The organism is Streptomyces shenzhenensis (assembly GCF_003688995.1).
Classification (GTDB): Bacteria; Actinomycetota; Actinomycetes; order Streptomycetales; family Streptomycetaceae; genus Streptomyces; species Streptomyces shenzhenensis_A.
Window position 1 is genome coordinate 1 of record NZ_PENI01000028.1, and the last position, 57178, is coordinate 57178.

The 57178-nt window shown below is 72.2% G+C and carries 53 protein-coding genes (1 of these 53 cut by a window edge); 16 read left to right on the forward strand and 37 right to left on the reverse strand.

Features of this window, described 5'->3' with window-relative positions; genetic code table 11:
- The 16 genes from CTZ28_RS33180 to CTZ28_RS33250 form a co-directional block, all read right to left on the reverse strand.
- The coding region (locus CTZ28_RS33180) for a flavodoxin-dependent (E)-4-hydroxy-3-methylbut-2-enyl-diphosphate synthase (RefSeq protein WP_183154707.1) at window positions 1–173 on the reverse strand (173 nt) is incomplete at its 3' end.
- A 4-nt stretch (window positions 174–177) separates the two neighbouring features.
- Window positions 178–1200 carry an adenosyl-hopene transferase HpnH gene (gene hpnH, locus CTZ28_RS33185; protein ID WP_121893435.1) on the reverse strand — a complete coding sequence of 341 codons (1023 nt, stop codon included), beginning with the start codon at window positions 1198–1200 and terminating at the stop codon, window positions 178–180.
- A gap of 5 nt (window positions 1201–1205) precedes the next feature.
- Window positions 1206–1847 carry a phosphorylase family protein gene (locus CTZ28_RS33190; RefSeq protein WP_121893436.1) on the reverse strand — a complete coding sequence of 214 codons (642 nt, stop codon included), beginning with the start codon at window positions 1845–1847 and terminating at the stop codon, window positions 1206–1208.
- A complete protein-coding gene (gene shc, locus CTZ28_RS33195) occupies window positions 1847–3877 on the reverse strand; it encodes a squalene--hopene cyclase (protein ID WP_121893437.1) in 2031 nt (676 codons plus the stop codon). Before shc ends, CTZ28_RS33190 begins: the two co-directional genes overlap by 1 nt.
- Window positions 3878–3993: 116 nt before the next feature.
- Window positions 3994–5058, reverse strand: coding sequence for a polyprenyl synthetase family protein (locus CTZ28_RS33200; RefSeq protein WP_183154716.1), 1065 nt, complete (start codon window positions 5056–5058; stop codon window positions 3994–3996).
- Window positions 5059–5126: 68 nt separating this feature from the next.
- Entirely contained in the window at window positions 5127–6554 is a 1428-nt protein-coding gene (gene hpnE, locus CTZ28_RS33205; RefSeq protein ID WP_121893439.1) for a hydroxysqualene dehydroxylase HpnE, read from the reverse strand.
- The gene (locus CTZ28_RS47815) at window positions 6551–6697 is read right to left on the reverse strand and encodes a DUF6380 family protein (protein WP_220795474.1); all 147 of its coding nucleotides are present in this window, start codon (window positions 6695–6697) and stop codon (window positions 6551–6553) included. The genes hpnE and CTZ28_RS47815 overlap by 4 nt, the downstream gene beginning before the upstream one ends.
- Entirely contained in the window at window positions 6697–7647 is a 951-nt protein-coding gene (gene hpnD / locus CTZ28_RS33210) for a presqualene diphosphate synthase HpnD (RefSeq protein WP_121893440.1), read from the reverse strand. Before hpnD ends, CTZ28_RS47815 begins: the two co-directional genes overlap by 1 nt.
- On the reverse strand, window positions 7644–8546 hold the full coding sequence (gene hpnC / locus CTZ28_RS33215; protein ID WP_121893441.1) for a squalene synthase HpnC: 903 nt from the start codon (window positions 8544–8546) through the stop codon (window positions 7644–7646). Before hpnC ends, hpnD begins: the two co-directional genes overlap by 4 nt.
- 365 nt (window positions 8547–8911) lie before the next feature.
- Entirely contained in the window at window positions 8912–9700 is a 789-nt protein-coding gene (locus tag CTZ28_RS33220) for an ABC transporter ATP-binding protein (protein WP_121893442.1), read from the reverse strand.
- A complete protein-coding gene (locus CTZ28_RS33225; RefSeq protein WP_121893443.1) occupies window positions 9693–10622 on the reverse strand; it encodes an ABC transporter permease in 930 nt (309 codons plus the stop codon). Before CTZ28_RS33225 ends, CTZ28_RS33220 begins: the two co-directional genes overlap by 8 nt.
- 61 nt (window positions 10623–10683) lie before the next feature.
- Window positions 10684–11529: a glycosyltransferase family 2 protein gene (locus CTZ28_RS33230; protein ID WP_121893530.1), complete on the reverse strand. Its 846-nt coding sequence runs from the start codon at window positions 11527–11529 to the stop codon at window positions 10684–10686.
- Window positions 11530–11579: 50 nt separating this feature from the next.
- Window positions 11580–12359, reverse strand: coding sequence for a CDP-alcohol phosphatidyltransferase family protein (locus tag CTZ28_RS33235; RefSeq protein ID WP_121893444.1), 780 nt, complete (start codon window positions 12357–12359; stop codon window positions 11580–11582).
- Window positions 12337–13398 carry an iron-containing alcohol dehydrogenase family protein gene (locus tag CTZ28_RS33240; RefSeq protein WP_121893445.1) on the reverse strand — a complete coding sequence of 354 codons (1062 nt, stop codon included), beginning with the start codon at window positions 13396–13398 and terminating at the stop codon, window positions 12337–12339. Before CTZ28_RS33240 ends, CTZ28_RS33235 begins: the two co-directional genes overlap by 23 nt.
- The gene (locus CTZ28_RS33245; protein ID WP_121893446.1) at window positions 13386–14147 is read right to left on the reverse strand and encodes a phosphocholine cytidylyltransferase family protein; all 762 of its coding nucleotides are present in this window, start codon (window positions 14145–14147) and stop codon (window positions 13386–13388) included. The genes CTZ28_RS33240 and CTZ28_RS33245 overlap by 13 nt, the downstream gene beginning before the upstream one ends.
- Window positions 14144–15961: a DUF5941 domain-containing protein gene (locus CTZ28_RS33250; protein WP_121893447.1), complete on the reverse strand. Its 1818-nt coding sequence runs from the start codon at window positions 15959–15961 to the stop codon at window positions 14144–14146. The genes CTZ28_RS33245 and CTZ28_RS33250 overlap by 4 nt, the downstream gene beginning before the upstream one ends.
- Window positions 15962–16272: 311 nt before the next feature.
- On the opposite strand from CTZ28_RS33250, the gene galE reads away from it, so the two are divergent.
- From galE to idi, 3 genes are all read left to right on the forward strand, one after another.
- Window positions 16273–17244: a UDP-glucose 4-epimerase GalE gene (gene galE / locus CTZ28_RS33255; RefSeq protein WP_121893448.1), complete on the forward strand. Its 972-nt coding sequence runs from the start codon at window positions 16273–16275 to the stop codon at window positions 17242–17244.
- 161 nt (window positions 17245–17405) lie between these two features.
- Window positions 17406–18344 carry a cation diffusion facilitator family transporter gene (locus CTZ28_RS33260; protein ID WP_121893449.1) on the forward strand — a complete coding sequence of 313 codons (939 nt, stop codon included), beginning with the start codon at window positions 17406–17408 and terminating at the stop codon, window positions 18342–18344.
- A 158-nt stretch (window positions 18345–18502) separates the two neighbouring features.
- Complete coding sequence (gene idi, locus CTZ28_RS33265) at window positions 18503–19096, forward strand: isopentenyl-diphosphate Delta-isomerase (protein ID WP_121893450.1); 594 nt, start codon at window positions 18503–18505, stop codon at window positions 19094–19096.
- 6 nt (window positions 19097–19102) lie between these two features.
- On the opposite strand, the gene CTZ28_RS33270 is transcribed toward idi, so the two are convergent.
- Window positions 19103–19597, reverse strand: coding sequence for an ATP-binding protein (locus CTZ28_RS33270; protein WP_121893531.1), 495 nt, complete (start codon window positions 19595–19597; stop codon window positions 19103–19105).
- 223 nt (window positions 19598–19820) lie between these two features.
- On the opposite strand from CTZ28_RS33270, the gene CTZ28_RS33275 reads away from it, so the two are divergent.
- Complete coding sequence (locus CTZ28_RS33275) at window positions 19821–20576, forward strand: enoyl-CoA hydratase/isomerase family protein (protein ID WP_121893451.1); 756 nt, start codon at window positions 19821–19823, stop codon at window positions 20574–20576.
- Here the strand turns inward: CTZ28_RS33275 and CTZ28_RS33280 are convergent.
- Window positions 20548–21198 (reverse strand): DJ-1/PfpI family protein, encoded by a 651-nt coding sequence (locus CTZ28_RS33280; protein WP_121893452.1) that lies wholly within the window; start codon window positions 21196–21198, stop codon window positions 20548–20550. The two genes, CTZ28_RS33275 and CTZ28_RS33280, sit on opposite strands and share 29 nt — an antisense overlap.
- 79 nt (window positions 21199–21277) lie before the next feature.
- Window positions 21278–22237 (reverse strand): GlxA family transcriptional regulator, encoded by a 960-nt coding sequence (locus CTZ28_RS33285; protein ID WP_121893453.1) that lies wholly within the window; start codon window positions 22235–22237, stop codon window positions 21278–21280.
- Between the two features lie 168 nt (window positions 22238–22405).
- On the opposite strand from CTZ28_RS33285, the gene CTZ28_RS33290 reads away from it, so the two are divergent.
- The gene (locus tag CTZ28_RS33290) at window positions 22406–24802 is read left to right on the forward strand and encodes a Tex family protein (RefSeq protein ID WP_121893454.1); all 2397 of its coding nucleotides are present in this window, start codon (window positions 22406–22408) and stop codon (window positions 24800–24802) included.
- Window positions 24803–24937: 135 nt separating this feature from the next.
- Here the strand turns inward: CTZ28_RS33290 and CTZ28_RS33295 are convergent, their stop codons facing one another.
- Entirely contained in the window at window positions 24938–26578 is a 1641-nt protein-coding gene (locus CTZ28_RS33295) for an ABC-F family ATP-binding cassette domain-containing protein (RefSeq protein WP_121893455.1), read from the reverse strand.
- A 35-nt stretch (window positions 26579–26613) separates the two neighbouring features.
- Entirely contained in the window at window positions 26614–27654 is a 1041-nt protein-coding gene (locus CTZ28_RS33300; RefSeq protein ID WP_121893456.1) for an oxidoreductase, read from the reverse strand.
- Window positions 27655–27775: 121 nt separating this feature from the next.
- On the opposite strand from CTZ28_RS33300, the gene CTZ28_RS33305 reads away from it, so the two are divergent.
- On the forward strand, window positions 27776–28690 hold the full coding sequence (locus tag CTZ28_RS33305; protein WP_121893457.1) for an FAD-dependent oxidoreductase: 915 nt from the start codon (window positions 27776–27778) through the stop codon (window positions 28688–28690).
- A 374-nt stretch (window positions 28691–29064) separates the two neighbouring features.
- Entirely contained in the window at window positions 29065–30546 is a 1482-nt protein-coding gene (locus tag CTZ28_RS33310) for a M1 family metallopeptidase (RefSeq protein WP_121893458.1), read from the forward strand.
- Window positions 30547–30785: 239 nt separating this feature from the next.
- Here the strand turns inward: CTZ28_RS33310 and CTZ28_RS33315 are convergent, their stop codons facing one another.
- The 3 genes from CTZ28_RS33315 to CTZ28_RS33325 are packed head-to-tail and all read right to left on the reverse strand — an operon-like array spanning window position 30786 to window position 33748.
- Window positions 30786–31754: a PfkB family carbohydrate kinase gene (locus tag CTZ28_RS33315; RefSeq protein ID WP_121893459.1), complete on the reverse strand. Its 969-nt coding sequence runs from the start codon at window positions 31752–31754 to the stop codon at window positions 30786–30788.
- Window positions 31751–32239, reverse strand: coding sequence for a macro domain-containing protein (locus CTZ28_RS33320; RefSeq protein WP_121893460.1), 489 nt, complete (start codon window positions 32237–32239; stop codon window positions 31751–31753). Before CTZ28_RS33320 ends, CTZ28_RS33315 begins: the two co-directional genes overlap by 4 nt.
- Window positions 32240–32281: 42 nt before the next feature.
- Window positions 32282–33748 (reverse strand): amino acid permease, encoded by a 1467-nt coding sequence (locus tag CTZ28_RS33325; protein WP_121893461.1) that lies wholly within the window; start codon window positions 33746–33748, stop codon window positions 32282–32284.
- 253 nt (window positions 33749–34001) lie between these two features.
- Here CTZ28_RS33325 and CTZ28_RS33330 point away from each other — a divergent pair, with 253 nt between their 5' ends.
- A complete protein-coding gene (locus tag CTZ28_RS33330) occupies window positions 34002–34718 on the forward strand; it encodes a MerR family transcriptional regulator (protein WP_121893462.1) in 717 nt (238 codons plus the stop codon).
- A 52-nt stretch (window positions 34719–34770) separates the two neighbouring features.
- On the opposite strand, the gene CTZ28_RS33335 is transcribed toward CTZ28_RS33330, so the two are convergent.
- The 6 genes from CTZ28_RS33335 to CTZ28_RS33360 form a co-directional block, all read right to left on the reverse strand.
- Entirely contained in the window at window positions 34771–36981 is a 2211-nt protein-coding gene (locus tag CTZ28_RS33335; RefSeq protein ID WP_121893463.1) for a 3-hydroxyacyl-CoA dehydrogenase NAD-binding domain-containing protein, read from the reverse strand.
- A gap of 39 nt (window positions 36982–37020) precedes the next feature.
- A complete protein-coding gene (locus tag CTZ28_RS33340; RefSeq protein WP_121893464.1) occupies window positions 37021–38235 on the reverse strand; it encodes an acetyl-CoA C-acetyltransferase in 1215 nt (404 codons plus the stop codon).
- Between the two features lie 132 nt (window positions 38236–38367).
- A complete protein-coding gene (locus CTZ28_RS33345; RefSeq protein ID WP_183154708.1) occupies window positions 38368–39522 on the reverse strand; it encodes a CaiB/BaiF CoA transferase family protein in 1155 nt (384 codons plus the stop codon).
- Between the two features lie 202 nt (window positions 39523–39724).
- Entirely contained in the window at window positions 39725–39871 is a 147-nt protein-coding gene (gene mmpA, locus CTZ28_RS47335) for a morphogenic membrane protein MmpA (protein ID WP_183154709.1), read from the reverse strand.
- Between the two features lie 230 nt (window positions 39872–40101).
- Window positions 40102–40824 (reverse strand): endonuclease V, encoded by a 723-nt coding sequence (locus CTZ28_RS33355; RefSeq protein WP_121893532.1) that lies wholly within the window; start codon window positions 40822–40824, stop codon window positions 40102–40104.
- 30 nt (window positions 40825–40854) lie between these two features.
- On the reverse strand, window positions 40855–41181 hold the full coding sequence (locus CTZ28_RS33360; protein WP_121893467.1) for a plasmid stabilization protein: 327 nt from the start codon (window positions 41179–41181) through the stop codon (window positions 40855–40857).
- Window positions 41182–41417: 236 nt separating this feature from the next.
- Between CTZ28_RS33360 and ssgD the strand changes: the two genes are divergently transcribed.
- The 3 genes from ssgD (at window position 41418) to CTZ28_RS33375 (ending at window position 44964) form a co-directional block, all read left to right on the forward strand.
- Window positions 41418–41831: a spore wall synthesis regulator SsgD gene (gene ssgD, locus CTZ28_RS33365; protein ID WP_121893468.1), complete on the forward strand. Its 414-nt coding sequence runs from the start codon at window positions 41418–41420 to the stop codon at window positions 41829–41831.
- Between the two features lie 301 nt (window positions 41832–42132).
- Window positions 42133–43749 (forward strand): ABC-F family ATP-binding cassette domain-containing protein, encoded by a 1617-nt coding sequence (locus CTZ28_RS33370; protein WP_121893469.1) that lies wholly within the window; start codon window positions 42133–42135, stop codon window positions 43747–43749.
- Window positions 43750–43992: 243 nt separating this feature from the next.
- A complete protein-coding gene (locus tag CTZ28_RS33375; protein WP_121893470.1) occupies window positions 43993–44964 on the forward strand; it encodes an acyl-ACP desaturase in 972 nt (323 codons plus the stop codon).
- 196 nt (window positions 44965–45160) lie between these two features.
- Here CTZ28_RS33375 and CTZ28_RS33380 read toward each other — a convergent pair whose 3' ends face one another.
- Window positions 45161–45652, reverse strand: a complete 492-nt coding sequence (locus tag CTZ28_RS33380) for a peptidylprolyl isomerase (protein ID WP_121893533.1) — start codon at window positions 45650–45652, stop codon at window positions 45161–45163.
- 78 nt (window positions 45653–45730) lie between these two features.
- The gene (locus CTZ28_RS33385) at window positions 45731–45976 is read right to left on the reverse strand and encodes a WhiB family transcriptional regulator (RefSeq protein WP_183154710.1); all 246 of its coding nucleotides are present in this window, start codon (window positions 45974–45976) and stop codon (window positions 45731–45733) included.
- A 268-nt stretch (window positions 45977–46244) separates the two neighbouring features.
- Between CTZ28_RS33385 and CTZ28_RS33390 the strand changes: the two genes are divergently transcribed.
- The gene (locus tag CTZ28_RS33390; RefSeq protein WP_121893472.1) at window positions 46245–47036 is read left to right on the forward strand and encodes a VOC family protein; all 792 of its coding nucleotides are present in this window, start codon (window positions 46245–46247) and stop codon (window positions 47034–47036) included.
- Between the two features lie 12 nt (window positions 47037–47048).
- Here CTZ28_RS33390 and CTZ28_RS33395 read toward each other — a convergent pair whose 3' ends face one another.
- The 4 genes from CTZ28_RS33395 to CTZ28_RS33410 all read right to left on the reverse strand — a co-directional run bounded on the left by CTZ28_RS33395 (window position 47049) and on the right by CTZ28_RS33410 (window position 49874).
- Entirely contained in the window at window positions 47049–48086 is a 1038-nt protein-coding gene (locus CTZ28_RS33395) for a LacI family DNA-binding transcriptional regulator (protein ID WP_121893473.1), read from the reverse strand.
- Between the two features lie 181 nt (window positions 48087–48267).
- Entirely contained in the window at window positions 48268–48585 is a 318-nt protein-coding gene (locus CTZ28_RS47820; protein WP_220795476.1) for a hypothetical protein, read from the reverse strand.
- Complete coding sequence (locus CTZ28_RS33405; RefSeq protein WP_147481229.1) at window positions 48582–48872, reverse strand: hypothetical protein; 291 nt, start codon at window positions 48870–48872, stop codon at window positions 48582–48584. The genes CTZ28_RS47820 and CTZ28_RS33405 overlap by 4 nt, the downstream gene beginning before the upstream one ends.
- A gap of 12 nt (window positions 48873–48884) precedes the next feature.
- Window positions 48885–49874, reverse strand: coding sequence for a multicopper oxidase domain-containing protein (locus CTZ28_RS33410; RefSeq protein ID WP_121893475.1), 990 nt, complete (start codon window positions 49872–49874; stop codon window positions 48885–48887).
- 189 nt (window positions 49875–50063) lie between these two features.
- Here CTZ28_RS33410 and CTZ28_RS33415 point away from each other — a divergent pair, with 189 nt between their 5' ends.
- Both CTZ28_RS33415 and CTZ28_RS33420 read left to right on the forward strand, forming a co-directional pair.
- A complete protein-coding gene (locus CTZ28_RS33415) occupies window positions 50064–52550 on the forward strand; it encodes a ThuA domain-containing protein (protein ID WP_183154712.1) in 2487 nt (828 codons plus the stop codon).
- Between the two features lie 47 nt (window positions 52551–52597).
- Entirely contained in the window at window positions 52598–54742 is a 2145-nt protein-coding gene (locus CTZ28_RS33420) for an OmpL47-type beta-barrel domain-containing protein (protein ID WP_121893534.1), read from the forward strand.
- Window positions 54743–54789: 47 nt separating this feature from the next.
- Here the strand turns inward: CTZ28_RS33420 and ligD are convergent, their stop codons facing one another.
- Entirely contained in the window at window positions 54790–55815 is a 1026-nt protein-coding gene (ligD, locus tag CTZ28_RS33425) for a non-homologous end-joining DNA ligase (protein ID WP_121893477.1), read from the reverse strand.
- Window positions 55816–55905: 90 nt separating this feature from the next.
- On the opposite strand from ligD, the gene CTZ28_RS33430 reads away from it, so the two are divergent.
- Window positions 55906–56976, forward strand: coding sequence for an ATP-dependent DNA ligase (locus CTZ28_RS33430; RefSeq protein ID WP_121893478.1), 1071 nt, complete (start codon window positions 55906–55908; stop codon window positions 56974–56976).
- 121 nt (window positions 56977–57097) lie between these two features.
- A protein-coding gene (locus CTZ28_RS33435) for a DUF3048 domain-containing protein (RefSeq protein WP_121893535.1) crosses the window boundary here: on the forward strand, window positions 57098–57178 show its start. 945 nt of this gene lie beyond the right edge of the window; 81 of the gene's 1026 nt are visible here — the first part of the coding sequence; its start codon is at window positions 57098–57100; its stop codon lies beyond the right edge, outside the window.

Consider the following 57178-nt stretch of genomic DNA (forward strand, 5'->3'; position numbering starts at 1 on the left):
ATCTGCTGCAACGTCGCACCCACATCCGACGTACGCGTCGTCGTCATCGACTGCACCGACACCGGCGCGTCCCCACCCACGGCCACCGAGCCGACCTGGATCTGCCGGCTCCGCCGCCGCTCGGCGACCGGCCGGGGCGGGATCTCGGGGACGCCCAGGGAGATGGCGGTCATCGTGTCACGCCCGGTTCCCGGAGACCGTCTCGCGCATGGCGCGCAGCGACTCCTTGAGCGATCCCATGGTGGCGAGCACGGCGGTGGGCTCGTAGCCGCAGTGCGCCATGCAGTTGGCGCAGCGCGGGTCCTTGCCCCGGCCGTACTTGTCCCAGTCGGTCTTCTCGATCAGTTCGCGGTACGTCGGCACGTACCCGTCGCTCATCAGGTAGCAGGGGCGCTGCCAGCCGAACAGCGAGTAGTTCGGGATCGCCCAGGCGGTGCACGGGAAGTCGACCTTGCCCTCCAGGAAGTCCAGGAAGAGCGGGGAGTGGTTGAGCCGCCAGCGCAGCCGGTTGCCGCCCGAGAACGCCTTCTTGAAGAGCTCGCGGGTCTGCTCGACGCCGAGGAAGTGCTCCTGGTCCGGGGCCTTCTCGTAGGCGTAGGCGGGCGAGATCATCATCTCGTCGACCTGAAGTTCGTCGTTGAGGAAGTTGAGCACCTCGACGATGGTCTGCGGGGTGTCCGTGTTGAAGAACGTCGAGTTGGTGGTGACCCGGAAGCCACGCCGCTTGGCTTCCTTGATCGCGGCCACGGCCTCGTCGAACACGCCCTCCTTCGCCACGGACTCGTCGTGCCGCTCGCGCAGCCCGTCGATGTGCACGGCGAAGGCGAAGTACGGCGAGGGCGTGAACTTGTCCATCTTCTTGCGCAACAGCATCGCGTTGGTGCACAGGAACACGTATTTCCGCTTGGCGACCAACTGACGCACGATCTCGTCGATCTGAGGGTGCATCAGGGGCTCGCCGCCGGCGATGGACACCATCGGCGCACCGGATTCCAGCACCGCGCCGACGGCCTGGGCCACCGGCATGCGCTGCTTGAGCACCCCGGCCGGGTGCTGGATCTTGCCGCAGCCCTCGCACTTCAGGTTGCAGGCGAAGAGCGGTTCCAGTTCGACGATGAGCGGAAACTTGTCCCGCCTGCGGATCTTCTGTTCAGCAAGGTATGTAGCGACCTTGATGGTCTGACGCAGGGGCATGGCCATCTGGCTCACCTCCGGGGGAGCAGCAAAGAACGGTGCCATTCAAAGAAAGCGGGAAGGACAGAACGAAGAACACGGAAAGCGGATATTCCACCACGCACCGTGCCGATCCGGACGAGTTCATGTTCTGGAGCGTCCACGACAACCCGGACCGCCGCAACCGGACGCTCGCCCGCGCGGACGGCGCACAGGAGCGTGGCCGCCGACTCCATGTCGACGGCGATCGCACCGGTGGCGAGCAGGTCGGACCGCTCGTGACCGCGGACCACGTGGTCGGAGCCGGTGAGCGGGCCGGTGTGGACGGTGCGCCCCGGCACGGTGCGCACGAGTTCCTTGACGAGCAGTTCCGTCCCGACGCACGGGACGGCGCCGCGCGGGTCCCGGGTCTCCTCGGCGACCACCAGGTCGCCGGGGTGCATACCGGGCGCGAGTCCCGCGCAGAAGCCGGTGGCCAGGACGGCGGCCCCGGCGAGCGCGGGATCGGCGAGCAGCCGGGCGACGGAGCGCTCCGCCGCCTTGGGCCCCATACCGGTACGCAGGACGGTGACCGGCCCGCCCGCCCCGCCGCGGTCACCGGCGCGCAGGGCGAGGTGCTCGATGCCGAGCGCGCAGGCGATCAGCAGCGGGGCCGGGCCGGGCCGGGCGTCCATCAGCTCCCCTCGGCGTCGGCGCGGGGCCGCCCTGCCGCACCGGTGCCCCGGCCGGCGAAGGGCTCGCCGTGCACGTACCGGCCGAGCGCGGTGATCGGGAACACCTGGCGGTAGAGGTGGTAGTTGATGGAGAAGTCCCAGGGGAAGCCGGTGCCCGTGAAGTACGGCTCGTCCCACGAGCCGTCCTCGCGCTGGGCCTCCGCCAGCCACTGGACGCCGCGCTCCACGGCCTTGGACTCCTTCTCCCCCGCCGCAAGCAGCGCCATCAGCGCCCATCCGGTCTGCGAGGCGGTCGAGGCGCCCCGGCCGCTCCAGCCCTTGACGTCCCGGTAGGAGCGCAGGTCCTCGCCCCAGCCGCCGTCGTCGTTCTGCACCGACTCCAGCCAGGTGACGGCGCGCCTGATCGCCGGGTGCGCGGCGGGGAGGCCGGCCGCGACCAGCGCGGGCACCACGGATCCGGTGCCGTAGACGTAGTTGACGCCCCAGCGCCCGAACCAGGAGCCGTCCGGCTCCTGTGCGGCCAGCAGCCAGTCGACGCCGCGCCGGGTGCGCGGGTCGTGGGCCAGGCCCTCGACCGCGAGCATCTCGACGACATGGGCGGTGACGTCGGCCGACGGCGGATCGATGACCTCGCCGAAGTCGCAGAACGGCAGCCGGTTGGGGAACGGGCTGGTGTTGTCGGCGTCGAAGGCGCCCCACGCGCCGTTCTTCGACTGCATGCCGAGCTCCCAGCGCACCCCGCGCCCGATGGCCTTCTCGACCCGTTCCGGATCGTGGTGCCTGACCCGGCGCAGGGCCAGCAGCACCTCGGCGGTGTCGTCGGTGTCGGGGTAGTTGTCGTTGTGGAACTCGAACGCCCAGCCGCCCGGCGGGAGTCCGGGCCGCCGCACGGTCCAGTCACCGGGCCGTACGATCTCCTCGCCGAGCATCCAGTCGGCGGCCTTCACGAGCTGCGGGTGGTCGGCGGGGACGCCCGCGTCGGCGAGGGCGATGGTGGCCAGGCAGGTGTCCCACACCGGCGACTGGCAGGCCTCGATCATCCGGGCGCCGTCCTCGCGCCACACGGCGTAACGATCCAGCGACTCCAGGCCGGCCCGCATCACGGGGTGTTCGAGGTCGTAGCCGAGCAGGTGCAGGGCGATGACGGAGTACACGGCCGGCGGCTGGATGCCGCCCCAGCAGCCGTCGTTCTCCTGCCGCTCGATGATCCAGCCGGCCGCGGCGTTCATCGCGGCGCCGCGCAGCCGGCGCAGGGCGATCGTGCGGTAGCCGCGCACGACCTTGTCGAGCCGCTGGAACAGGCCGTCCCAGCTCGCCGCCGGGGCGAGGGGCCGGGGCGGGTTGGGGTGGGCCGGGTCGGTGTGCAGTTCGTCGAGCGCGAACGGCGCCGGACGCACCGGGCGCTTCGCCGAGACGACGGTGAGCGGCACGATGGTCTGCCGCGCCCAGCACCCGAAGTTGTAGATGTTGAGCGGGAACCACTTCGGGAAGTAGATGAGCTCCGGCGGGAGTTCGGGCAGGTCCTCCCACTTCCACCAGCCGAACAGGGCCAGCCAGATCCGGGTGAACACGCGGGCGGCGGCGACGCCGCCCCGCTCGCGGATCCAGGCGGCGGCCCTGGCCATGTGCGGAGCGTCGGGCGCGTCGCCGGCCAGCCGGAGGGCGACGTAGGCCTCGATGGTGGTGGACAGCTCGCCCGGGCCGTCGTAGTAGGTGGCCCAGGTGCCGTCGGCACGCTGTTCACCGCGGATGAAGAGGGCGGCGGCGCGGGTGGTCGCCTCGTCCCGGATGCCCAGGAACTGGCGGAGCAGCAAATCCTCGGCGTCCATGGTGACGTTCGTCTCGAGGTCGCCCTTCCACCAGCCCTCGGCGTCCTGCTGCGCGAGCAGGAAGTCGGTGGCGCGCTGTACGGCGCGTGCGGCGGCTTCTTGTACCCCGGCCGCCACGGGGGTCGTGAGGTGGACTTCTTCGCTGGCCGAGTCAGCGCGGGGCGGCAGTGCCCCGGTGCTTCCGTCGGTCGTCGCTGTCATGGCTTCCCCTTACTGCAGTCGTGCGAGTCGTGCTGCTGTGGGTCCGCCGTCGGCCGGTGTCCGTCATCCCTCGACACCGGCCGGCGACTAAGCGAGGGTTATTCGACCGATAGTGATCATCTCTTTCGGACTACGACGAAGTCCGCGAGCGCCGCGAACCCGGCCCGTACCCGGTCGGGCATGTCGACGGCGTCGAGGGCTTCGATGGCGATGGTGTACTGACGGCGCGCCTCGTCGGCGGTCCACTCGCGGCCGCCCGCCTCCTCGATGAGGGCGGCGCGGGCCGCGAACTCCTCCTCGGAGAAGTTCTCGAAGTCGCTGCTCTTGGCGTCGGCGGCGAGCATCTCGCCGAGCCGCGTGGAGGCGGCGCCGCCCGCCGCGAGCGCCGCCACGACCGGCAGGGACTTCTTGCGCTGGCGCAGATCGCTCCAGGTCTGCTTGCCGGTGGCCTCCGGGTCGCCCCAGATGCCGAGGAGGTCGTCGACGGCCTGGAAGGCCAGGCCGAGGTGGTAGCCGTACTTCTCCAGGGTGTCGGCGGTGCGGTCGTCCGCGCCGCCGAGCACCGCGCCGATGGAGGAGGCGCAGGCGAGCAGCGCGCCGGTCTTGTTGCCCTCCATCTCCAGGCACTCCTCGACGCTGACGCGGTCGCGGTGCTCGTAGGAGATGTCCTGCGCCTGACCGTCGATCAGGGCCCGGGTGGCGGAGGTCAGCCGGCGGGTGGCGCGGCCGGCCTCGACCGTGCCGAGCTCCAGCAGGATCTCGTTGGCGAGGGCGAACAGGGCGTCGCCGACCAGGATGGCCTGGGCGGGGCCGTGCACCTTCCAGACGGTGTCCCGGTGCCGGCGCTGCTCGTCGCCGTCCATCAGGTCGTCGTGCAGCAGCGAGAAGTTGTGGACCAGTTCGACGGCGACGGCGCCGGGGATGCCGGTCTCCGGCGCGCCGCCGGTGACCTCGGCGGAGAGCACGGCGAGCGCGGGCCGCACGGCCTTGCCGCCGTCCCCGTCGGCGGGGTTGCCCTGGGCGTCGATCCAGCCGAAGTGGTAGGCGGCCACGGTGTCCATGGGAGGGGCCAGGCGGTCGACGGCCGCCCGCAGCACCGGTGTGGCCAGGGTCCGGCCGCGCTCCAGGAGCGCGGTCACGTCCACCGCGGTCGCTCGAGCGGCCGTCGATGCCTCGGGCACAGGGGGCACAGTCTCTCCTCTTGTTGCGGTACCGGGGGTGCGGGGGCCTGCCGCATGCTGATCGAGCATCAGGCCGCCTCCTCGAACGCGAAGAGGTGACTCGGGCGGGGCCGGCCCAGGGCGCCGAGCGCGGCGTCCGCCGCGCTCACACCGCTGCGGACCGCACTCTCCATGGTCGCGGGCCACCCGGTGGCGGTCCACGCTCCGGCCAGGTAGAGGCCGGGGACATTGGTGCGGGCGCCGGGCCGCAGCCGCCCGACGCCTGGGGTGGGTGCGAACGTCGCCGTGCGCTCCCTGGTGACGAAGAAGTCCTTCACTTCGGCCTCGCGCGCGCCCGGCAGCAGCCGTGCCAGTTCGGGCAGATAGCGCTCGCGCAGCACGGCCACGGGCAGGTCGATCTCGTCCTGCGCGGTCGACTGGGACACGGCGAGATACTGGCCGGTGGCCAGCCCCGAGGCGTGGGTGCGGTCGAAGACCCACTGCACCGGGGAGCCGAGGGCGGTGAAGAACGGCCGGCCGAGCACCTTGCGGTCGTAGATCACATGGAGGTTGAGGATCGGCGCGGTGCCGATCCGCAGCAGCCGCTCGGGGTCGTCTAGGGCGCCGGGCGGCAGCAGACCGTGCGCCTCGCGCTGGGGTACGGCGAGCACGACCGCGTCGGCACGAAGTGTCTCGCCGGGAACCTGAACGCTCCAACTCCCGTTCTCGTTATGGGAGACGGAGGTGACGCGTGTACGGACCTCGGTACGGACGCCCGCGGAGTCGAGCGCCTTGCGGGCCAGCCGGTCATGCAGTTCGCCCAGCGGTACATGGGCCCAGCCGATGTCGGCGGCGCCCGGGTCGGACAGCAGACCGGTCTTGAACACCATCGCGGCGAGCCCCAGCGAGGCGTCGCCCGCGACCGCGTTGAGGGTGGCGACCCCGACCAGGTCCCACAGGGCCTCGACGGCACGCGCCGACTGGCCGTGAGCGGCCAGCCAGCTGCCGAAGTCCTGGGTGTCCAGGGTCGGATCGGCGAGGTCGAGCCCCTTGAGCGCGAGCGCGGCACGCCCCACCCTGGCCCGCTCGGCGAGCGACAGATGCGGATACGCGGCCAGGCTCCGGCCCAGATGCAGGGGTACGGGCAGCGGGTCGCGCCGCAGCCTGCCGAGCCGCCGGCCCTCGGGCCTGGCGAGGTCGAGGACGGGCACGTCGAGACGGTTCTGCAGCGGTGCCAGCTCCGCGCCCTCGATCCGGTCGAGGAACCAGCGGTAGGCGGTGCAGCAGCGCAGATACACGTGCTGGCCGTTGTCCACGGTCAGCTCGCCGCGACGGAAGGAGAAGGCGAGGCCGCCCAGTCTCGGCCTGCCCTCCAGCAGGGTGACGCGGACGCCCGCGTCGGCGAGCGCGAGCGCGGCCGTGACACCGGCCAGCCCGCCGCCGACCACGACGGCACTGCGCCCGGTGCGTTCCGGGCCGCCAGCGTGCGGCCCCTCGGACCGCGTGCCGTCGGTCATGGTGCGTCCTTCCGTGCCCGCCCGCCGCGCCGGTCGAACGGTGCACGGCGGGCCGTCTCAGTCAGGGATGCCGCGCCGCGCCGGAGGGTTGCCTGCCGGCTCCCGGCCGGTTCGGCCGGTTCGTCCTGGCTCTTCGTGTCCATCAGGCGCGCCTCCTGACGGTCCGCCGGGCCACGTGCCGGGTGTCGAGGCCGGACAGTCCGCGCACGGCGACGTACGCCTTCTCGTGCCCGGGCAGCGAGACCCGGCCGCGCAGCACGGCCTCGGGCTCGCGCTCGATGCGGTCGAGCAGCCGGCGGTAGATCCCGGCCATGGCGGCGACACACGCGCCGCTGCGCCGGTCGAGCATGGGGAGCAGCCGGTAGCCCTCGGCGAAAAGGGCGCGGGCCCGTCGCACTTCGAAGTGCACGAGGCCCGCGAAGTCGGCGCCCTCCGGTGGTTTCGGCCCGTTGAAACCGGCCGAGCAGCCGAACTTGGCGAGGTCGTCGGCGGGCAGATAGGTACGGCCGCCCGCGGCGTCCTCACGGACGTCCCTGAGGATGTTGGTCAGCTGCAGGGCGAGGCCCAGTGTGTCGGCGTACTCGGAGGCGCGCTCGGCGCCGCGCGCCCCGGGTCCGGTGCCGAACACGCCGAGCGAGAGCCGGCCGATGGCGCCGGCCACGCACCGGCAGTAGACCTTCAGGTCGTCCCAGGTCTCATAGGTCTCGCCGCGCACGTCCATCTGGACGCCGTCGATGAGTTCGTCGAGCCCGCCGAGCGGGATCGGGAACGCCCGGGCGGCATGGGCGAGGGCGACAGCGACCGGGTCGGTGTCGTCCTCGGCGACCTCGCCCTCGTGGACGCGGGCGAGCAGCGCCCGGGCCTCGTCGAGCCGCGCGATCTTGACGTCGTCCGCCAGCTCGCCGTCACCGATGTCGTCGACACGCCGGGAGAAGGCGTACAGCGCCGACACCGCGCGCCGCTTGGGCGTCGGCAGCAGTCTGATGCCGTACGCGAAGTTACGGGCCTGCTGTCCGGTCACGGCCTCGCAGTAGCTGTAGGCGGCGAGTACCGGTGCGGTCGCAGGTGCTTCCGACTCCACGGTCCGGATCACCCCTCTCCTCGCAGAGTCACGCCCACCTCGCGCAGCAGCTGGACCCTGCCGGGCTTGGGCGGGCCGGGAAGTACGTCGTATTCGGCGGCGGCGATCGCCCGGATCGCCGCCCTTCCCCCCGCCACGAACCCCGCGAGCAGCAGCTTCAACCTGCCGTGGACGCTACCCACCAGGGGGGCGCCTTCATTCAGGAGGTCGCGGGCGCGTTGGGCTTCGTACGCAACCAGGGCGCGCACCGATGCGCCCGCGGTTTTCGTGGCGAGATCCGCCTCCTGGACCTGAAAGCGCTTCATGTCCTCGGCAGGCAGGTAGATCCGGTCGCGGCCGAGGTCCTCGGCCACGTCCTGGAGGTGTTCGACGATCTGCAGAGCGGTGCAGATCGAGTCGGAGAGACGGATCCGCTCGGGGGTCGAGGTGCCGGTGACGGCGAGGACGAGGCGGCCGACGGGGTTGGCGGACAGTTCGCAGTACGCAAGGAGGTCGTCGTAGCTCTCGTACCGCTTGACGACTTGGTCCTGGCGGTTGGCGGCGATCAGGCCGAGAAAGGGATCCGGGGTGAGGGAGCGGCGGCGGACGGTGGGCTGGAGACGGCGCAGCAGCGGGTGGCGCGGGGTGGCGTCGAACACGCGGTGCAGATCGGCCTCGAACGCGTCGAGGAGGACGAGCCGGTCCTCCGCCGCCGCGGGCGACACGCCGAGCAGCCGGGCGTCGGCGCCGCCCGGGGCGAGGTCGCCGTCGCCGATGTCGTCGACGAGACGGGCGAAGCCGTAGACCGCCATCAGGTCGTCGCGCCAGGCCCGGGGCAGGAAGAACGGAGCCACGGGGAAGTTCTCGCCCGCGGCCTTGTCGAGCGTGCCGCGCTCCGGGCTCTCCGGGCGCGCCGTATCGGTTCCCGTCACCGTGCACTGCCCGGGGCCAGGGCAGGGACGGCACATGCTGCGCTGAGCTGGGGAGTCTCCGTAGCCATTGCCGTCACATCTCCCGTTCTACACTGCCGACCCAATACACACTATTTCGGACACGCCGCCCAGCCGCCCGCCGAGACGGCCCCGACGGAAGGTGTCGCGCATTATCGCCCCACTTGCCGCTTTCCGGGACCGCTACAGCTTACGTTGTACAACGCGGCGAGGTCCGTCGGGGTGTCTTGCACATCACAACAACACACCGATTGGCGCCAAGATTCCCAAGGCGGCCCCGAGTTGACTTTTCCTTTGCAGACGCAGGCCCCGCCGGAAAGGTTCCGGCGGGGCCCCGGCGCGCCGGGCTACTTGCCCGTGAACTTCTCGTACTCCTTGAGCACCTCGTCGGTCGGTCCGTCCATCCGCAACTCGCCGCGCTCCAGCCACAGGACGCGATTGCAGGTGTCACGGATGGACTTGTTGTTGTGGCTGACCAGAAACACCGTGCCGGCCTCCTTGCGCAGCGCCCGGATGCGGTCCTCGGAGCGCCGCTGGAACTTGCGGTCGCCGGTGGCCAGCGCCTCGTCGATCATGAGGACGTCGTGGTCCTTGGCCGCGGCGATGGAGAAGCGCAGCCGGGCGGCCATGCCGGAGGAGTAGGTGCGCATCGGGAGGGTGATGAAGTCGCCCTTCTCGTTGATGCCGGAGAAGTCGACGATCTCCTGGTAGCGCTCCTTGATCTGCTCGCGCGACATGCCCATGGCAAGGCCACCGAGGATGATGTTCCGCTCGCCGGTGAGGTCGTTCATCAGGGCGGCGTTGACGCCGAGCAGCGAGGGCTGGCCGTCGGTGTAGACCTTGCCGCGCTCGGCGGGCAGCAGACCGGCGATGGCCCGCAGCAGGGTCGACTTGCCGGAGCCGTTGGAGCCGATCAGCCCGATGGCCTCGCCCCGGTGGGCGACGAAGGAGACGCCCCGCACGGCGTGCACCTTGCGCACGCCCCGCGCCGCGTCGTCGGAGCCCCGCCCCAGGATGCGGCTGAGGGCCGCGGTGGCGCTGCCCCTGCCGGTCCTGGCGCCGTTGACGCGGTAGACGATGTGCAGATCGTCCGCGATGACGGTCGGGGCGGTCTGCACGGTGCTCTGCTCAGCCACGGCCGTAGCGCTCCTCCGCCTTCCAGAAGTACACGAAGCCGCCGGCGAAGGCGACGACGGCCCAGAACAGGGCGATGGCCCAGACGTGCGGCGGAAGGTTCGAGGAGCCGTAGCCGTCGATGAGCGCGAAGCGCATCAGGTCCATGTAGACCGCGGCCGGGTTGACCTGGAGCACGCGCACGATCCACTCGGGACGGCCTTCGAGCATCTTGTTGATCGAGAACATGACGCCGGAGGTGTACATCCAGGTGCGCAGCACGAACGGCATCAGCTGGGCCAGGTCCGGCGTCTTGGCGCCCATGCGGGCCACGACCAGCGCGAGCCCGGTGTTGAAGAGGAACTGCAGTGCGAGCGTCGGCACGATCAGCAGCCAGGACAGCGTGGGATAGCTGCCGAAGCCCACCGCGACCAGGAACAGCACGATCATCGAGAACAACAGCTGCTGGAGCTGCTGGAGCGCGAAGGAGACCGGCAGCGAGGCGCGCGGGAAGTGCAGGGCCCGCACCAGGCCCAGGTTGCCGGAGATGGCGCGCACGCCCGACATGATCGAACTCTGCGTGAAGGTGAACACGAACACGCCCGTGACCAGGAACGGGATGTAGACGTCGTGCGACATGCCCCGGCTGGCCTTGAGGATCAGACCGAAGATGAAGTAGTACACGGCCGCGTTCAGCAGCGGGGTGGCGACCTGCCACAGCTGGCCGAGCTTGGCCTGGCTGTACTGGGCCGTCAGCTTCGCCTGGGAGAAGGCGAGGATGAAGTGCCGCCGCCCCCACAGCTGACGGACGTACTCGACGAGCGAGGGCCGGGCGCCGCTCACGGTCAGGCCGTACTTGGCGGCGAGCTGCTCCGCCGTCAGTCCCTCGTAGAGCGACGGGGCCGCGGTCACCGCGACTCCGCCGTCATGCGTTGTCTCACTCACGCGTGGAAACTTTCGTCTTCGAATTCGTCGTGGCGCCGCGCGCCCCCTTGGGTCGAGCTTGTCAGATCACCGGCGGCCGGCCCAGCCGGGTCAGCCGCCACACCGTACGCCACTTCATGGGCCGGCGGGGTCCGCACGGGGTCGCCCAGCCCTCCCGGAACCCGCCGAACCAGGCCCGCAGGGCCGGGCGGGAGGGGCGGCGCGCCAGGGTCAGCAGCAGCCAGACCCCCAGATAGACGGGGACGAGCGGCGCGGGGAGGTTGCGCCGGGCCAGCCAGACGCGGTTGCGGGCGACCATGCGGTGGTACACCGCGTGCCGGGAGGGGGCGGTCGTGGGGTGGTACAGCACCATGTCGGAGCGGTAGTCGATCATCCAGCCGGCGTCGAGGGCGCGCCAGGCCAGATCGGTCTCCTCGTGGGCGTAGAAGAACGCGTCCGGCAGCCCGCCGACCTCGGCGAAGACCCGGGTGCGGACGGCGTTGGCGCCGCCGAGGAAGGTGGTGACCCGGGAGGAGCGCATCGGGTCTGCGGCGCGCAGCCGCGGCACATGCCGGCGCTGGGTCTCGCCGGTGTCCGGGTCGGCGATGCGGAAGCTGATGATGCCGAGCCGCGGGTCCGCGGCGAAGGCCGCGCGGCACAGCTCTGCGGTGTCGTGCTGGGCGAGCAGTCCGTCGTCGTCGAGGAAGAGCACTATGTCGACGTCGCGGCCGCTGGGCCCGAAGGCCTCCGTGCCCACGTTGCGCCCGCCCGGGATGCCCAGGTTCTCGGGCAGTTCTATGGTGCGTACGCCCTCGGGGACGTCCGGCACGGGCGAGCCGTTGCCGACGACGACCACCTCGACCGGTTGGCCGTCCTGCTTGGCGACCGAGTCGAGCAGGGCGCGCAGCTCGTCGGGGCGGTTGCCCATGGTGATGATCACCGCGCCGACCTTCAGCGGGGTCGAGGTGTCCACGGCGCTCACCGCAGCCTGCTGGAGGCGAGGACGGACACCAGGTGCAGCACGGTCTGCAGCAGCGCGATGCCGGCCAGCACGGCGGTGCCGAGCCGGGTGAAGAACAGGTCGCCCCTGAGCGCGTCCGCGACGGCCAGGACCAGGATCAGCAGGGACGCCTCGATCCCGAGGATCAGCCGGTGGAACTGGAGGGCCGCGGCGGCGCGGCGGGCCAGCGCCATGCCGGCGGACCGCGGCTCGGCCGCGGCCTCCCGGACCGGCGGCAGCCCGCCCTGGTGGCGGGCGACGCCCACCAGGTCGGTCTCGGCCTTGACCAGGATCGCGCCGAGGGCGGCGAGCGTCCCGAGGAAGGCCCACAGCCAGTCGATGCGGCCGGGGCCCCACAGGTCGGCGGCGCGCAGGCCGAGGCCCACCAGGACCGCGGCGTCGGTCAGATAGGCGCCGACCCGGTCCAGATACACCCCGCCGAGCGAGTACTGCTGTTTCCAGCGGGCGACCTCGCCGTCGACGCAGTCCAGCAGCAGATACAGCTGGACCGCCAGCACCCCGAGCACGGCGCCCGCGATCCCCGGCACGAGCAGTGCCGGGGCCGCGAGCACACCGCAGACGGTCATCAGGTACGTGAGCTGGTTGGGGGTGACGCGCGTGGTGACCAGATAGCGGTCGACGCGCAGGGACACCTCGCGCATGTAGAGGCGTCCCATCCAGTGCTCACCGCTGCGCCGGTCCTTCACCCCGGGGGGATGGACGACCGTGCGCAGTTCAGCTACCGATGGCCTTGACATAGTCGGCGTAGATGTCCTTGATCTGATGGGTCTTGAGGTCGAGGTGTTCGAGGATCGTGTAGCGGCCGGGCCGGGTCTCCGGGGCGAACTCCACGGCCCGGACGAACTCGTCCTGTGTGAAGCCGATCTCGTGCGGCAGGACGGGCAGCCCGTGCCTGCGCAGCACCTCGGCCATGTTCGCCGCCTCGTCGTGGGCTCCGCGCAGGTACATCGCGAAGGCCGCGCCCAGGCCGCACTGCTCGCCGTGGCTCGCCGCGCGCTTGGGGAAGAGCAGGTCGAAGGCGTGGTTGATCTCGTGGCAGGAGCCCGAGGCGGGTCGTGAGTCACCCGAGATCGACATCGCGACACCGGTGAGGACCAGCGCCTCGGCCAGCACCTGGAGGAAACCGTTGTCGCCGACGCCGCCGGGGTGCCGGAGCACCGCCTCGCCGGCCTGCCGGGCCATGGCCGCGGCCAGGCCGTCGATCTTCTCGCCGTTGACGCGGTTGGCCAGCTCCCAGTCCGCGATCGCGTTGATGTTCGAGATGGCGTCGCCGATGCCCGAGCGCACGAAACGGACCGGGGCATCGTGGATCACGTCCAGGTCGATGACGACCGCGATCGGGTTGGGCACGCCGTAGGAGCCGCGGCCCGCGTCGTTGTCGAGGGTGGCGACCGGGGAGCACAGGCCGTCGTGCGCGAGGTTGGTCGGCACGGCGACCAGTGGCAGGCCGACGCGGGCCGCCGCGAACTTGGCGCAGTCGATGATCTTGCCGCCGCCGAGGCCCACCACCGCGTCGTAGTGGCCGGCCTTTATGGCGCCGGCCAGCCGGACCGCGTCGTCGAGGGTGCCGCCGCCGACCTCGTACCAGGAGGCGCCCGGCAGCGAGGGGGCGAGGCGCTCGCGCAGCCGGGCGCCCGAGCCGCCGCTGACGGCGACGGCGAGCCGCCCCGAGTGCGAGATGCGCTCGTCGGCCAGGACGCAGGCCAGATCGTCGAGGGCGCCCGGACGGATGTCCACGACGACCGGCGAGGGGATGAGCCGGGTCAGTACTGGCACGCGATCTCCCGTCCCCTGGCCAGATCGTCGTGGTTGTCGATCTCGACCCACTGGACGTCGCCGATCGGCGCCACGTCGATCCGGAAGCCGCGGTTGACGAGTTCCTGGTAGCCGTGCTCGTAGAACTGCTGCGGGTCGGTCTCCCACACGGTCCTGAGCGCGTCGGCCAGTTCGGGGGCGGCGTCGCCCTCGATGAGGGTGACGCCGATGTACTCGCCGGTGGCCTCGGCCGGGTCCATCAGCTTGGTGATCCGCTGGACGCCCTTGGCGGGGTCGACGACGACCTTCATCTCCTCGTCGGCCAGCGACTTCACCGTGTCCACGGCGAGGATGATCTTCTTGCCGTCGCCGCGGGCGGCCAGCAGGGTCCGCTCGACGGAGACCGGGTGGACGGTGTCGCCGTTGGCGAGGATCACCCCGTCCTTGAGGGCGTCACGGCCGCACCACAGGGAGTAGGCGTTGTTCCACTCCTCGGCCTTGTCGTTGTCGATGAGGGTGAGCCGCAGACCGTACGTGCGCTCCAGGGCCGCCTTGCGCTCGTACACGGCCTCCTTGCGGTACCCGACGATGATCGCGGCCTCGGTCAGGCCGATCTCGGCGAAGTTGCCGAGGGTGAGGTCGAGCACCGTGACCGGCTCCTCTATGCCCGCCTGTCCCGCGGAACGCACCGGCACCAGAGCCTTGGGCAGGCTGTCGGTGTGGGGGCGCAGGCGCCGTCCGGCGCCGGCCGCGAGCACGAGGCCGATCATGCGGGTTCTCCTTCGTCGTGTACGGCGGGTGCGCCCCCCAGATGGGAGGCCACCCAGAAGCGGATGCTCTCGGCGAGCACCAGCAGGGCGACGGCCACGGCAAGGACCGTGAGCGCGACCTTGAACTGCGCGGCGGTGAGCAACGCGGCCAGGATGGTGACGAGCAGCGTCCGCCCCTCGTGCCCCCCGATGGCACGCACCAGCCAGGCCGGCGGCGCTCCGGCGTTGCCCCGGATCCGGTACACCGTGTCGTAGTGATGGTAGGCGACGGCGGACACCAGGCCGAAAGCCGCAGGAAGGGCTCCGTTCACCTCCGCTTTCCAGGCGAGGACGAGCACGGTGCCGTACTCGGCGGCCCGGAGGAACGGCGGGACCAGCCAGTCGAGGGCACCCTTGAGCGGGCGGGCGACCGCGAGGGCCGAGGCGATGGCATAGACCACGGCCCCGGCCACGGGCAGCGGTCCGCCGAAGTCGGACAGCGCGGCGGCGCAGACGACGACGGCCCCGCCGGCCAGCGCGAGCGCGGGGACGGCGAGCCCGGGCAGCCCCCGCCCGACGGTGCGGGCGAGGGCCTGGGCGAGCGGGCCGGAGTCCGCGAGGTCCGCCAGCGCCTGCGCGGCCCGGTCCGTACGCCGCGTCCGGCGGGTCACCGAGCGCAGCACACGGCCCGCGGTGGTGTAGGCGGCCGCGAAGGCACAGCCGACGAGCAGCACGTAGAAGGTGATGCGGGGGGTGGTGACGGCCGTGAGGACGGCGATCATGGCCCATCGTTCGCCGATGGGCAGCACTATCATCCGGCGCAGCCACACCGTCCAGCCGACGCCGTCGAGCCGGTCGGAGAGGGCGGCGGTGGGGCTGGTGTTGGCGGTGCCGGCCGGATCCCCGGCGTTCGCCTCGTTGAAGGCGAAGTCCACGACGTGCCGGCAGGTCTGCAGGATCATCGCGCCGAGCGCGAGCGCCCACACGTCGTCGCCGCCGCGGGCCGCGCCGAGGGCGAGACCGGCGTAGTAGGCGTACTCCTTGGCCCGGTCGAAGGTGGCGTCCAGCCAGGCGCCGAGCGTGGAGTACTGCAGCGAGTAGCGGGCGAGCTGGCCGTCGGTGCAGTCCAGGACGAAGGAGAGGATGAGCAGGAGGCCGGCGGCGACGAAGCCGCCGCGGGTGCCGGTGGCCGCGCAGCCCGCCGCGATCAGCGCGGTGAGCAGCGAGGCGGTGGTGACCTGGTTGGGGGTCAGGCCGCGGCGGGCGCACCAGCGGGCGAGATAGCGCGAGTACGGGCTGATGAAGAACGTGGTGAAGAAGCCGTCGCGGGCCTTCACGGCCGACTTCAGGCGTACGGCCTCGTCGTCGACGGCGGCGACGGCCTGCCGTGCCTCGTTGCGCGTCTGCGGGTCGGTGGGGACGACGGCGACCAGGCTGCCCAGTTCGGGGCGGTGCACCGCACCGCCCTCGGCGTCGAGGGCGGTGACGACACGGTCGGCGAGGCTGTCGACGGCCACCGCCGTGCCGCCGCCCGCCGTGGTCTGCCGGGCCAGCGCGCGGGTCAGGGCCTCGCGGCCGGCGGGCTGGGCGGTGACGGCGCCCGCGACGGCGGCGAGCGGGAAGCGGGGGTCGGTGAGGCCGAGGCGCAGCGCGTGCGGATGGCCGACGAAGCGGGCGTCGACCAGGGCCACCCGCCGGCCGGCGGGGACGGCCGCGAGGAGTGTGCCGGCGTCGGCGGCGTCGGCGGCCACCCGCACCTCGAAGCCGAGGGACCGCAGATCGTTCTCGAGTGACGATCCGGGCACCGGCTGACCGGTGACGATGGCGGTCGACAACCGAACTCACTCCCTGGGTGCCGGCGCGTGCGCCGGTCGTCTGCTGGGTGGGGCGCCGCTCGTCCGGGGCGCCCGGGCGGCATTGTCGGCAGAGGTTATCGGATACCCGGAAGACCTTGTTCACCGGCCGTTCACGGGCCGGTCGACGCGGTCTGCTGCGGCCTGTGCCGAGATCATCATCAGCGATCGGGGGCCCGGCCCACAAACCGCGCCCCGTGGCCCGCGCACGAGGAAAAGAACAGTGGACGGGAGATAGGGGACATAGGGGGCATAGCGAATGGCCGACGGGTGTCGGCATAGGCTGGGCGACCATGACGTGGCTGATCACCGGCGGGGCCGGATACATCGGGGCACATGTGGCGCGGGCCATGGCGGACGCCGGGGAGCACGTGGTGGCGCTGGACGATCTGTCGGCGGGGGTGCCGGAGCGGCTCCCCGCGAACATCCCGCTGGTCGAGGGGTCCACGCTGGACGGGGCGCTGGTCGCGCGGGTCCTCGCCGAGCACGCGGTGACCGGTGTGGTGCATCTCGCGGCGCGCAAGCAGGTCGCCGAGTCCGTGGCGCAGCCCCTCCGCTACTACCGGGAGAACGTGGGCGGCCTCGGCACGCTCCTGGAGGCGGTCGCCGACGCCGGGATCGAGCGGTTCGTCTTCTCCTCGTCGGCGGCCGTGTACGGCAACCCGGACGTGGCCCTGATCACCGAGGACACGCCGTGCGCGCCGGTGAACCCGTACGGCGAGACCAAGCTCGCCGGGGAGTGGCTGGTGCGGGCGGCGGGCCGGGCGCACGGCATCGCCACGGTGTGCCTGCGCTACTTCAACGTGGCGGGCGCGGGCGCGCCCGCACTCGCCGACACGGGCGTGTCCAACATCGTGCCCATGGTGTTCGACCGGCTCACCCGGGGCGAGGCCCCGCGGATCTTCGGCGCCGACTATCCGACGCCGGACGGCACGTGCGTCCGCGACTACATCCATGTCGCCGACCTGGCCGAGGCGCATCTGGCGGCGGCGCGCGGGCTCGCCGAGAAGAGCCTGACCGGCGACCTGACCGTGAACATCGGCCGCGGGGAGGGCGTTTCCGTCCGCGAACTGATCGCGGTCATCGGCGAGGTGACCGGCGACCGGCGCGCGCCCGTCGTGGAGCACCGGCGCCCCGGGGACGCGCCGCGCGCGGTCGCCTCGGCGCGGCTGGCCGCCGAGACGCTGGACTGGCGGGCGCGGCACGGGGTGCCCGAGATGGTCGAGTCGGCCTGGCGTGGCTGGCGCGCACGCCTCGCACAGTGACCGGGGACCGCCCTGACCTGGGCTTCGTTTACGCAGGTCAGGGCACATGACAACGGTGTTCGATGCCGCGTTGCCGGATACCCCCCACCCGTAGTTCACTGTGATCTCCGGCAGGAACACGGAGCACCGGAGCACACGGAGAACACGGAAGGGCGGTCCCGATGGGCGCTGGGCACGATCACGGGCACGGGCACGGGCCCGCGCCGACCGGTACGGCGGCAGCGGCGTACCGCGGCCGGCTGCGCATCGCCCTGTCGATCACGCTCACCGTCATGGTGGTCGAGATCGTCGGCGGTGTGCTCGCGGATTCGCTCGCGCTGATCGCGGACGCGGCGCACATGGCGACGGACGCGCTGGGGCTCGGCATGGCGCTGCTCGCCATCCATGTCGCGGGCCGCCCCGCGAGCACGAACCGCACGTTCGGCTACGCGCGCGCCGAGATCCTCGCCGCGCTCGCCAACTGTCTGCTGCTGCTCGGCGTCGGCGGCTACGTCCTGTCCGAGGCGGTGCAGCGGTTCTTCACGCCCGCCGACACCGAGGGCGGGCTGATGATCGTGTTCGGCGCGGTCGGCCTGGTCGCGAACATGATCTCGCTCTCGCTGCTGCTGCGGGGCCGGCAGGAGAGCCTGAACGTGCGCGGCGCGTTCCTGGAGGTGGCCGCGGACGCCCTGGGCTCGCTCGCGGTGCTGATCTCGGCCGGGCTGATCGTGGTCACCGGCTGGCAGCCCGCCGACCCGATCGCCTCGCTGGTCATCGGCCTGATGATCGTCCCGCGTACCGTGAAGCTGCTGCGCGAGACCCTGGACGTGCTGCTGGAGGCGGCCCCCAAGGACGTCGACATGACGCAGGTGCGGGCGCACATCCTGGCGCTGGACGGCGTGGAGGACGTCCACGATCTGCACGCCTGGACGATCACCTCCGGCCTGCCGGTGCTGTCCGCGCATGTGGTCGTGCGCTCGGACGTGCTCAGCGCCATCGGGCACGAGAAGATACTGCACGAGTTGCAGGGCTGCCTCGGGCATCACTTCGACGTGGAGCACTGCACCTTCCAGCTGGAGCCGGGCGGGCACGCGGAGCACGAGGCGCGGTTGTGCCACTGACGCACGCCCCGCAGGGCCGTATCCCGGCCGGCCGGGGTGACCGCTGTCCCGGCCGCCGTTCCGGCCGCGGCCGGGACATGCGGACGCGCCGGGAGGTGCCGGGAGTGCCCCCTGCGTACGGCAGACTTGGGGTGCGAAGACCGAGGCGAAGGATGGGTATGCCGATCACACCTGCCACCGCGACGCACAGTTCGTCGAACGGCACCGCAGAGGCGATTTTGCTGGAACTGGTCGACGAGAAGGGTGTGACGATCGGCACCGCGGAGAAGCTCGCCGCCCATCAGCCACCGGGGCGGCTGCACCGCGCGTTCTCGGTGTTCCTGTTCGACGAGCACGGCCGGCTGCTGCTCCAGCAGCGGGCGCTGGACAAGTACCACTCCCCCGGTGTGTGGTCCAACACCTGCTGCGGCCACCCCTACCCGGGCGAGGCGCCGTTCGCGGCGGCGGCCCGGCGCACGTTCGAGGAGCTGGGGGCGTCCCCGGCGCTGCTCGGTGAGGCCGGCACGGTCCGCTACAACCATCCGGATCCGGCCTCGGGGCTGGTCGAGCAGGAGTACAACCATCTGTTCGTCGGCCTGGTCCAGGCGGCCGTGGTGCCGGACCCGGAGGAGGTCGCGGCGACGGCCTTCGTCACCCCGGCCGAGCTGGCGGAGCGGCACGCGCGGGATCCTTTCTCCGCCTGGTTCATGACCGTGCTGGACGCGGCCCGGCCCGCGATCCGGGAACTGACAGGGCCGGACGCGGGCTGGTGAGGGGCCTCATGGGATCCCTCCGGGCTTGAGCGGCAGGGCGGCCCAGATCACCTTGCCGCCGCTCGCCGTGTGCGCCACGTCGACCGTGCCGCCCGCCTCCCGGGCCACCTCGCGCACCAGAAGCAGCCCCCGTCCGCCGGTCCGGCCGTGGTCGGCCTCCAGGGCGCTCGGGCGGTAGGGGTGGTTGTCCTCCACCGACACCCGCACCCACTCGGCGCCGACGGCGACCTCCACGGCGAGCATCGGCGACAGCAGCGCCGCGTGCTTGACCGCGTTGGTGACCAGTTCGGACACGATCAGCAGCAGGCCGTGGACCAGCTCGTCGGAGACCGGCACGCCCTGACGCGCGAGCAGGTCCCGCACGGCGTGTCGCGCCTGCGGCACCGAGCCGTCGACGGCGGGGGCGGTGAACCGCCACACTCCTTCGTACGGCAGTGGACCCGGCGGTCGCCGGGCGCCTTCCTCGGGGCACGGGCCGTACCCGCGCCCGTCCTCTTCCATGGTCCGGTCGCCGCCCTTGCGCTCGATTGTCACCACACGTCGAGTGTTGGCAACGCTCCGCTCCTCTCCACCGAACTGAACACAAGTCAGCAGTTATCGAGCGTTTCTGATCGTTGGCGTATGACCGGGTCAGGTGCGGGACTGCTCCTGTCGCCCGCGGGCCGTCTTCGCGAACTCTTCGGGTTGTACGGCTCATCCGACCGCGCCCGATAGCATCCCGCGCATGGAGCCCCAGCTGTTGCACTCGGTCACCGACTCGGTCGCCACCGTCGTCGTCCACCACCCGGCCAAACGCAACGCCATGACGGCCGCGATGTGGCGGTCGCTGCCCCCGCTGCTCGACGCCCTGGCCGCCGATCCCGGCGTGCGGGCGCTGGTGCTCACCGGCGCGGGCGGGACCTTCTGCGCCGGCGCCGACATCTCGACCCTCCGGGACTCGCCGGACGGGGCGCAGCGGCTCGCCGGGGCCGCCGAGGAGGCGCTGGCCGCGTTCCCGAAGCCGACGCTCGCCGCCGTCCGGGGCCACTGCGTGGGCGGCGGGGCGCAGCTCGCGGCCGCCTGCGACCTGCGGTTCGCCGAGGCCGGGGCGCTGTTCGGGGTGACTCCGGCCAGGCTCGGCATCGTCTATGCCGCGTCCGCCACCCGGCGGCTGGTGTCGCTGGTGGGGCCGGCCACCGCCAAGTACCTGCTGTTCTCGGGCGAGTTGATCGACGCGGCACGGGCGCTGCGCACCGGTCTCGTCGACGAGGTGCTGCCGGAGGGCGAACTGGACAAGCGGGTCGCGGAGTTCGGCCGGATCCTGGCCGCCCGCTCGCAGCTGACGCAGGCCGCGGCCAAGGAGTTCGCGAACGGGCGCACGGACCGGGACGGCCACTGGGCGGCGCAGGCACGCGGCAGCGGCGACACCGCGGAGGGCGTCGCCGCGTTCCTGGAGCGCCGGGCGCCGCGCTTCACCTGGAGCGTGCCCGCCCCGCGCTGAACCGGCTGTCCGCGCGGAACCGCTCGACGAGGTGGGCGGGCGCCTTCGCCGGGGAGCCCGCGTCGTAGGGCGGCTGCGGGTCGTACTCGGTCATCAGCTGCACCGCCTGCGCCGCTTCGTCGCCGGCGATCCGGCCCAGCAGGGCGAGCCCCATGTCGATGCCGGCGGAGACGCCGGCCGCGGTGACGTACTTGCCGTCGAAGACGACCCGCTCCCCCGTCGGCCGTGCGCCGAACCGTTCGAGGGCGTCGAGCGCCAGCCAGTGCGAGGTGGCGCGGCGGCCGTCGAGCAGGCCGGCGGCGGCCAGCAGCAGCGAGCCGGTGCACACCGACGTGGTCCAGGTGCTGGTGGCGTCGGCGGCCCGCAGCCAGTCCAGCAGGGCCGCGTCGGCCATCTGCGGGGTCTGGCCGGGGCCGCCGGGCACGACCACGATGTCGGGGTGCGGCACGTCGGCGAGCGTCCGGTCGGCCGTGAGCGCGAGGCTTTTGGCCTCGTTGCGGACGGGCCCGGTGCGCTCGGCGACGAAGACGGTCTCGGCACCGCTGAGACGGCCGAGGGTCTCGTAGGGTCCGACGGCGTCCAGGGCGGTGAAGCGGTCGAAGAGGACGATGGCGATCTGCACGGGAATCCTTTCCGGGCGCGCCGGAGGGAGCGCCCTGCGGGGAGCGCGTGGCGCCGGCCGGCCGGGGCAGGCGGTCGGCTCAGGCGGTCGGGGCGGGGCGGAAGCGGCGGCGGTACTCGGCCGGGGGTGTGCCCAGCGCCCTGACGAAGGCGCGGCGCATGGCCTCGGGCGTGCCGTAGCCGCTCGCGCGGGATATCTCCTCGACGCCGTCGCCGGTCTCCTCCAGCAGCCGGCGGGCGTGTTCCAGGCGCACCCGGTCGACATAGCGGCCGGGTGTCATGCCGGTCTCGGTCCGGAAGGCGCGGGCGAAGTGGCGCGGGGAGAGCGCGGCCCGCGCCGCGAGCGCCTCGACGCTCAGGTCGTCGGCCGGGTGCTCGGTGATCCACCGCTGCACCTCCCGGAGGGGCTCGCGCCGGGCCGTCTGGGCCGCCAACTGGGCACTGAACTGGGCCTGGTTCCCGGGTCTGCGCAGGAACACCACCAGATGGCGGGCGACCGTCAGCGCGACGTCCCGGCCGAGGTCCTCCTCGACGAGGGCGAGGGCCAGGTCGATGCCCGCGGTGACCCCGGCCGAGGTGGCGACCTGCCCGTCGCGCACGTAGATGGGGTCCGGGTCGACCCGTACGGCCGGATGGTCGTGGGCCAGCCGGTCGCAGTACGCCCAGTGGGTGGTGACCCGGCGGCCGTCCAGGAGTCCCGCCTCGGCGAGCGGGATCGCGCCCGTGCACACGGACACCAGACGCGCGGCACGCGGGCCGCGGGCGCGCAGCCACGCGGTGAGCCGGGGATCGGACCGGCGGGTGCCGGCCCCGCCGGGGACGAGCAGCGTGTGCGGATCGGGCGCCTCGGCGAGGGCGTGGTCGGGCACCAGGGTGAGCCCGCTGGAGGTGCGCACCGCGGCCCCGTCCAGGGAGGCGGTACGGATCCGGTACGTGCCCGGGGAGCGCGTCTCGGCCGCGGCGAAGACCTCCACCGGGCCGGTGACGTCGATGCTCTGCACGCCGTCGAAGAGGACGACGAGGACGGTTCGCTGCGCCATGCCTCCGATTCTTCGCGGTCCCGGGGACGGCTGCAATGACGCCTTCCCCACCTTTCCTGCCACCGGACCGGTGGATGTGACCGCGCGGCGGGAGCGCCCTGATCCCCTGTTGCCGGTGCCACCTGCCACAATTGCCGCGCAACCCCAGTGAGAAGGCGGTACGGGATCGTGACGACACCCGGGACCCTCGAAGTAGGGTCCATCGAAGGCAGGATCGCCGAGGAGCTCGGCGTACGGGAGCGGCAGGTGAAGGCCGCGGTGGAGCTGCTGGACGGCGGCTCGACGGTGCCCTTCATCGCCCGCTACCGCAAGGAAGCGACCGAGATGCTCGACGACGCGCAGCTGCGCACGCTCGAGGAGCGGCTGCGCTATCTGCGGGAGCTGGAGGAGCGGCGGACGGCGATCCTGGAGTCGGTGCGCGAGCAGGGCAAGCTCACCGAGGAGCTGGCGGCGCAGATCCGTGGTGCGCAGACCAAGGCGCGCCTGGAGGACATCTACCTGCCGTACAAGCCGAAGCGGCGGACCAAGGCGCAGATCGCCCGCGAGGCGGGTCTGGAGCCGCTGGCCGAGGGCCTGCTCGGCGACCCGGGTGTCGAGCCGCTCGCCGCTGCCGCCGCCTTCGTGGACGCCGACAAGGGCGTCGCCGATCCGCAGGCCGCCCTGGAGGGCGCGCGGGCGATCCTCACCGAGCGGTTCTCGGAGGACGCCGACCTGATCGGCGAGCTGCGTGAGCGCATGTGGGTGCGCGGGCGGCTGGCCGCCAAGGTGCGCGAGGGCAAGGAGGAGGCGGGCGCCAAGTTCGCCGACTACTTCGACTTCGCCGAGCCGTTCCCCGAACTGCCCTCGCACCGGGTGCTCGCAATGCTGCGCGGTGAGAAGGAGGAGGTCCTGGACCTCGCCCTGGAGCCGGAGGAGCCCGCCGACACCCCGGGGACCCCGTCGTCGTACGAGGGGATCGTGGCGGACCGCTTCGGCATCGCCGAGCGTGGCCGCCCGGCCGACAAGTGGCTGCTGGACACGGTGCGCTGGGCCTGGCGCACCCGCATCCTCGTCCACCTCGGCATCGACCTGCGCCTCCGGCTGCGTACGGCCGCCGAGGACGAGGCGGTCGACGTGTTCGCCAGCAATCTGCGCGACCTGCTGCTCGCCGCGCCGGCGGGCACCCGCGCGACACTGGGCCTGGACCCCGGCTTCCGTACGGGCGTGAAGGTGGCCGTGGTCGACGCGACCGGCAAGGTGGCGGCGACGGAGGTCATCCACCCGCATGTGCCGGCCAACCGGTGGGACGAGGCGATCGCCACGCTGGCCCGGCTGGCGAAGCAGCACGCGGTCGAGCTGATCGCGATCGGCAACGGCACGGCGTCCCGCGAGACCGACAAGCTCGCCGGTGAACTCGTCTCCAAGCATCCGGAGTTGGAGCTCACCAAGGTGATGGTGTCGGAGGCCGGCGCCTCCGTCTACTCGGCCTCCGCTTTCGCCTCGCAGGAACTGCCGGAGATGGACGTGTCGCTGCGCGGCGCGGTGTCGATCGCCCGCCGTCTGCAGGACCCGTTGGCCGAACTGGTCAAGATCGACCCGAAGTCGATCGGCGTGGGCCAGTATCAGCACGACCTGTCCGAGGTGAAGCTGTCCCGCTCGCTGGACGCGGTGGTCGAGGACTGTGTGAACGGCGTGGGCGTGGACGTCAACACGGCGTCCGTGCCACTGCTCGCGCGCGTGTCCGGGATCTCCTCGGGCCTCGCCGAGAACATCGTGGCGCACCGCGACACGAACGGCCCGTTCACGTCGCGCGGCGAGCTGAGGAACGTGGCCCGGCTGGGTCCGAAGGCGTACGAGCAGTGCGCGGGCTTCCTGCGCATCCGCGGCGGCACCGACCCGCTGGACACCTCCAGCGTGCACCCGGAGGCGTATCCGGTGGTGCGGCGCATGGTGAAGACCAGCGGCCAGGAGGTGGCCGCCCTGGTCGGCAACACGGCGCTGCTGCGCTCGCTGAAGCCGGCCGAGTTCGTCGACGACACGTTCGGGCTGCCGACCGTGACCGACATCCTCAAGGAGCTGGAGAAGCCGGGGCGCGACCCGCGGCCGGCGTTCAAGACGGCCACCTTCAAGGAGGGCGTGGAGAAGCTCTCCGACCTCACGTCCGGGATGATCCTGGAGGGCGTGGTCACGAACGTGGCGGCGTTCGGGGCGTTCGTGGACGTCGGTGTCCACCAGGACGGTCTGGTCCACGTCTCCGCGATGTCACGGACGTTCGTGAAGGACCCGCGGGACGTCGTCAAGCCCGGGGACATCGTGAAGGTGAAGGTCCTCGACGTGGACATCCCGCGCAAGCGGATCTCGCTGACGCTGCGGCTGGACGACGAGGCCGCGCCGCAGGGGCAGCAGCAGCAGCGCGGCGGCGGTGGCCGTCCGCCGCAGCAGCGGCAGGGCCAGCGCCCGCGGCAGGGCCAGGGCCGCGGCGGTGACCGGGGCGGACGCCAGGCACCGCCGCCGGCCAACAGCGCGATGGCGGACGCGCTGCGGCGCGCGGGCCTGCTCGACTCCTCGAAGAACGACCGCCGCTGACCCGCCGGCGGACCGCCGCCGAACCGTCCGGGCCCGGCTCCTTGGATGCGAGAGGAGGAGCCGGGCCCGGTGCGGTCTCCAGGATGCGGCAGGACGGGCTGCCCGGGCCCGGCCCGGCGGCCGACGAGCGGTCGGTCAGCGTTCCGTGACCTTGCCGCCCGCCACCTCCAGGCGGCGGGTGACATGGACGGCGTCCAGCATGCGGCGGTCGTGGGTGACCAGCAGCAGCGTGCCGCGGTAGCCGTCGAGGGCCGACTCGAGCTGTTCGATGGCGGGCAGGTCGAGATGGTTCGTCGGCTCGTCGAGGACCAGGAGGTTGACGCCCCGGCCCTGGAGCAGGGCCAGGGCGGCCCGGGTGCGTTCGCCCGGGGAGAGCGTCGCGGCGGGGCGCAGCACATGCTCCGCCTTCAGGCCGAACTTGGCCAGCAGGGTGCGGACGTCGGCCGGTTCGGTGTCCGGGACGGCCGCGCGGAAGGCGTCCAGGAGCGGCTCCGGGCCGTGGAACAGCGCTCGGGCCTGGTCCACCTCGCCGACCAGGACGCCCGAGCCCAGCGCGGCATGGCCCGCGGTCAGCGGGACCCGGCCGAGCAGCGCGCCGAGCAGGGTGGACTTGCCCGCGCCGTTCGCGCCGGTCACCGCGATCCGGTCCGCCCAGTCGAGCTGCAGCGTCACCGGGCCGAGGACGAAGTCCCCGCGGCGCACCTCGGCGTCCCTGAGCGTGGCGACGACGGCGCCGGAGCGCGGCGCGGAGGCGATCTCCATCCGCAGCTCCCACTCCTTGCGCGGCTCCTCGACGGTGTCGAGCCGTTCGATCATGCGCTGGGTCTGGCGGGCCTTGGCTGCCTGTTTCTCGCTGGCCTCGCTGCGGAACTTGCGGCCGATCTTGTCGTTGTCGTTGCCCGCCTTGCGGCGCGCGTTGCGCACGCCCTTGTCCGTCCAGGTGCGCTGCATCTGGGCCCGTTCCTGGAGGGCCGCCTTCTTGTCTGCGTACTCCTCGTAGTCCTCCCGGGCGTGGCGCCGGCTCACCTCCCGCTCCTCCAGATAGGCCTCGTAGCCGCCGCCGTAGAGGTTGATCTGCCGCTGCGCGAGGTCGAGTTCGAGGACCTTGGTGACGGTGCGGGTGAGGAACTCGCGGTCGTGGCTGACGACGACCGTGCCGGCGCGCAGGCCGGTCACAAAGCGTTCGAGGCGTTCCAGGCCGTCGAGGTCGAGGTCGTTGGTGGGCTCGTCGAGCAGGAAGACGTCGTAGCGGGACAGCAGGAGCGAGGCGAGGCCGGCGCGGGCCGCCTGGCCGCCGGACAGCGAGGTCATCGGCTGGTCGGGGCCGACGGCCAGGCCGAGCGAGTCGGTGACCTCCTCGGCCCGCTCCTCCAGGTCCGCGCCGCCGAGGTCGAGCCAGCGCTCCAGGGCGGCGGCGTAGGCGTCGTCGGCGCCGGGCGCCCCGTCCACGAGCGCCTGGGTGGCCTCGTCCATCAGCCGCTGCGCCCGGGCGACGCCGGTGCGGCGGGCGAGGAACTCCCGTACGGTCTCGCCGGGCCTGCGCTCGGGCTCCTGCGGCAGATGGCCGACGGTCGCGGTCGGCGGGGAGAGCCGTAGTTCGCCCTGCTCGGGCGGGGTGAGCCCGGCGAGCAGCCGCAGCAGCGTGGACTTGCCCGCGCCGTTGGCACCGACCAGCCCGATCACGTCCGCGGGCGCGACGACGAGGTCGAGGCCGGAGAAGAGCGAGCGGTCGCCGTGCCCGGCGGCGAGGTTCTTGGCGACGAGGGTGGCAGTCATCAGAGCGCGATCCTAGTCGTCCGGCGGTGTGCCGCTCAGCCGGGTTTGCCGTGGGTCACCGCCGCCACCAGCACTCCTCCGGCGGCACGGGCCACGACGAAGGACTCTCCCCGCACCGCGCGGGCGTCCAGCGGGACGCGGTGCCGGCCGGGCTCCAGGACGCCGTCGAAGACCTCCCGGACGTGGGTGCGGTAGAGCCGGTCGAGGCGGTACGCCGTGAGGCTGACCCGGCACGACGAGGTCACCTCGACGGCCGCCTCGCCGTCGACGGCGGCCAGGGCGTGGAGACGGCGCTGTGCACGCGGGCTGCGGTCCAGGGCCTGCTCGATCTGCGCGACGAGCAGGGGGATGATCGGGGCGAGGCCGTCGACGTGGGCCACGTCGGCCCCGGCCCGTTCGAACGCGGCGCGCACGGCGGCGCGTTCGGGTTCGCCGACCGCCCGGCCGAAGGCGACGGCGCCGTAGCCGCGCAGTTCCTCGGCGGACACGCCGGTGGCGTCGCGGGTGATGTCGGCGCCGATGCCGATGGTGCGCAGGGCTGCGGCGAGTTTGGCGAGGACGGCGACGCGGGCGCCGATCAGCAGCACGCGCCGGCGGGGCGCGGCCGAGGGCTCGGTGCCGTCGAGGAGGGCGGCGAGGGCGGCGCGGTACTCGGGGCCGTGGAAGCGGAACGGGCCTATGCCCTGGTAGCCGTTGAATTCCAGGTCGGCCCGCTCGTCGGTCTGCCAGGCGAAGTCGCGCCAGATGTAGTCGTCGCCGTCGCGCTCGATGACGGCGGTGACCGCTCCGCAGGCCAGGTCCGCGCACTCGGGGCAGCCATAGACGACGTACCGGCCGTCGGGCAGCGGCGCGTCGGTCTCCAGCAGCAGGCTGCGCACCTGCGCGGTGAAGATCGCGGGCGGCACGTCGGAGGCGAGCGGGGAGACGGCGTCCAGGTCGGAGAGCTGGAAGAGCAGCGGTCGCCCGTCGACGACGAAGTCCACGAAGTCCCGGTGGATCCGGTAGCCGCCGTCGGCGAGGACGGCGCCCGCCCGCGTCGCCGGTGCCAGGCCGAAGGTCGCGTATGCGCCAGACATGCTGTGAGTATCCCCACAGGGGGACGGATGTGCGCACGGCATCGCCCATTCCGCCCGGCTGTGCCGCGATGCGCCGTGCTGGCCCTATCGTCCCCACGTGGAGCATGAGCTGAGGGACGAAGTGATCGTGGTCGGCGGCGGGGTCATCGGGCTGACGACGGCCGTGGTGCTGGCCGAGGCCGGCCGGCGGGTACGGGTGTGGACGCGGGAGCTGGTGGAGCGGACGACCTCGGCGGTGGCCGGTGCGCTGTGGTGGCCGTACCGCATCGCGCCGGAGCCGCTGGTCGGCGACTGGGCGCTCACCTCCCTCGTCGTGTACGAGGAGTTGGCTCGGCAGCCGGAGCGGACGGGCGTACGCATGGTCGAGGGCGTACATCTCGGGATGCGGCTGGACGAGTTGGGGCCGTGGGCCGGGCGGGTGCCGGGGCTGCGGGCCGCGGACGGGGGTGACGGGCTGTGGGCGCGGCTGCCGTTGATCGACATGCCGGCCCATCTGGTGTGGCTGCGGGAGCGGTTGACGGCGGCGGGCGGGCTGGTCGAGGAGCGGACGGTGTCGGAGCTGGCGGCGGTTCCGGCCGCCGTCGTGGTCAACTGCACGGGGCTGGGCGCCCGTTCGCTGGTGCCCGATCCCGCGGTGCGTCCGGTCCGCGGGCAGTTGGTCGTCGTGGAGAACCCGGGGATCACCACGTGGCTCACCTCGGTCGACGAGGCCGCGGGCAACTCGGTCTACTTCTTCCCGCAGCCGGGCGGGCTGATCCTGGGCGGCACCGCGCAGCAGGACGCGTGGTCCCTGGAGCCGGACCCGCGCACCGCCGAGGAGATCGTCGCCCGGTGCGCGGCCCTCCGTCCGGAGATCGCCGGGGCACGGGTGCTGGAGCACCGCGTGGGCCTGCGCCCGGCCCGGCCCGCGGTGCGCCTTGAGCACCGGCCGCTGCCGGGCGGCCGGTCGCTGGTGCACAACTACGGGCACGGCGGGGCCGGGGTGACCGTGGCCTGGGGCTGCGCCCGGGAGGCAGCGGGCCTGACCGAAACCTGAAGCGACCGCCTCCGGCGAGGCCACTCGGCCGAGACCCGAGGCCAGGCCCGGTTCGACCGGAAGGCGACCGGAGGCCGCGCCTGGAGGCCGAGCACCGCAGGCACGGAAAGCGGCCGGAGACGACCGGTGCCGGCGCTTGGAGAGCCGGGCGCCGCAGCCACGGCAGTCGCTCCGGCCGGCCGAAGCCCGAGAACCCGCCCGGTCCGGCCGGGAGACGACCGGGGCCCGCGCCTGGAAAGCCGGGCGCCGCGGGCGGCCGGGCTCATGTCGGCCGAATGGCGATCGTGTGACAGGGCTGGCCGTGGACACGTCAGGTGGAGCGGGGACTGAATAGGCTCCGAACAGACCTCGTGCCCCTACGACTTGGAGTTCTCGTGCACCGCAGAATCTTCGCGCCGGGCGCGCTCGCGGCGGCCTCCCTCCTGCTGGCGATCCCGGCATCGGCCGCGAGCTACACCCCCGGCACCCCGGGCATCGGCGACCCCTACTACCCGAACTACGGCAACGGCGGTTACGACGTCTCCCACTACGACCTGCGGCTGCGGTACCAGCCCGCGACGGACGAGCTGGACGGCACGGCGACGATCCTGGCGCGGACCACGCAGGACCTGTCCCGGTTCGATCTGGACTTCCTGCTGGACGTGAGCGAGGTCCGGGTCAACGGCGTCAAGGCCGCGTTCGCCGAATCGGGCGAACACGAACTGGAGGTCACCCCGAAGACCCCGCTGGCGAAGGGCACCGCGATCACGGTCGTCGTCCGCTACAGCGGGGTGCCGTCCACGAAGACCGCGTACGGCTTCTCGACCTGGCACCGCACCCCGGACGGCGCCGTCGCCGCGGACGAGCCCGAGGCGGCCTGGTGGTGGTACCCGAGCAACGACCACCCGCTCGACAAGGCCACCTATGATGTGTCGGTCGCCGTGCCGGACGGCACCCAGGCCATCTCCAACGGCACGCTCCAGTCGACCAGTTCCAAGCTCGGCTGGACCCGCTACACCTGGCGTCAGAACAAGCCGCAGGCCACCTATCTGACCACCCTCGCGGTCGGCAGGCTCGACATCACGACCAGCACCTCCGAGGGCGGCGTCCCGGTCGTCAACGCCTACAGCAAGGATCTCGGCGACAACGACGGGGCGGCGCGGGCCGGTGTGGAGCGGACCGGGGAGATCGTCGACTGGCTGAGCGGATACCTCGGGCCGTACCCGTTCGGCTCGGCCGGCGGCTATGTGCCCAACACGACCACCGGGTACGCGCTGGAGACGCAGACCCGCGTGTACTACAGCCCCCGGCAGTTCGCGAACGGCTCCAACACCTCGGTGGTCGTGCACGAGCTGGCCCACCAGTGGTACGGCGACTCCGTGTCGCTGAAGGGCTGGAAGGACATCTGGATCAACGAGGGCTTCGCCCGGTACGCGCAGTGGCTGTGGTCCGAGCACGAGGGCGAGGGCACCGCGCAGGAGCTGGCGGACTATGTGTACGCCTCGCACCCGGCCGACGACGCGTTCTGGACGGTGGCGCCCGGCGACCCCGGGCCGGACAACCAGTTCGACATCGCCGTGTACGACCGGGGCGCGCTGGCCGTCCAGGCGCTGCGCAACGAGATCGGCGACGACGCGTTCTTCGCCGTCCTGAAGGGCTGGCCGCAGGAGCACGCGTACGCGAACGCCTCGGTGGCCGACTTCCAGCGGTACGCCGAGCGGGTGTCCGGGAAGCCGCTGGCCGCGTTGTTCGACACCTGGCTGTTCCAGCCGGTCAAGCCCGCGAGCGCGGCGGCCGTCGCCGAGGCGGCCTCGGTCCCGGTCCAGCCGACGTCATGGAAGAAGATCGAGGCCACGAACGACGTGCACGGACACTGAGCCCCGCGCGGGCGCCGATCCCCAGGTACGGGGCCGGACGGACACCCCCGGCCCCGCACCGCCCGGCAGCCACTCCCCCACCACCCGACGGACACCGACTCGGCCGCCGCGGGTCGCGTGCCCCCGCCCGCGCCCCGGGCCCACGACCCCGCACACACGACGGACCCGGCGGGCCGGCCGGCGCTGAGCGGCGTCCCCGCGCCCCGTCCGGCGGACGTCGGCCCACGCACGGACGTCGGTCACGCCGGGGGCGGGCCGTGACCGGCCCGCCGAAGAACCTGGTGCCCAGCGAGGGCCGCACCACCTGGATCATCGACTCGCGCGCCCAGCAGTTCGTCCCGGCCGATCGCCGCTGTGCGGGTGGCCGGGACCGTGCAGGCGTAGGCCCCGGCCACCGCGCCGTACCAGGCGCAGCGCGCGGCCGGCCGGCCGGTGAGGCGGCCGAAGAGGAACGCGGCGGCGAAGGCGTCGCCCGCGCCGTTGGAGTCGACGACCGGCCCCGGTGGCGGGGCGGCCGGTATGCGGGTCAGCTCGCCGTCGGCCAGCAGATACGCGCCGTCGGCCCCGGCGGTGGCGACGACCACCCGGGCCCGGCCCCGCTCGGCGATGCGCCGCACGGTCCGCTCGGGGTCGGACAGGGCCGTCGCCGACAGGAAGACGATGTCCGCGGCGAGCGCGAACGGCTCGTGATAAGGGTTCTCGCCGTCCCAGTCGTGCAGGTCGGTGGAGAGGGGCACACCGGTCTCGCGCAGCACGGGCAGCGCGTGGGCGCACGGCTGGGTGATGGTCACATGGACGTGCCGGCTCGCCGCGGCCAGGCTCCGCACCAGCGGCTCCGGGAAACGGTCGGCGGCGCGGGCGCGGCTGGTGTCGTACAGGGACAGGCGGCGGCCGTCCGGGCCGACCAGGTTCACCGCGCGCTTGGTGCCGGCGGGCTGCGGGATCGCGGTCAGCGCGATGCCCCGCTCCTCGTGCAGCGCACGGACCAGGTCGCCCTCGGGATCCTCACCGAGCAGGTCGAGATGGTGGGTGCGCAGGCCGAGGGCGCTCAGGCCCAGCGCGACGAAGTCGCCGGTCTGTCCTGCCCGGGTGCGGATGCCGGAGTCGATCATGTAGCTGTCGGCGTACGGGAGCGGCAGCTCGGGGACGTGCACGATGGTGTCCACGCCCGCGCCGCCCAGTACCAGCACATCCGTCCGCGTGCTCATCCCGCGCCCTCCCCGTGGTCGTACACCGTCACGGCGATCCCTCGCTCGGTCAGCCGCCGGGTGATCAGCGGTTCGATCCGGGACCACTTTCCGCCCGCCAGGCCGCAGCCTATGCGGGGCATGTGCACGGACGCGCCGAGTCCGCTCACCTCGCCGGCCAGCCTGCCGAGCGCCGCGTCCACCGCCTCGTACCGCACGGGGACACCCTTGCTGCCGGTGCGGGTGCCGCGCTGGCCGATCATGTTGGCCACCCACACATACGGCTCGACCTGCACGAGCTGGACCGCTCCGAGGCCGAAGCCGCTCGCGGCACGGTCGCGGTACCAGGCGCGGTAGGCCGCCTCCGGCTGCGGCCAGCGCCGGGACAGCGCGAGCACGAAGCCCTTTCCCCATCCCCCCAGGTCGTTGCAGACATGGGCGATCACCTTGACGCCCTTGCCGAGCGGCACGGTGGCGTCCCCCCGGACATATGTGATCTCCGACATGACGCCACCGTAGGCGATGCCACTGACAGCGGCCGTGAGCTGCTACTTCGTGAGGTCGCCCGGCTCCCCGCCGGCCGCCCGTGACACCCGGCGGCGCACCCCGAACCAGCCGCCGGCCAGCAGGACGGCGATCACCGGGATGAGCAGGAGGGTCCTGCGGCCGACCTCGGGGTCGTTCCCCATCATGCCGAGGCAGACCAGCAGGAAGGCGATCGTGGCGATCTCCGTGACGGGGCTGCCCTTCAGCCGGAAGGCGGGCCGGGCGACCAGGCCGGCCGCGGCCCGCCGGACGAAGACCAGATGGCAGACCATGATGATCACCCAGGTGCTGATGATGCCGAGCGAGGCGACGTTCAGCACGATCTCGAAGGCCTGGCCCGGCACCAGGTAGTTCAGTACGACGCCGAGGACGCACACCGCACAGGTCAGCAGGATGCCGCCGTAGGGGACCTGGCTGCGGTTCATGCGGGCGGTGAACCTCGGGGCCGAGCCCGCCATGGCCATGGAGCGCAGGATGCGGCCGGTCGAGTACAGGCCGGAGTTCAGCGAGGACATGGCGGCGGTCAGGACGACCAGGTTCATCACGTCGCCGGCCGCCGGGACGCCGATCCGGGACAGGACCGTCACGAACGGGCTCTCGCCGGCCGAGTAGGCGGAGCCGGGCAGCAGCAGGGCCAGCAGCACGACCGAGCCGACGTAGAACAGGCCCACCCGCCACATGATCGAGTTCACCGCGCGCGGGACGACCCGCTCCGGCTCGGAGGTCTCGCCGGCCGCGACGCCGACCAGTTCCAGGGCGGCGTAGGCGAAGATCACACCCTGCATCACCAGGACGACCGGCATCAGGCCGTGCGGGAAGACGCCGCCGTGGTCGGCGATGACGCCCGGGCCCGGGGTGCTGCCGCCGACGTCGTGCCGGGTGGCCAGCAGGAAGATGCCGATCAGCATGAAGCCGACGAGGGTGGCGACCTTGACGATCGCGAACCAGAACTCCATCTCGCCGAAGATCTTCACCGAGATCAGGTTCACCGCCAGCACCACCGTCAGGGCGATCAGGGCGAGCAGCCACTGCGGGACGCTGGTGAACAGGCTCCAGTAGTGGGTGTAGAGCGCGATGGCGGTGATGTCGGCGATACCGGTCGTCGACCAGTTCAGGAAGTACATCCAGCCGGCGACGTACGCGCCCTTCTCGCCGAGGAACTCGCGCGCGTAGGAGACGAAGGAGCCGGAGGACGGCCGGTAGAGGACCAGCTCGCCGAGGGCCCGCACGACGAAGAAGGCGAAGACGCCGCAGACCAGATAGGCCAGGGCGAGGGCCGGTCCCGCGGTGTGCAGTCGGCCGCCGGCGCCGAGGAAGAGGCCGGTGCCGATGGCGCCGCCGATGGCGATCATGTTGACGTGGCGGTGCTTGAGGTCCTTGCTGTACCCGGCGTCGCCCGCGTCCACGGGGGTTCCGGTCGCCCGGGGTGGGGCGGCGACCTCTGCCGGTGCCACGGCGTGCTTGCTCACGGATCGTTCCACTCTCTGGTGCGCCCGGGCGTGGGGACCCGGGTCGGTTCGGTCCCGGCCCGCACCACCGTGGTGTCGCGGCACGGACCAAGGCAGCAGCTTCCCAGCGGGGCCGCCCGGCATGCGGTGGTTGACCTCACAGGGCGGGACTTCTCACACGAAAGGCGACACTTCCGCACAGGCCCGTCATCACACGTCGGCCCGCCCCGGCACGAGGTTTCACAGCGCTGGTGGGACAGCGATACTGCTGCGCATGACGACCGACGCCGAGGATCCGACCCTCACGATCGACGAGCTGGCCGCGCGGGCGGGCGTCACGGTCCGCACGGTCCGCTTCTACGGCACCAAGGGCCTGCTGCCGCCGCCGGTGATCGGCCCGCGCCGGGTGGGCCGCTACGGGCGGGACCATCTCGCGCGGCTCGCGCTGATCGAGGAATTGCAGCTCCAGGGGATGACGCTGGCCGCGATCGAGCGCTATCTGGGCCGGCTGCCGCCGGACCTCGGCGCGCACGGCCTGGCCGTGCACCGCGCGGTGGTGTCCTCGTGGGCCCCGGACACGGCGGAGACCCTGACGCGCGCGGAGCTGGAGCGCCGGGCGGGGCGCCCGCTGGACGGGGCCGATCTGGACCGGCTGACGGCGATGGACGTCGTCGAGCGGGCCGGTGACACGTTCCGGGTCGACCTCGGACTGCTGCGGCTCGGCGTCGAACTGCTCGACGTACCGCTGTCCCAGGAGGCGATCCTCGCCGCGCGCGCCGCCCTGCTGGAGCACGCCCGCGCGGCGGCGCACGAGATGTCGCGGCTGCTGCGCGGCGAGGTGGCACAGCGGGACGCGCGGGACGTGCGGTCGCTGTCCGCGCACATGCAGCCCCTGGTGGTGCAGGCCCTGCTGACGGCCTTCCAGCGGTCCTTGAAGGAGGAGCTGCGGGGGTGGCTCAAGGAGGACGGGGCGACGGCAGGACCGTCCTGACCCGTCGGGCGGCCCCCTTCCGGAGAGCCGCCCGACGGCGGGACCGCCGCCCTCAGCGGGCGTCGGTGAACGTCTCCCCCTTCTCGGCCTTCTCGGCCTTCTCGACCAGCAGGGCCGGCGGCGTGAACCGCTCGCCGTAGCGCGCGGCGAGTTCACGCGCGCGTGCGACGAAGCCGGGCAGCCCGGTACCGGACCCGGCCCCGGCACAGCCGTCGTAGCCGTTGATGTACTGGAGCACACCACCGGTCCAGCCCGGGAAGCCGATCCCGAAGACAGAGCCGATGTTGGCGTCGGCGACGGAGGTCAGCACGCCCTCCTCGAGGAGCCGCACGGTGTCGAGCGCCTCGGCGAAGAGCATGCGCTCCTGCATGTCGGCGAACGGGATCTCGTGGCCGGGCCGGGTGAAGTGCTCCCGCAGTCCCGGCCACAGTCCGGTGCGCCTGCCGTCCTCGTCGTAGTCGTAGAATCCGGCGCCGCCGCTGCGGCCGGTGCGGCCGAACTCGTCGACCATGCGGTCGATGACGGCCTCCGCCGGGTGCGCGGTCCAGGTGCCGCCCGTCTCCTCGACGGCTCGCCGCGACTCGTTGCGGATCTTGCGGTGCAGGGTGAGGGTCAGTTCGTCCATGAGGGCGAGCACCTTCGCCGGGTAGCCCGCCTGCGCCGCCGCCTGTTCGACCGACGCGGGTTCGATGCCCTCGCCCACCATGGCCACGCCCTCGTTGATGAAGTGGCCGATCACCCGCGAGGTGAAGAAGCCGCGCGAGTCGCGCACGACGATCGGCGTCTTCTTGATCTGCCGGACCAGGTCGAAGGCGCGCGCGAGCGCCTCGTCCCCGGTCCGCTCGCCCTTGATGATCTCGACCAGCGGCATCTTGTCGACCGGCGAGAAGAAGTGCAGTCCGATGAAGTCGGCCTGGCGCTGGACGCCCTCGGCGAGCGCGGTGATCGGCAGGGTGGAGGTGTTGGAGCACAGCAGCGCGTCGGGGGCGACGACGTTCTCGATCTCCTGGAACACCTTGTGCTTGAGCGCGGAGTCCTCGAAGACGGCCTCGATGACCGCGTCGCAGCCCGCCAGGTCCTGTGCCTCGCCGGTCGGGGTGATCCGGGCGAGCAGCGCGTCCGCCTTCTCCTGCGTGGTACGGCCCTTGGCGACGGCCTTGGCGCACAGCTTCGCGGAGTGGTTCTTGCCCTTGAGGGCGGCCTCCAGGGAGACGTCCTTGAGGACGACGTCGATGCCCGCGCGGGCGCACGCGTAGGCGATGCCTGCGCCCATCATCCCGGCGCCGAGGACGGCGACCCTGCGCACCGCGCGGGAGCCGATGCCCTGGGGGCGGTTGGCGCCGGAGTTGACGGCCTGGAGGTCGAAGAAGAACGCCTGGATCATGTTCTTCGAGGTCTGTCCGGCGGCCAGCTCCACGAAGTAGCGGGCCTCGATGATCTGGGCGGTCTCGAAGTCGACCTGGGATCCCTCCACGGCCGCGGCGAGGATGCGGCGCGGCGCCGGGTAGGGGGCGCCGGCCGTCTGCTTGCGCAGCGTGGCCGGGAAGGCGGGCAGGTTGGCCGCGAACTTCGGGTTCGCCGGGGTGCCGCCCGGGATGCGGTAGCCGGGCCGGTCCCAGGGCTGCTGGGACTCGGGGTGGGCGTCGATGAAGGCGCGGGCCTTCGCGAGCAGGTCCTCCGGGGTGTCGGCGACCTCGTGGACGAGGCCGTTCTCCTGGGCGCGGCGCGCGCTGTACTGGGTCCCCTGCAGCAGCACCTTCAGCAGGGCGTCGGTGATGCCCAGCAGGCGCACGGTGCGGACGACGCCGCCGCCTCCGGGGAGCAGTCCGAGGGTGACCTCGGGGCAGCCGATCTTGGTGCCGGGGGTGTCGAGGGCGATCCGGTGGTGGCAGGCCAGGGCCAGTTCGTAGCCGCCGCCCAGGGCCGCGCCGTTGATCGCGGCGACGACCGGCCTGCCGAGGGTCTCGATGCGGCGCAGCCGGCGTTTGACGGCGAGCCCGGCGTCGAACAGGTCCTGCGCGGTCTCGGGCGTGACCCGGATCAGGTCGCGCAGGTCGCCGCCCGCGAAGAAGGTCTTCTTGGCGGAGGTGACGATGATGCCGCGGATGGAGTCCCGCTCGGCCTCCAGCCGGTCGGTGACCACGGCGAGGGAGTCGCGGAACGCCTGGTTCATGGTGTTCGCGGACTGGTGCGGGTCGTCGAGGACGAGGGTGACGACGCCGGTGTCGTCCTGTTCCCAGCGGATGGCGGTGCTCTCGGTCATGACGGGGTCTCCGTAGAAGTCTCGTGATCCGCAGGGTGGTCAGACGCGTTCGACGATCGTGGCGATGCCCATGCCGCCGCCCACGCACAGCGTGACGAGGCCGTACCGCTTGTCCCGGCGCTCCAGTTCGTCGACGAGGGTGCCGAGGAGCATGGCGCCGGTGGCGCCGAGCGGGTGCCCGAGGGCGATGGCGCCGCCGTTGACGTTGACCTTGTCCAGGGGGAGGCCCATGTCCTTGACGAACCGCAGGACGACGGCCGCGAACGCCTCGTTGATCTCGACCAGGTCGATGTCGTCGATGGTCATCCCGGCCCGCGCGAGGGCCTTGCGGGTGGCGGGCGCGGGCCCGGTGAGCATGATGGTGGGCTCGGAGCCGGAGACGGCGGCGGAGACGATCCGCGCGCGCGGGGTGAGTCCGTTGCGCTCGCCGGCCTCCCGGGAGCCGATCGCGACCAGGGCGGCGCCGTCGACGATGCCGGAGGAGTTGCCCGCGTGGTGGACGTGGTCGATCTTCTCGACCCAGTGGTACTTCTGCAGGGCGACGGCGTCGAAGCCGCCCAGCTCGCCGATGTCGGCGAACGACGGCTTCAGCTTGGCCAGCGAGTCCGCGGTGGTACCGGGGCGCGGGTGCTCGTCGTGGTCGAGGACGACGAGTCCGCTGCGGTCCCGCACCGGGACGACGGAGCGGTCGAAGCGGCCCTCCTTCCGGGCGGTGGCCGCGCGTTCCTGGGAGAGCGCGGCGTACTCGTCGACATCGCGCCGGGAGAAGCCCTCGATGGTGGCGATCAGGTCGGCGCCGATGCCCTGCGGCACGAAGTTGACGGCGAGGTTGGTCATCGGATCGTTGAACCAGGCGCCGCCGTCGGAGGCCATCGGCACCCGGGACATCGACTCGACGCCGCCGGCCAGCACCAGGTCCTCCCAGCCGGAACGGACCTTGGCGGCGGCCAGGTTGACGGCTTCGAGACCGGACGCGCAGAAGCGGTTCTCCTGGACGCCCGCCACCGTGTCCGGCAGTCCGGCCGCGATCGCGGCGATACGGGCGATGTCCGAGCCCTGGTCGCCGACCGGGCCGACGACGCCGAGCACGATGTCGTCGATGGCCGCCGGGTCGAGGCCGGGGAAGCGGGCGCGGATCTCGTGGATGAGGCCGACGACCAGGTCGATGGGCTTCGTGCCGTGCAGGGCGCCGTTGGCCTTGCCGCGGCCGCGCGGGGTGCGGATCGCGTCGTACACGTACGCTTCGGTGCTCACTGGCAGGCCTTTCCACGAGGGTTTCGGAGCGATGGGGTGTTCGGGGCGGCCAGGCGTGTCATGGCCGGTCCTCGGCGGTCTCGTCCGGGTGCGCCGGGCCGGGCACGCGGTCGAGGGGGAACGGCGGTTCCATCATGCGTCGTCCGTGGCGGGGTCGCAGAGCAGGCGCGGCACGTCCCAGTCGCGGGCCACGTCGGCGGTGCCGGCGCCGGGCAGCGCGGGGCCGGTGCGGACGGCGGTGGGGGTCGCGGAGAACCTGGGCGCCGGGGCCGGTTGGGTGATGCCGCCGCGCTCGGTGAAGGTGCCCCGGGCGGCGAGGTGCGGATGGCGGGGGGCCTCGCGCAGCGACAGGACGGGCGCCACGCACGCGTCGGAGCCCTCGAAGACGGCCGTCCACTCGTCGCGGGTACGGGACTTGAAGCGGGCGGCGACCCGCTCGCGCAGCTCGCCCCACCGGGTCAGGTCCTTGCGTGCCGGGATCAGGTCGTCGAGGCCGAGCAGCCGCAGGAACTCCTCGTAGAACTGCCGTTCAAGGGCGCCGACCGCCATGTACGCGCCGTCGGCGGTCTCGTAGCTGCCGTAGTACGGGCAGCCGCCGTCCAGCAGGTTGGCGGCGCGGCGGTCCTGCCAGCGGCCGGCGGCGAGCATGCCGTGGATCATGGCGGTGAGGTGGGCGGTGCCGTCGACGATGGCGGCATCGACGACCTGGCCGACGCCGCTCACGCGCGCGTGGTGGAGCGCGGCGAGCACGCCGACGACCAGGTAGAGCGAGCCGCCCGCGTAGTCGCCGAGCAGGTTGGCGGGGACGGCCGGGGGCTCGTCCGGGGCGCCGATCATGCCGAGGGCGCCGGTGACGGCGATGTAGGCCACGTCGTGGCCGGCCCGCTGGGCGAGGGGGCCGTGCTGTCCCCAGCCGGTCATCCGGCCGTAGACCAGCCGTGGATTGCGGGCGTGGCAGTCCTCGGGGCCGACGCCGAGGCGCTCGGCGACGCCCGGGCGATTGCCCTCGATCAGGATGTCCGCGCGTTCGGCAAGGTCGAGGACCCGGGCCGGGCCGTCGGCGGACTTCAGGTCGACGCGCACCGAGCGCTTGTTGCGGTTGGTGACGTCGTGGGCCGGGTCGACGGCGAGTCCCGGGCCGCCGGGCCGGTCGACGCGGACGACGTCGGCGCCCAGGTCGGCGAGGAGCATGGCGGCGAACGGGCCGGGGCCGATGCCGGCCAGCTCGACCACGCGCACACCCGTGAGCGGGCCGGCTCCCCGCGTCGGTGTCCCTGCGGTCGTCATGGCGGCCCCCAGTCGATATGACACAACCGATGTAACACCGGTGATGCTAGGAACGCGCTCCACTGGGCACAAGGGCGCAAGAGCAAGCGCTTGGCCACGCTACCCGGACGCCGGTGTGCCCGGCCAGGTACACGAGTCGCTGTGCCCCCTTCGGGGGGGTGTCATGGCCGGGTCGCGGCCGGCGCCCGGCCGGCGCGGATCCTCACAGGGCCCACCGCAGCAGGGTGCAGATCATCGCGATCGTCCAGGCGAGCCCCGCCAGGACGGCGAGGGCCAGTGCGAGCGCTGCGCCGCGCCGGGTGAGCCGGGGGCGTCGCGTCACGGGTCGCGGGCAGGGGTGCGTCGTCATGCGGCCCAGCCTGTCGGCGCGGGGCCGCCGGCACATCCGTACACCTACTCAGACGGGGTACCCGGATTTGAGACTTTCCGGAGCCGTACGGCGCCCACGCTCGGGTTTCGGGCGGAAAAGTGCCAGGGGGCGACAGCCCGGGAGCGGGCGGGTGAGCTGGGCCGGATCCTGTGGTACTGGGGCGGGAACCTCGGTCACTACGCCCTCGAACCCGGGGACGGTTCGGCCGTCTACGACTCCGGGTACCGCGAGGTCGGGGAGTGGCGGATCGTCGCCTCCTGAAGCGCGCGGCGGCACAGCGCGTCCGCACGGCGTGTCGTCTCCGGGAGCCGGTAGCGCGGGGTGAGCGCGAGCGTGTGGGCGCAGGCGTTGTCGAGGTTCACCCGGTGGCCGACGGAGACGAAGACCGGCTTGACGGCGTCCCGGGTGCGCAGGGCGCGGCCGACCTCCTCGTCGCCCGCGAGGAGCGGCGAGGCGCTGCCGCGCTCCCGCGCCGGGTCGTCGTAGGCGAAGGTGAACGGGTTCTTGGCGACCCCGATCGTGGGCAGGCCGGTGACCACGCCCAGATGGCTGGCGAGCCCGAAGCGGCGCGGATGGGCCAGACCGTAGCCGTCGCAGACGACCAGGCCCGGCGGACCGGACAGCGAGTCGAGAGCGGCCAGCACGGTGGGGATCTCGCGGAAGGCCAGCAGTCCGGGCACGTACGGGAAGGAGACCCGGCCGACGGCGGTCGCCTCGGCGACCACCTCCAGGGTGGCCGCGTCCAGCGTGACGGCCGCCGCCGCGACGAGGTCGCGCTCGTCGTCGTAGGCGACGTCGACCCCGGTGACCCGGCCCGTCCCGGGCGGCGGCCCGGGCTCGTCGAGCACCACCCGCCCGCGCAGTTCGTCCTGCACGGCGCGGGCCTGTTCCTCGGTCGCGGGCCGGTCAGCGGGCATCGGTACGGTCGTCATGGTGGGCACGAGCGTACGGGGCACCCCGGGTCAGCTGTCGCCGAGGGCCCGTCGCAGCTCGCTCTTGTTCATGTCCGACCGTCCGTGGATGTTGCGCCGCCTGGCCTCCTCGTACAGCTGATCGTAGGTGGGGCCCTGAGCGCCCTTGCCCGAGCGAAGGCCGCCGCGCCGGCCCGAGGACATGTCCTCGACCGAGGTGCGGCTCGCCGTCCTCGACTCACCGGCGCGGGCGCGCTCCTTGTTCACGGTCCGGGCGGCGATCTCCTCGGCGCGCTGCTCGCTCTCGCCGCGGTCCAGCGCGCTCTCCTTGATGTGCTCGTACTGCCGCTCCCGCTTGGGGCTGGAACCACGTGGCACGACCGCTCACTTCCTCTCATGTCGGAGGGGTACCGAGTACCCGTGATCCGTGCCGCCACATCTGCTCAGCACGCGCGCGTGGGCGGTCCCGGGCGCCGCAGAGACGCGCGTGCATGAACGCGGTGACAGAGGTCACTCGGAATTCATGTGCACCGACGAGGCCGTTCCGTCGTCTCTTCAAGTGCCAGGTCTCGTCCACCCGGATGTTCGTCCAGCCGTCACGAGGGAGCAAGACCTTGTCCATCGTCATCGAGCAGCCCGTGGAGGCCCGCCTCGTCGCCGCCGCCCCACGCATGCCCAGCATCCCCGCCACGCTGCGCTACGACCGGCGCGACCCGTTCGCCGTCCGGATGACCTTCCCCGCCCCGGCCACCCTGGAGGGGGTGGAGGTCTGCTGGACATTCGCCCGCGACCTCCTCGCGGACGGCCTGCACGGCCCGGAGGGGCACGGCGACGTGCGCGTGCGCCCGTACGGGTACGACCGGACCGTCCTGGAGTTCCACGCTCCCGAGGGCACGGCCGTCGTGCACGTACGCTCCGCCGAGATACGCCGGTTCCTCAAGGCCACGAGCGATCTGGTGCCGCTCGGCCTGGAGCACCTCCGGCTCGGCCTCGACCACGACCTGGCCGAGCTGATGCGGGACGCCTGACGGCCGCCGCTGTGCGCCCCGCGGCGGCGCCGCCGCGGACATTTAATCGCGTTGACAGCCGTAGGCCCCCCTCGTAGCGTTCTCAGCGGTCCCTGTTGCCGCCGATCGGAGAAGGACGTTGCTCGTCTGAGGTCCTGAGTCACCGCGTCGCACACCGTCAGGTGTGGGCGTCGCGTGCGACCTCGGCGTCCGAGCCGTCCTTCGGCACTGGGCCGTTCCCCGGCCCCGGTCACCCCGGTTGCCGCCCCGCGGTGCCTCGACACGCGTTTGCCCTGATCGCACCGAGCAACCGCGAGGCCCCATGTCTTCCTCCCTCACCTGCACCTCCCTGTCCTTCGCCTGGCCCGACGGCACCCCCGTCCTCGACGGCCTCGACCTCGCCTTCGGCCCCGGCCGTACCGGCCTCGTCGGCGTCAACGGATCAGGCAAGTCGACCCTGTTGAAGCTGCTGGCCGGCGAGCTGACCCCGTCCGCCGGCACCGTCCGGGCGACCGGCGAGATCGGCTACCTCCCGCAGAACGTCACGCTCGACACCACGCTCCGCGTCGACGAGGCCCTCGGCATCGCCGCCCGGCGTGCCGCGCTGCGCGCCATCGAGGCGGGCGACACGGCCGAGGAGCACTTCGAGACGCTCGGCGACGACTGGGACGTCGACGAGCGCGCCCTCGCCACCCTGGGCGAACTCGGCCTCGGTCACATCGGCCTCGACCGGACCGTCGGCGAGGTCTCCGGCGGCGAGTCGGTGCTGCTGCGGCTGGCCGCGCTGCTGCTGCGCCGCCCGGACGCACTGCTGCTCGACGAACCCACCAACAACCTCGACCTGTACGCGCGCCGGCGGCTGTACGCGGCCGTCGCGTCCTGGCCCGGTGTGCTGGTCGTGGTCAGCCACGACCGCGAACTCCTCGACCTGGTCGACCAGATCGCCGATCTGCGGGCCGGGCGGATCACCTGGTACGGCGGCAACTTCTCGCTGTACGAGGAAGCCCGTGCCGCCGGACAGGAGGCCGCCGAGCGCATGGTGCGCGTCGCGGAGGCCGACGTGCGCAGACAGCAGCGCGAGCTGGCCGACGCCCAGGTGAAGCTGGCCCGCCGCAAGCGGTACGGGCAGAAGATGTTCGAGCAGAAACGCGTACCGAAGATCGTCATGGGGACGCGCAAGCGGGCGGCCCAGGAGTCGGCGGGCAAGCACCGCGTCCTGCACGAGGAGCGGCTGGCCGAGGCCAGGGGCCGGCTCGGCGAGGCGGTGGAGGCCGTACGCGACGACGACGAGATCCGTGTCGACCTGCCGTACACGGCCGTCCCGCCGGGCCGGGACGTCCTCACTCTGCGGGACCTGGAGCTGAGGTACGGGGCGCGGGTCGGCGGCGTCCTCGACGTACGCGGGCCGGAACGGATCGCGCTGCTCGGACGCAACGGCGCGGGCAAGACGACGCTGCTGCGCACCGTCGCCGGTCAGCTGGCACCGGTGGCGGGCGAGGCGACGGCGCACGTCCCGCTGCGCTTCCTGCCGCAGCGGCTCGACGTCCTCGACGGCGAGCTGACCGTCGCCGAGAACGTGGCCCGGTACGCGCCGGGCGCCACCGTCAACCGGGTCCGGGCCCGGCTCGCCCGGTTCCTGTTCCGTGGTGCGCGGGCCGACCGGACGGCGGCCACCCTGTCCGGCGGGGAACGCTTCCGGGCCGCGCTCGCCGCGCTGATGCTGGCGGAGCCCGCACCGCAGCTCCTCATGCTGGACGAGCCGACGAACAACCTGGACATGGCGAGCGTGCGGCAGCTGACCACGGCTCTGGAGTCGTACGAGGGTGCCCTGCTGGTGGCCAGTCACGACATGCCGTTCCTGAAGTCGGCCGGCATCACCCGCTGGCTGCTCCTGGAGGAGGGAGAACTGAGGGACATCGCACCGGAGGCCGTCGGCTGACCGCCCGGACTCCGTGTCCGTCGGGGACACCGTGGTGAGGTACCGGAACGTGGCGCTCTCTTCGAGCTTTTTCGTATCTCCTCGTGTCCCGTGCATGGCGCCTGAGCAGCGCTCTTTACGCCACACTTAACCTACGGCTTCGTAACCTACGGTTTCGTAGCCTACGATCACGTAGGTTTCCGGCATCGCTCGCCGGTACGAGCCGTTCAGCTCCCTCCTGATCATCGTCCCCCTGGAGTTCCTGTGACGATCACCTCTCCCCACCTCGGCAGTCCGTCCGCATGGACCGATGCGCGGCTGCTGTACGCGCTGGAGGAAGTGGTCGAGGGGGAACTCAACCGCCATCTGAAGGTCGCCAAGGACTGGATGCCGCACGAGTACGTGCCGTGGAGCGACGGCCGCAACTTCCCCGGGCTCTTCCCCGACGGCGAGGCCTGGGACAAGGAACAGTCGAAGGTGACCGAGATCGGCCGGACCGCGCTCGTGGTGAACCTGCTGACCGAGGACAACCTCCCCAGCTACCACCACGAGATCGCCACGCTCTTCGGCCGGGACGGCGCCTGGGGCACCTGGGTGCACCGCTGGACGGCCGAGGAGGGGCGGCACGGCATCGTGATGCGCGACTATCTGCTCGCCTCGCGCGCGGTGGACCCGGACAAGCTGGAGCAGTTCCGGATGGCCCACATGAGCGAGGGCTTCGAGTCCGACAACCGGCACTCGATGCTGCACTCGGTCGCCTACGTCGCCTTCCAGGAGCTGGCGACCCGTATCTCGCACCGCAACACCGGTCACCAGTCGGGCGATCCGGTCTGCGACCGGATGCTGGCCCGGATCGCGACCGACGAGAACCTGCACATGGTCTTCTACCGCAATCTGCTGAAGGCGGCCTTCGAGATCGCGCCCGACCTGACCATGCAGGCCGTCCGGGACGTCGTCGTGAACTTCCGCATGCCCGGCCACGGCATCCCCGGCTTCGAGCGCGCCGCCGCCCAGATGGCGATCGGCGAGGTCTACAACCTGCGCATCCACCACGACGACGTGCTCCAGCCCGTCCTGCGCTTCCTGAAGGTCATGGAGATCGACGGGCTCGGCCCCGAGGGGCTCCAGGCGCAGGAGGAACTGGGGATGTACATGGGCGGCCTGGACGCGGAGGCCCTGCGGTTCGACGAGAAGCTCGCCGCGCGCAAGGCCCGCATGGCGGCGCGGCGCGCCTGACGGCCACCGCCGGGGGGCGCACCGAACTCGCGGTGCGCCCTTCCCGTGACCGGCGTGCTGCACGGCGGGGCCGCTGTGCACCGCCGTCGCCGGTTGGGTACCGCGGCTGTCCTTGGCACCGCCGCCGGCGGCCCGTCGCTCGCGTGCAGCCGCTCGGTGCGGCTGCGCGAGGGCGTGCGGCACGCGGCGGACGGGTTCAGCAGACGCCGCTCTCGGCGATCTTGATCGTCGCACGGGTCCGGCCGTTGTGGCTGCCGAGGCCCTCGACCTTGTCCACGATCTCCTGCCCCTCGACGACCTCGCCGAAGACCACGTGCTTGCCGTCCAGCCAGTCGGTGACGACCGTGGTGACGAAGAACTGCGAGCCGTTGGTGTTCGGCCCCCGGTTCGCCATGCTCAGCAGGTAGGGGCGGTCGTGCTTGAGGGAGAGGTTCTCGTCCTCGAAGGTGCCGCCGTAGATGCTCTTGCCGCCGGTGCCGTTGCCCTCGGTGAAGTCGCCGCCCTGCAGCATGAAGTCGGGGATCACCCGGTGGAACGCCGATCCGGCGTAACCGAAGCCGGGTTTGCCGGTGGCCAGCTGCCGGAAGTTCTCGGCGGTGCGGGGCACCACGTCGTCGAAGAGCCTGAACACGATCCGGCCGGCGGGCTGCTCGTCGATCGTGATGTCGAAGTACACGTTGTCACTCATGACGATCAATCTATCTCCCGGCGGAACCCGGCCCGCGACTACGGTCGGCCCACCCGCTCCAGCTCGGCCCGTGCCGGCTCAGCGGGAGGTACGCCGCAGTTCCAGGCGTTCCTTCTCCGACAGGCCGCCCCAGACGCCGAAGCGCTCGTCGTGGTCCAGCGCGTAGTCCAGGCAGGCGGCGCGGATCGGGCACAGGCCGCAGATCCGTTTCGCCTCACGCACGGAGCTGCCGGGCTCGGGGAAGAAAAAGTCGGCCCCGGTCTGCGCGCACAACGCCCCCTCCTGCCAGGCGAGGTCGGGCGAGGTGATCGTGTCGAAGTGCATGGCCAGGATGGTGCCGTCCGGCGAAAAACGTTCGATCAACGCCGGCTCAACGCCGCGGACCGGGCCTCCGGCCGCCCCGATGATGCGCCGCGGACGGGTCGTGGCGCACGGCGGCGCGCGGGAGCCGGGTGAAAACCATGGGATTCCCTCCGGTCACTCTCGGTGACCGCGGGCCGGCCCGGCGGGCGGCGGCGCCGGGCGGCGATTGTCAGCGGCTGGTGCGACACTCGGCTGTGCACAGGAGGGGACCCTTCCGAGGAGGGCGAAGATGCTCACCACCCGTTTCGTCGACGGCGCTCCGAACTGGATCGACGTCACCACGTCCGACCTCGACGGCACCGCCGCCTTCTACGGCGGCCTCTTCGGCTGGCGGTTCCGGTCGGCGGGCCCCGAGGCCGGCGGCTACGGCTTCTTCGAGCTGGACGGCAGAACCGTCGCCGGTGGTGCGCCGATCGGCGCGGAGCAGGGCCCGCCGTCCTGGACGGTGTACTTCCGGAGCGGGGACGCGCAGGCCAGCGCGGACGCGGCCGAGCGGGCGCACGGCCGGGTGTTCTGCCGGCCGATGGACGTGATGGGGCAGGGCCGCATGGCGGTGCTGGTCGACACCGCCGGTGTGCCGTTCGGGGTCTGGCAGCCCGAGCGTCTGCAGGGCATGGACCTGGCCGGCGAGGCCGGTTCGCTGTGCTGGGTCGAGCTGTACACACCGGACGTCGCGGCGGCGGCCGCGTTCTACTACCGCACGCTCGGCCTGGAGACGTCGGCCGTGCCCTTCCCCGGTGGCTCGTACACCTGCGTCAATCCGGCCGAGGGCGGGGAGGAGGCGATGTTCGGCGGGATGGTCCCGCTGGCCGACGACCCCACGGAGGCGGCGGCCGGCGCGTACTGGCTGCCGTACTTCGAGGTCGAGGACCCGGACGCGGTCGTCGCGCGGGCGCTGGACCTGGGCGGCACGGTCCGGGTGCCCGCCACCACGGTGGAGGGCGTCGGCCGCATGGCCCGCCTCGCCGACCCCCAGGGCGCCCGCTTCGCAGTGATCCACGGCGAGCCCCCGCAGGAGTGAGCGGCCGGCGTTCTAGGCGGAGCCGCGGCGTACCAGTGTCGTCGGCAGGATCACGCCGGGTGGTGCGTCCGGCGCGTTCTTGTCGCGGTGGCCGCGGTCGAGGCCGGTCAGCAGCAGGCTCGCCATCAGGCGGCCCATCTCCTCGATGTCCTGACGGACCGTCGTCAGGGGCGGGTCGGTCTGGTCGGCGACGGGCAGCATGTCGTCGAAGCCGATCACGGCGACGTCCTCGGGCACGCGCCGGCCGCACTCGCGCAGCACGCGCAGGGCACCGGAGGCGGTGAGGTCGTTGGCGGCGAACACGGCGTCCACGTCCGGGCGGCGGTCCAGGAGTTCCCGCATGGCGCGCTCCCCGCCGGCCGGGGTGAAGTCGCTCTCCACGATCAGCCGTGGATCGGCGTCCCCCATGACGTCCCGGAAGCCGTCGAGCCGGTCCACCGCGGAGGTCTGGTCGAGGGCGCCGGTGATGTGCGCGATCCGCTTACGGCCGAGGGAGACGAGATGGCGTACGGCCGCGCGGGCCCCGCCCCGGTTGTCGGAGTCGACGTACACCGAACGGTCCGACGTGTCGCTCCAGTCGGGCCGCCCGCCGAAGACCGTGGGCACCCCCGCGCCCCGGATCAGCCCGGGCAGCGGATCGTCGAGGTGCAGCGAGAAGACGAGCGCTCCGTCGACGTGGCCGCCGGCGAGATAGCGGGCCACGCGCGCGTGGTCGTCCCGGCCCTCCGTCAGCAACAGCACGAGCTGGCTGTCATGGGCCGTCAGCTCCTTGCTGATCCCGCGGAGCTGAAGGCCGAAGAAGGGGTCGGCGAAGACCCTGGTCTCCGGTTCCGCGATGACCACGGCGACGGCGTCGTGCCGCCGGGTCACCAGGCTGCGCGCCGCCCGGTTGGGGACGTACCCGAGTTCCTCGACCGCCCGCCGCACCCGTTGCACGAGCGGCTCCCTGACCCCCTCGCCGCCGTTGACCACGCGGGACACGGTGGCCCGAGACACCCCGGCCAGCGCGGCGACGGCCTCCAGCGTGGGACGCGGCGCTGTCTCGGTCACGACGGAACTCCCCTCGGCGATTCCGGCCCAGGATAGCTCCGGGCCGCACACGGGAGAGAGCGCTCTCGGCCGGTGGGCCGCACGCCCACGGAGCGTTCCGCCACGCCCGGCAACAGCCGCCCCGGCGCGGGCGCGAGTCACGCTCAGGCCGCCGGCCCGAGCCCCGAACACGGGGCCTCACTCAAGCCGGGGGCGGGGCCATGTCCTGCCAGGGCAGGCCGCCGAGCGCGCCGTCGGCCGCGGTAAGCGGGAGCCTGGAGGCGGCCAACACCCCGTACAGTGCGGCCAGTTCACGGTCGTCGACGACGAGCGGCGCGGCGTCCAGCAGGCCGACCGCGAGTTCCCGCCCGCCAGGCCCGTCCGAGTCAGGCTGATGAGGCACTGTCCCGGCCGGGCGTCGGCCGGGCCGAGGAGGCGGGGCTCGGACGACCTCGGCCGCGGAGACCGGCACCCGTGCCGTGCACGACGCGTCGGCGGCCTGGGCGCCCGCCCCGATCATGCCGAGGACTCCCCCACGGCCGGCCGGGCCGACACCTGTGTGCCCAGGGCGGCGGCCGGCCCGGTGCGCCACCCGGCCACCCCGGCGGAGTCCGGCAGCGCCGGCAGTTCGCCGCCCGCGCCACCGTGCTGACAGATCACCCCGCGCAGGGCGGGCCGTACGCCCGGAAACCTGACGTCGGCCTTCACGATGTACGCCTCGTTCCCGGGGAACAGCAGGACGGCCCGCACCCGCTCCCCCGCGACCGCCGCCCCGGCCGACCGGCCACGACGAGGATCACGGCCCACCCCGCGGAGCGCTCAGTGCTCGTGTGCGGCCTTGGTCTCGTCCGTCGAGTGCGCCGCGTGCGGGTCATGCGGCTCGTATCCGGGGATCGTCCCGTCCGTCTTCTTGACCAGGAACAGCCCCACCATCCCCATGTCCGAGTGACTCTGGACGTGGCAGTGGTACATCCACGCGCCCGCGCCGACACCCTCCCCCGCGATCACCTGGAAGCCGAAGGAGTCGGCGGGGCCCACGATCTTGTTGTCGATCACCTGACTGGGGTCGTCCGGACCGGTGAGCATTCCGGTGCGGTTGTCCGCCCAGCGGTGACCGTGCATATGGAAGGTGTGGTAGTACTCGCCGTGCGTGATCATCACGAACTCGACCCGGTCGCCCACCGTCGCCTCGAAGTCGGGTCCGGTGTGCGGCGCACGGTTGTTGATGGTCATGTCGTTGAAGACGATGGTGTGCGTGCGGTCGGGCAGGATGTCACCCTTGCGGCGCACGATCACCGGGCCGTACAGGCCCTTGCGGACGCCGCCGGTGCCGTGCTCGGTGCCGACGACGTGGTCGTGGTAGTGCCAGTAGCCGGCGCTGCCGGAGCGCCAGGTGCCGTCCGACCGGCGGCCGGGCGCATGGGTGCGCCAGGTGTAGGTGCGAGTGCCACCGGGCTCGACGTCGCTCTTGTTCAACTTGGTGCCGTCGCTGGAGATCTCGTAGTCGAGGCCGTGGACGTGCAGGCTCACGTTCACGTCCATGGTGTTCTCGAACTCGATGTGCAGCGTGTCGCCCTCGTTCAGCTCGATGAGCGGGCCGGGGATCGAGGCCTTGCCCTTCTCGAAGCCGTAGCCCATCTGCCCGTCGGCGAGCTTCTCGGCGTAGAGCTTGATGTGTCTGACGTCGCCGCCGGCCGGCGCGGTGCGCGGCGGTGTGGCCGCGCTGACGGCCTCCGGCGCCAGTGACAACGATGTCGCGACCGCCGCGCCGCCCAGCAGCACCTTCCGGTTGAACGCGCGTCTGTCCATGCGGAACTCCCCACCTCGGTAAGGGCTTTGCGGAGGCGTACCTGTGATGAACCTGTGCGACGGTACCTGTCCGGCGCCCGTTTATCCACTCTCAGGACAAAGTTTGTTTGATTGCGGTCGTAAGTATTGGCGAGCCGAGCAAAGGGGCCTAGCTTTCTTGGCGCTGTTGCCGTGACCGAGGAGGTGCCCATGCGCTTACGAGAGTTGAGCGCCAGAAGCAGGAGAAGACGGACCTGGGCGGCCACCATGACCGCGGGAGTCGTCGCGGCCGGACTGCTCTCGGGGCCGGCCGCGAGCGCGCGACCGGCCCCGGACCCATCCCTGACAACGATGTCGATCAAGTCGCCGCCGGGCGGCGCGAACGTAAGGGTGCTGCTCTTCTACGGCTCCGCGGCCGCCGGCGACGAGTCACCGCTGGTGAACGCCGGGATCGCGGCGATCGAGAAGATAGGTCTGGCCGGCCCGGCGCAGGAGCGCTTCACCGTCGAGGCCACCGACGACGCGGCCGTGTTCACCAACGCGACGAAGCTCGGCCGCTTCAACTCCGTCGTCTTCCTGACCGGCGGCGGCGATGTCCTCGATCCCGACCAGGAGGCCGGACTCGAGGCCTACATGGAGGCGGGCGGCGGATTCGTCGGCATCCATGACGCGGCCCGCGCCGAGCCGTACTCGGACTGGTTCACCGGTCTGATCGGCGCCCGCCCGGCCGCCTCGAGCCCGGCGGCGGTCCAGCGGGCCACGGTCGAGGTGGGCGACCGCCGGCATCCGGCCACCAAGGACCTGCCGCTCCAGTGGAAGCGGCCGGACCAGTGGTTCAACTGGGTGAAGAACCCGTCCGGCGACGTGCACACGGTGGCCCGGGTGCGCGAGTCGACGTACCAGCCCGGGGCGAGCGCCAACGGCGCGGACCACCCGGTCAGCTGGTGCCGGGACTACGACGGCGGCCGGTCCTTCTACACCGGCATGGGCGGCACCGTCTCGTCGTACGACGAGACCGACTTCCGCACCCATCTGCGCGGCGCCCTGCTGTGGACGACCCGGCTCAGCCAGGCCGACTGCACGGCGACCATCAACGCCAACTACCGCGCCGAGCGCCTCACCCAGGCCAACCAGCCCGGGCAGAACGACCAGATCGGCGAGCCGCACGGCCTGGTCACCGCGCCCGACGGCCGGGTGCTGTACATCGGCCGCGGCGGCGCGGACTCCTCGCAGCCCGTGATCACCGACTGGAACAACCCGGACGTGGGCAAGGGCAAGGGGCAGATCCACGTCTACGACCCGAAGACCAAGAAGGTCACCCTGGCCGGGGAGCTGACGGTCTTCGGCAACAAGGGCGGCGGCGACGAGCTGACGAAGGTCGAGGAGGGGCTGCTCGGGATCGAGCTCGACCCGCGCTTCGAGCAGAACGGCTGGGTGTACCTGCACTACACACCCCACGCCCAGCTCAACCGCGACACCCAGATGGCGGAGCGGCGGGTCTCCCGCTTCACCCTCGATCCCGCCACCGACAAGCTCGACCTGAGCAGCGAGAAGGTGCTGCTCAAGTGGCCGGTGCAGGTGCACAGTTGCTGTCACGCGGGCGGCGGGATGACCTGGGACTCCCGGGGCAACCTGTACATCGCCACCGGTGACAACAACTCCAGCGGGTTCAGCGACGGGTACTCCGGCAACAACCCGCAGCCCAGCTACAAGGGTGTGTCCTTCGCCGACGCGCGCCGCACCGCGGGCAACACCAACAACCTCAACGGCAAGATCCTGCGCATCCATCCGGAGCCCGACGGGACGTACACCCTGCCGGAGGGCAACCTCTTCACCGGCAAGGAGACCGACGAGGGCGGCGGCAAGACACGCGGCGAGATCTATGTGATGGGTGTGCGCAACCCCGCGCGCATCTTCGTCGACAGGACGACGGACGTCCTGTACGCGGGCTGGGTCGGCCCGGACGCGGGCGAGCCGTCGACCACCTGGGGTCCGGCCAAGTACGACACGTTCGCCGCCATCACCGAGGCGGGCAACCGGGGCTGGCCGTACTGCATGGGCAACAAGCAGCCCTACCGGGACCGCAATCTGCCCGACCCGTCGAAGCCGCTGGGCTGGTACGACTGCGACCACCCGAAGAACGAGTCGCCGAACAACGACGGGCTGGTCGACATCCCGCCGGTCACCGGCAACAACGTCTGGTACTCGCCCCAGGGCGGCGGCCCGGACTACCCGCGTGACGCGAACGGGATCCCCTCGTACAAGAAGGACGAGGCCACCTACCGGCTGCCGTGGCTCAAGGGCGGCGGGCAGGCCGCGATGAACGGTCCCGTCTACCGCTACGACGCGACGAGCGACAGCGCCGTGAAGTGGCCCGCGTACTGGGACGGCAAGTGGTTCATCGGTGACTTCTACGACGCCGACCAGCCGCGCAACGCCGTGCTCATGGATCCGAAGACCCAGGGCGACGGCGGGCTGCCGGTGCACTCGGAGTCCCTGAAGAAGATCGTGCCGATCGGCAACGAGGGCATCAAGAACCTCATGGACTGGAAGTTCGGTCCGGACGGCTCGCTGTACGTCCTCGACTACGGGCGCGGCTTCTTCACCTCGGACGGCAGGTCGGCGCTGTGGCGGGTGACGTACACCGGCGGCGGTCCGACACCGGCCGCCGACCAACTCGCCAGGGGGGCACAGTGATACGACAGCGAAGACTCCTGACGGCGCTGCTGGCCGCCGTCCTCGTGATGCTCGGGCTCCAGGCGACGCCCGCCGCCGGGCGCGACGACGCACCGGCGGCGGCCGAGCAGGTGCTCACCTGGACCGCGGGCGACGACATCACCAAGTACCTCTCGGCACCGACCACGGCGGTCGCGGGGCAGGCCACGATCGTCTTCGAGAACAGCGCGGCGACCGGCAACACCACCGGCATGCCGCACACGCTGACCTTCGTGACCAGCGATCCGGAGTTCAACAACGACGTCCAGGTCAACATCCTCGCCAACCCGTTCGACGATCAGGGCGGCCGGCACACCGCCGAGGTCACCCTGACCCCGGGCCGCTACTTCTACCACTGCACCATCCCCGGCCACGGCCAGATGCAGGGCATCCTGGTGGTGACCGAGGGCGGTGGCTCGGACACGACGGCGCCGGAGACCTCGGCGACGGTCGACGGCACCCGCAACGCGCAGGGCGAGTACGTCGGTTCGGCGAGCGTGTCGATCGCCGCCACCGACGAGGGCTCCGGCGTGGACCGGGTCGAGTACGCGATCGGCGGCGAGGGCGCCTGGCAGCCGTACACCACCCCTGTGGTGATCGACCAGGTGGGCACCCACACCGTGCGCTACCGGGCGACCGACAAGGCGGGCAACGTCGCCGCTGAGAAGAGCGTGGAGTTCACCGTCGTCGCCCCGCCGTCGGACGACTCGACCCCGCCGGACACCTCGGCGACGGTCAGCGGTGAGCGCAACGCCGACGGCGCCTACATCGACATGGCCACGGTCACGGTCACCGCCTCGGACACCGGGTCGGGGGTCAACACCATCGAGTACGCGGTCGGCACGGGCGCCTGGCAGCCCTACACCGGCCCGGTGATGGTGCATCAGACCGGCACCCACACCGTCCGCTACCGGGCCACGGACAAGGCGGGCAATGTGTCCGCCGACAAGAGCGTGGAGTTCACCGTGGTCTCCGCGCCGCCGCAGGACACCACCGCGCCGGTCACCGGCGTGAGCGTCGACGGCACGCGCAACTCGGACGGGGCGTACGTGGGCAACGCCAAGGTGACCGTGACCGCCACGGACGAGGGCGGTTCCGGGGTGGCCGGCATCGAGTACTCGCTCGACGCCGGGCCCTATCTGGCGTACACCGCCCCCGTGGTGGTGGACCGGGCCGGTGCGCACACCGTGGCGTACCGGGCGAGCGACAAGGCCGGCAACACCTCCGAGTCGCGGTCCGTGAGCTTCACGGTCGTCTCGGGCGGCGGCGTGCCCGCGCCCAACTGCCCGGAGTACGACGAGCGGTTGACGGTGATCGTCGGGACGGTCGACACGGGTGTGCCGAACCGGGTCACCAACAACCGGTGCCGCATCAACGAGTTGATCGAGGACGAGAAGGAGTGGACGTCCCAGGCGCTGTTCCTCAAGCATGTGAAGACGGTCCTGGACCGGCTCCGCAAGGAAGGTGTGGTCGACCAGCGGGAGTACAACGTCATCCAGCAGGCCGCCCGCGAGTCCGGCGTCGGCAAGCCGGGCCAGACCACGGGCTACCGCACGATCCTGGACGGCACCGCCGACTCGTTCGCCAAGTGGGAGCACGTGGGCGGCGGTTCGTTCGCGCTGAACGGCGACGGGTCGATCACCAGCGGCACCAGCAAGGACGGCCTGGGCATGCTGTGGTTCCCGCAGCGCAAGTACGGCGACTTCTCGCTGCGGCTGCAGTGGCGTGACGACGCTCCGGGCACCGGCAACGCCAACTCCGGTGTGTTCGTGCGGTTCCCGCAGGTCCACGACCACCCGGAGGAGTCACGGCCGGAGTGGGTCGCCATCAAGTTCGGGCACGAGGTGCAGGTGTTCGACCGGCCCGACGGCGACATGTACAAGACCGGCTCGATCTACGGCTTCGACCGGGTCGGGCTGGCCGGCGCCGGTGTGACGCAGAAGGGCACCTGGAACGACTACGAGATCCGGGTGGTCGACCAGCACTACTCCGTCTACCGCAACGGCGTGCTGATCAATGAGTTCGACAACATCGGCGGCCAGGACTTCTACCCGGCCCGCTCGGACGACCCGGGCACGGACGGGCGGCGGTTCGCCTCCGGCTACGTCGGACTCCAGGTGCACAGCACGACGGACGTGATCTCCTACCGGGACATCCGGATCAAGGACCTGTAGGGGACGCGCCGTACCGAGGAACCGTGCGGCGAGGAGCCGGCCGGCCGTCAGGACCCGGCCGGCTTCTCCTTGCGCGCCCGGCTCGGCTGCACCCGCTTGGGCTCCCCCGGCATCTTCGGGTACTCGGGCGGGTACGGCAGGTCGCCCAGCCCGTGCTCGTGCTCGTCCCGGCGCGCCAGGTCGAGCAGGGCGTCCAGGGAGAAGGCGTGCTCGTCCATGTCCGCGTGCACATCGCCCAGTTCGGCGAAGCGCGCGGGCATGGTCGCGAGGTCGAAGTCCTGGGGCCGGGCGTCGTCCACCTCGGACCAGCGCAGCGGGGCCGAGACGGGGGCGTGCGGGCGGGGGCGCACGGAGTAGGCGGAGGCGATGGTGCGGTCGCGCGCGGTCTGGTTGTAGTCGACGAAGATGCGCTCGCCGCGCTCCTCCTTCCACCATTTGATCGTCACCTGCTCCGGCATCCGGCGCTCCAGCTCCCGGCCCACGGCGATCGCCGCGCGCCGCACCTGGGTGAAGGTCCAGCGCGGCTCGATCGGCACGAAGACGTGCAGGCCGCGTCCGCCGGAGGTCTTGGGCCAGCCCCGCAGCCCGCCGAACTCGTCGAGGACCGCGCGCAGTTCGTGGGCGGCGCGCACGGCGTCGGCGAAGTCGGTGCCGGGCTGCGGGTCGAGGTCGATGCGCAGTTCGTCGGGCCGGTCGACGTCGTCGCGGCGCACCGGCCAGGGGTGGAAGGTGAGCGTGCCGAACTGCGTCGCCCACACGACGGCGGCCTCCTCGGTGGGACACATCTCGTCGGCGCTGCGCCCGCTGGGGAAGGTGATGTGGGCGGTCGGGATCCAGTCGGGCATGTTCCTGGGCGCCCGCTTCTGGAAGAAGGACTCGCCGGACACACCCTCGGGGTAGCGCTCCAGGGTGGTGGGGCGGTTGCGCAGGGCGCGCAGGATGCCGGGGCCGACCGCCAGGTAGTACTGGGCGAGGTCGAGCTTGGTGAAACCGCGCTCCGGGAAGAAGACCTTGTCCGGGCTGGACAGCCGTACCGTCCGGCCGCCCGCCTCCAGTTCCACCGCGTCACCCATGGGGACACGGTAGGCGTAGCGGGCACACCTCGCACACCGGGACGCACCCGGCGCTATGCGCGATGCGGCACGCACGCGCACAATCGGAGCATGGATCTGCCGGTCATGCCGCCCGTGAAGCCGATGCTCGCCAAGTCGGTGGCGAGCATCCCGCCGGACCTGCACTACGAGGCGAAGTGGGACGGCTTTCGCGCCATCGTGTTCCGCGACGGCCCCGAGGTGGAGCTTGGCAGTCGCACCGGGAAGCCGCTGACCAGGTACTTTCCCGAACTGGTGGCGGCGCTCAAGGAGCGGGTGCCCGAGCGGTGCGTGCTGGACGGGGAGATCGTGATCGCGCTGAACGGCCGTCTGGACTTCGACGCGCTGACCGAGCGCATCCATCCGGCCGACTCCCGGGTGCGCACGCTCGCCGAGCGGACACCCGCCTCGTTCGTCGCCTTCGATCTGCTGGCGCTGGACGACGCATCGCTGCTGGACGTTCCGCTGACGGACCGGCGGGCGCTCCTGGTGCGGGCGCTGTCCGGCACGACGGCGCCGGTGCACCTGGCGCCGGCGACCACGGACATCGAGGTGGCGCGGCGGTGGTTCGAGCAGTACGAGGGCGCGGGCCTGGACGGCGTCATCGCCAAGCCCCCGGCCGGGCGTTACCGGCAGGACGAGCGGGCGATGTTCAAGATCAAGCATGAGCGCACCGCGGACGTCGTGGTGGCCGGCTACCGCTTCCACAAGAGCGGCCCGGTGGTGGGCTCGCTGCTGCTCGGCCTGTACGACGACCGCGGCACGCTCCAGCACGTGGGCGTGTCCGCCGCGTTCCCCATGAAGCGGCGTGCGGAGCTGGTCGAGGAGCTGGCGCCGCTGCGGATGGCGGATGCGGCCGGGCATCCGTGGGCGGCCTGGTCCGAGGAGTCCGCGCACGAGACGGCCCGGCTGCCCGGGGCGCCGAGCCGCTGGTCGGGCAAGAAGGACCTGTCCTGGGTGCCGCTGCGACCGGAGCGGGTGGCGGAGGTGGCGTACGACCACATGGAGAACGGGGCCCGTTTCCGGCACACGGCCCGCTTCCGCCGCTGGCGCCCGGACCGCACCGCCGAGAGCTGCACCTACGCCCAGCTGGAGGAGCCGGTGGGCTACGACCTCGCGGAGATCCTGGGCCCGCAGAGCTGACACACGGCGCGCGCCCGGGCGACGGGCGGCTGGGCCGATCGGCGTAGTCGGCGCGCGCGATCGGGTTCCCTCGGGTAAAGGGCCGTCGATGAACCGAACCTATGAACGGACGATCGACGGCATGGACGGGGTGGCGACGGTGGGCGTGGGGCAGCGGGTGCGCGGACGGCGCACGGCGACGACGGCGGCCGTGCTGGCCGCC

Coding starts and splice junctions, on each gene's coding strand:
- hpnH (WP_121893435.1), bottom strand. CDS start 1,200: ATGGCCATGCCCCTGCGTCAGACCATCAAGGTCGCTACATACCTTGCT.
- CTZ28_RS33190 (WP_121893436.1), bottom strand. CDS start 1,847: ATGGACGCCCGGCCCGGCCCGGCCCCGCTGCTGATCGCCTGCGCGCTC.
- shc (WP_121893437.1), bottom strand. CDS start 3,877: ATGACAGCGACGACCGACGGAAGCACCGGGGCACTGCCGCCCCGCGCT.
- hpnE (WP_121893439.1), bottom strand. CDS start 6,554: ATGACCGACGGCACGCGGTCCGAGGGGCCGCACGCTGGCGGCCCGGAA.
- CTZ28_RS47815 (WP_220795474.1), bottom strand. CDS start 6,697: ATGGACACGAAGAGCCAGGACGAACCGGCCGAACCGGCCGGGAGCCGG.
- CTZ28_RS33230 (WP_121893530.1), bottom strand. CDS start 11,529: ATGGGCAACCGCCCCGACGAGCTGCGCGCCCTGCTCGACTCGGTCGCC.
- CTZ28_RS33235 (WP_121893444.1), bottom strand. CDS start 12,359: ATGTCAAGGCCATCGGTAGCTGAACTGCGCACGGTCGTCCATCCCCCC.
- CTZ28_RS33245 (WP_121893446.1), bottom strand. CDS start 14,147: ATGATCGGCCTCGTGCTCGCGGCCGGCGCCGGACGGCGCCTGCGCCCC.
- galE (WP_121893448.1), top strand. CDS start 16,273: ATGACGTGGCTGATCACCGGCGGGGCCGGATACATCGGGGCACATGTG.
- CTZ28_RS33260 (WP_121893449.1), top strand. CDS start 17,406: ATGGGCGCTGGGCACGATCACGGGCACGGGCACGGGCCCGCGCCGACC.
- idi (WP_121893450.1), top strand. CDS start 18,503: ATGCCGATCACACCTGCCACCGCGACGCACAGTTCGTCGAACGGCACC.
- CTZ28_RS33270 (WP_121893531.1), bottom strand. CDS start 19,597: ATGGAAGAGGACGGGCGCGGGTACGGCCCGTGCCCCGAGGAAGGCGCC.
- CTZ28_RS33275 (WP_121893451.1), top strand. CDS start 19,821: ATGGAGCCCCAGCTGTTGCACTCGGTCACCGACTCGGTCGCCACCGTC.
- CTZ28_RS33285 (WP_121893453.1), bottom strand. CDS start 22,237: ATGGCGCAGCGAACCGTCCTCGTCGTCCTCTTCGACGGCGTGCAGAGC.
- CTZ28_RS33295 (WP_121893455.1), bottom strand. CDS start 26,578: ATGACTGCCACCCTCGTCGCCAAGAACCTCGCCGCCGGGCACGGCGAC.
- CTZ28_RS33300 (WP_121893456.1), bottom strand. CDS start 27,654: ATGTCTGGCGCATACGCGACCTTCGGCCTGGCACCGGCGACGCGGGCG.
- CTZ28_RS33315 (WP_121893459.1), bottom strand. CDS start 31,754: ATGAGCACGCGGACGGATGTGCTGGTACTGGGCGGCGCGGGCGTGGAC.
- CTZ28_RS33320 (WP_121893460.1), bottom strand. CDS start 32,239: ATGTCGGAGATCACATATGTCCGGGGGGACGCCACCGTGCCGCTCGGC.
- CTZ28_RS33330 (WP_121893462.1), top strand. CDS start 34,002: ATGACGACCGACGCCGAGGATCCGACCCTCACGATCGACGAGCTGGCC.
- CTZ28_RS33335 (WP_121893463.1), bottom strand. CDS start 36,981: ATGACCGAGAGCACCGCCATCCGCTGGGAACAGGACGACACCGGCGTC.
- CTZ28_RS33345 (WP_183154708.1), bottom strand. CDS start 39,522: ATGACGACCGCAGGGACACCGACGCGGGGAGCCGGCCCGCTCACGGGT.
- mmpA (WP_183154709.1), bottom strand. CDS start 39,871: ATGACGACGCACCCCTGCCCGCGACCCGTGACGCGACGCCCCCGGCTC.
- CTZ28_RS33355 (WP_121893532.1), bottom strand. CDS start 40,824: ATGACGACCGTACCGATGCCCGCTGACCGGCCCGCGACCGAGGAACAG.
- CTZ28_RS33370 (WP_121893469.1), top strand. CDS start 42,133: ATGTCTTCCTCCCTCACCTGCACCTCCCTGTCCTTCGCCTGGCCCGAC.
- CTZ28_RS33380 (WP_121893533.1), bottom strand. CDS start 45,652: ATGAGTGACAACGTGTACTTCGACATCACGATCGACGAGCAGCCCGCC.
- CTZ28_RS33385 (WP_183154710.1), bottom strand. CDS start 45,976: ATGCACTTCGACACGATCACCTCGCCCGACCTCGCCTGGCAGGAGGGG.
- CTZ28_RS33390 (WP_121893472.1), top strand. CDS start 46,245: ATGCTCACCACCCGTTTCGTCGACGGCGCTCCGAACTGGATCGACGTC.
- CTZ28_RS47820 (WP_220795476.1), bottom strand. CDS start 48,585: ATGATCGGGGCGGGCGCCCAGGCCGCCGACGCGTCGTGCACGGCACGG.
- CTZ28_RS33410 (WP_121893475.1), bottom strand. CDS start 49,874: ATGGACAGACGCGCGTTCAACCGGAAGGTGCTGCTGGGCGGCGCGGCG.
- CTZ28_RS33415 (WP_183154712.1), top strand. CDS start 50,064: ATGCGCTTACGAGAGTTGAGCGCCAGAAGCAGGAGAAGACGGACCTGG.
- CTZ28_RS33420 (WP_121893534.1), top strand. CDS start 52,598: ATGCTCGGGCTCCAGGCGACGCCCGCCGCCGGGCGCGACGACGCACCG.
- ligD (WP_121893477.1), bottom strand. CDS start 55,815: ATGGGTGACGCGGTGGAACTGGAGGCGGGCGGCCGGACGGTACGGCTG.
- CTZ28_RS33430 (WP_121893478.1), top strand. CDS start 55,906: ATGGATCTGCCGGTCATGCCGCCCGTGAAGCCGATGCTCGCCAAGTCG.